At 43.2% G+C, this 57393-nt stretch carries 63 protein-coding genes and 1 pseudogene (1 of these 64 only partly in view); 21 read left to right on the forward strand and 43 right to left on the reverse strand.

Going from position 1 to position 57393, the window contains the following annotated elements; translation table 11 throughout:
* Positions 1–308 precede the first annotated feature (308 nt).
* The 7 genes from AC3D28_RS14330 to AC3D28_RS14360 form a co-directional block, all read right to left on the reverse strand.
* Complete coding sequence (locus tag AC3D28_RS14330) at positions 309–1445, reverse strand: zonular occludens toxin domain-containing protein (protein WP_488536454.1); 1137 nt, start codon at positions 1443–1445, stop codon at positions 309–311.
* Entirely contained in the window at positions 1442–1756 is a 315-nt protein-coding gene (locus AC3D28_RS14335; RefSeq protein WP_488536455.1) for a DUF2523 family protein, read from the reverse strand. The genes AC3D28_RS14330 and AC3D28_RS14335 overlap by 4 nt, the downstream gene beginning before the upstream one ends.
* A gap of 1 nt (position 1757) precedes the next feature.
* A complete protein-coding gene (locus AC3D28_RS14340) occupies positions 1758–3329 on the reverse strand; it encodes a methyl-accepting chemotaxis protein (RefSeq protein ID WP_488536456.1) in 1572 nt (523 codons plus the stop codon).
* Between the two features lie 132 nt (positions 3330–3461).
* Positions 3462–3692 (reverse strand): phage coat protein, encoded by a 231-nt coding sequence (locus AC3D28_RS14345; protein WP_488536457.1) that lies wholly within the window; start codon positions 3690–3692, stop codon positions 3462–3464.
* Between the two features lie 7 nt (positions 3693–3699).
* Positions 3700–3945, reverse strand: a complete 246-nt coding sequence (locus AC3D28_RS14350; RefSeq protein WP_017636224.1) for a hypothetical protein — start codon at positions 3943–3945, stop codon at positions 3700–3702.
* 11 nt (positions 3946–3956) lie between these two features.
* Positions 3957–4292, reverse strand: a complete 336-nt coding sequence (locus AC3D28_RS14355) for a hypothetical protein (protein WP_488536458.1) — start codon at positions 4290–4292, stop codon at positions 3957–3959.
* Position 4293: 1 nt separating this feature from the next.
* A complete protein-coding gene (locus AC3D28_RS14360; protein ID WP_488536459.1) occupies positions 4294–5373 on the reverse strand; it encodes a replication initiation factor domain-containing protein in 1080 nt (359 codons plus the stop codon).
* 148 nt (positions 5374–5521) lie between these two features.
* Here AC3D28_RS14360 and AC3D28_RS14365 point away from each other — a divergent pair, with 148 nt between their 5' ends.
* Together AC3D28_RS14365 and AC3D28_RS14370 are read left to right on the forward strand one after the other, a co-directional pair.
* The gene (locus tag AC3D28_RS14365) at positions 5522–5713 is read left to right on the forward strand and encodes a hypothetical protein (protein ID WP_285336636.1); all 192 of its coding nucleotides are present in this window, start codon (positions 5522–5524) and stop codon (positions 5711–5713) included.
* Between the two features lie 201 nt (positions 5714–5914).
* Positions 5915–6199 (forward strand): hypothetical protein, encoded by a 285-nt coding sequence (locus AC3D28_RS14370; protein WP_488536460.1) that lies wholly within the window; start codon positions 5915–5917, stop codon positions 6197–6199.
* Positions 6200–6691: 492 nt separating this feature from the next.
* Here the strand turns inward: AC3D28_RS14370 and AC3D28_RS14375 are convergent, their stop codons facing one another.
* The 7 genes from AC3D28_RS14375 to AC3D28_RS14405 all read right to left on the reverse strand — a co-directional run bounded on the left by AC3D28_RS14375 (position 6692) and on the right by AC3D28_RS14405 (position 11756).
* On the reverse strand, positions 6692–7828 hold the full coding sequence (locus tag AC3D28_RS14375; protein ID WP_488536454.1) for a zonular occludens toxin domain-containing protein: 1137 nt from the start codon (positions 7826–7828) through the stop codon (positions 6692–6694).
* Complete coding sequence (locus AC3D28_RS14380; RefSeq protein ID WP_488536455.1) at positions 7825–8139, reverse strand: DUF2523 family protein; 315 nt, start codon at positions 8137–8139, stop codon at positions 7825–7827. Before AC3D28_RS14380 ends, AC3D28_RS14375 begins: the two co-directional genes overlap by 4 nt.
* A 1-nt stretch (position 8140) precedes the next feature.
* Entirely contained in the window at positions 8141–9712 is a 1572-nt protein-coding gene (locus tag AC3D28_RS14385; RefSeq protein WP_488536456.1) for a methyl-accepting chemotaxis protein, read from the reverse strand.
* Between the two features lie 132 nt (positions 9713–9844).
* Entirely contained in the window at positions 9845–10075 is a 231-nt protein-coding gene (locus AC3D28_RS14390; RefSeq protein ID WP_488536457.1) for a phage coat protein, read from the reverse strand.
* 7 nt (positions 10076–10082) lie between these two features.
* Entirely contained in the window at positions 10083–10328 is a 246-nt protein-coding gene (locus AC3D28_RS14395; protein WP_017636224.1) for a hypothetical protein, read from the reverse strand.
* Between the two features lie 11 nt (positions 10329–10339).
* On the reverse strand, positions 10340–10675 hold the full coding sequence (locus AC3D28_RS14400; RefSeq protein WP_488536458.1) for a hypothetical protein: 336 nt from the start codon (positions 10673–10675) through the stop codon (positions 10340–10342).
* Between the two features lies 1 nt (position 10676).
* Positions 10677–11756 carry a replication initiation factor domain-containing protein gene (locus AC3D28_RS14405; protein WP_488536459.1) on the reverse strand — a complete coding sequence of 360 codons (1080 nt, stop codon included), beginning with the start codon at positions 11754–11756 and terminating at the stop codon, positions 10677–10679.
* Positions 11757–11904: 148 nt separating this feature from the next.
* Here AC3D28_RS14405 and AC3D28_RS14410 point away from each other — a divergent pair, with 148 nt between their 5' ends.
* The 3 genes from AC3D28_RS14410 (at position 11905) to AC3D28_RS14420 (ending at position 13005) form a co-directional block, all read left to right on the forward strand.
* A complete protein-coding gene (locus AC3D28_RS14410; protein WP_285336636.1) occupies positions 11905–12096 on the forward strand; it encodes a hypothetical protein in 192 nt (63 codons plus the stop codon).
* Positions 12097–12297: 201 nt separating this feature from the next.
* Positions 12298–12582 carry a hypothetical protein gene (locus tag AC3D28_RS14415; protein WP_488536460.1) on the forward strand — a complete coding sequence of 95 codons (285 nt, stop codon included), beginning with the start codon at positions 12298–12300 and terminating at the stop codon, positions 12580–12582.
* 117 nt (positions 12583–12699) lie between these two features.
* On the forward strand, positions 12700–13005 hold the full coding sequence (locus tag AC3D28_RS14420) for a hypothetical protein (protein ID WP_488536461.1): 306 nt from the start codon (positions 12700–12702) through the stop codon (positions 13003–13005).
* A gap of 244 nt (positions 13006–13249) precedes the next feature.
* On the opposite strand, the gene AC3D28_RS14425 is transcribed toward AC3D28_RS14420, so the two are convergent.
* The 10 genes from AC3D28_RS14425 to AC3D28_RS14470 all read right to left on the reverse strand — a co-directional run bounded on the left by AC3D28_RS14425 (position 13250) and on the right by AC3D28_RS14470 (position 23088).
* Complete coding sequence (locus AC3D28_RS14425; protein ID WP_488536462.1) at positions 13250–13639, reverse strand: universal stress protein; 390 nt, start codon at positions 13637–13639, stop codon at positions 13250–13252.
* A gap of 854 nt (positions 13640–14493) precedes the next feature.
* A complete protein-coding gene (locus AC3D28_RS14430) occupies positions 14494–14652 on the reverse strand; it encodes a YoaH family protein (protein WP_098413982.1) in 159 nt (52 codons plus the stop codon).
* A 42-nt stretch (positions 14653–14694) separates the two neighbouring features.
* Positions 14695–15816, reverse strand: a complete 1122-nt coding sequence (locus AC3D28_RS14435) for a conjugal transfer protein TraF (protein ID WP_488536463.1) — start codon at positions 15814–15816, stop codon at positions 14695–14697.
* A 58-nt stretch (positions 15817–15874) separates the two neighbouring features.
* Complete coding sequence (locus AC3D28_RS14440) at positions 15875–16756, reverse strand: DUF2861 family protein (RefSeq protein ID WP_098413980.1); 882 nt, start codon at positions 16754–16756, stop codon at positions 15875–15877.
* Positions 16757–16762: 6 nt separating this feature from the next.
* Complete coding sequence (gene vxrB, locus AC3D28_RS14445; protein WP_098413979.1) at positions 16763–17425, reverse strand: response regulator transcription factor VxrB; 663 nt, start codon at positions 17423–17425, stop codon at positions 16763–16765.
* Entirely contained in the window at positions 17400–18854 is a 1455-nt protein-coding gene (gene vxrA, locus AC3D28_RS14450) for a sensor histidine kinase VxrA (protein WP_098414509.1), read from the reverse strand. The genes vxrB and vxrA overlap by 26 nt, the downstream gene beginning before the upstream one ends.
* Positions 18855–19009: 155 nt before the next feature.
* Positions 19010–20386, reverse strand: coding sequence for a Re/Si-specific NAD(P)(+) transhydrogenase subunit beta (gene pntB, locus AC3D28_RS14455; protein WP_488536464.1), 1377 nt, complete (start codon positions 20384–20386; stop codon positions 19010–19012).
* Positions 20387–20394: 8 nt separating this feature from the next.
* Positions 20395–21951, reverse strand: a complete 1557-nt coding sequence (locus AC3D28_RS14460) for a Re/Si-specific NAD(P)(+) transhydrogenase subunit alpha (protein ID WP_488536465.1) — start codon at positions 21949–21951, stop codon at positions 20395–20397.
* A 448-nt stretch (positions 21952–22399) separates the two neighbouring features.
* A complete protein-coding gene (locus tag AC3D28_RS14465; protein WP_098413976.1) occupies positions 22400–22681 on the reverse strand; it encodes an HlyU family transcriptional regulator in 282 nt (93 codons plus the stop codon).
* Between the two features lie 41 nt (positions 22682–22722).
* Positions 22723–23088, reverse strand: coding sequence for a late competence development ComFB family protein (locus AC3D28_RS14470; protein ID WP_098413975.1), 366 nt, complete (start codon positions 23086–23088; stop codon positions 22723–22725).
* A 258-nt stretch (positions 23089–23346) separates the two neighbouring features.
* On the opposite strand from AC3D28_RS14470, the gene AC3D28_RS14475 reads away from it, so the two are divergent.
* On the forward strand, positions 23347–24585 hold the full coding sequence (locus AC3D28_RS14475) for a GGDEF domain-containing protein (protein WP_488536466.1): 1239 nt from the start codon (positions 23347–23349) through the stop codon (positions 24583–24585).
* Positions 24586–24609: 24 nt separating this feature from the next.
* Here AC3D28_RS14475 and AC3D28_RS14480 read toward each other — a convergent pair whose 3' ends face one another.
* Together AC3D28_RS14480 and AC3D28_RS14485 are read right to left on the reverse strand one after the other, a co-directional pair.
* The gene (locus AC3D28_RS14480) at positions 24610–25602 is read right to left on the reverse strand and encodes a Solitary outer membrane autotransporter beta-barrel domain (RefSeq protein WP_488536467.1); all 993 of its coding nucleotides are present in this window, start codon (positions 25600–25602) and stop codon (positions 24610–24612) included.
* Positions 25599–26558 carry a GGDEF domain-containing response regulator gene (locus AC3D28_RS14485; protein WP_488536468.1) on the reverse strand — a complete coding sequence of 320 codons (960 nt, stop codon included), beginning with the start codon at positions 26556–26558 and terminating at the stop codon, positions 25599–25601. The genes AC3D28_RS14480 and AC3D28_RS14485 overlap by 4 nt, the downstream gene beginning before the upstream one ends.
* A 316-nt stretch (positions 26559–26874) precedes the next feature.
* On the opposite strand from AC3D28_RS14485, the gene AC3D28_RS14490 reads away from it, so the two are divergent.
* Entirely contained in the window at positions 26875–27312 is a 438-nt protein-coding gene (locus tag AC3D28_RS14490; protein WP_488536469.1) for a DUF3069 domain-containing protein, read from the forward strand.
* 79 nt (positions 27313–27391) lie between these two features.
* Here AC3D28_RS14490 and modC read toward each other — a convergent pair whose 3' ends face one another.
* The 4 genes from modC to AC3D28_RS14510 are packed head-to-tail and all read right to left on the reverse strand — an operon-like array spanning position 27392 to position 31457.
* Complete coding sequence (gene modC / locus AC3D28_RS14495; protein ID WP_488536470.1) at positions 27392–28498, reverse strand: molybdenum ABC transporter ATP-binding protein ModC; 1107 nt, start codon at positions 28496–28498, stop codon at positions 27392–27394.
* Entirely contained in the window at positions 28495–29184 is a 690-nt protein-coding gene (modB, locus tag AC3D28_RS14500; RefSeq protein ID WP_488536471.1) for a molybdate ABC transporter permease subunit, read from the reverse strand. Before modB ends, modC begins: the two co-directional genes overlap by 4 nt.
* Before the next feature lie 12 nt (positions 29185–29196).
* Positions 29197–29949 (reverse strand): molybdate ABC transporter substrate-binding protein, encoded by a 753-nt coding sequence (modA, locus tag AC3D28_RS14505; protein ID WP_488536472.1) that lies wholly within the window; start codon positions 29947–29949, stop codon positions 29197–29199.
* A gap of 56 nt (positions 29950–30005) precedes the next feature.
* Positions 30006–31457 carry a cobyric acid synthase gene (locus tag AC3D28_RS14510; protein ID WP_488536473.1) on the reverse strand — a complete coding sequence of 484 codons (1452 nt, stop codon included), beginning with the start codon at positions 31455–31457 and terminating at the stop codon, positions 30006–30008.
* Positions 31458–31616: 159 nt separating this feature from the next.
* On the opposite strand from AC3D28_RS14510, the gene AC3D28_RS14515 reads away from it, so the two are divergent.
* Together AC3D28_RS14515 and AC3D28_RS14520 are read left to right on the forward strand one after the other, a co-directional pair.
* Positions 31617–31985 carry a YgiW/YdeI family stress tolerance OB fold protein gene (locus tag AC3D28_RS14515; protein WP_488536474.1) on the forward strand — a complete coding sequence of 123 codons (369 nt, stop codon included), beginning with the start codon at positions 31617–31619 and terminating at the stop codon, positions 31983–31985.
* A 151-nt stretch (positions 31986–32136) separates the two neighbouring features.
* Positions 32137–32673, forward strand: a complete 537-nt coding sequence (locus tag AC3D28_RS14520; RefSeq protein WP_179885580.1) for a hypothetical protein — start codon at positions 32137–32139, stop codon at positions 32671–32673.
* A 75-nt stretch (positions 32674–32748) separates the two neighbouring features.
* Here the strand turns inward: AC3D28_RS14520 and AC3D28_RS14525 are convergent, their stop codons facing one another.
* The 3 genes from AC3D28_RS14525 to AC3D28_RS14535 form a co-directional block, all read right to left on the reverse strand.
* Entirely contained in the window at positions 32749–33420 is a 672-nt protein-coding gene (locus AC3D28_RS14525; protein WP_488536475.1) for an ATP-dependent zinc protease family protein, read from the reverse strand.
* 11 nt (positions 33421–33431) lie between these two features.
* The gene (locus tag AC3D28_RS14530; RefSeq protein ID WP_488536476.1) at positions 33432–34619 is read right to left on the reverse strand and encodes an amino acid aminotransferase; all 1188 of its coding nucleotides are present in this window, start codon (positions 34617–34619) and stop codon (positions 33432–33434) included.
* A 152-nt stretch (positions 34620–34771) separates the two neighbouring features.
* A complete protein-coding gene (locus tag AC3D28_RS14535) occupies positions 34772–35629 on the reverse strand; it encodes an AraC family transcriptional regulator (protein ID WP_488536477.1) in 858 nt (285 codons plus the stop codon).
* A 120-nt stretch (positions 35630–35749) separates the two neighbouring features.
* On the opposite strand from AC3D28_RS14535, the gene AC3D28_RS14540 reads away from it, so the two are divergent.
* The gene (locus tag AC3D28_RS14540; protein ID WP_488536478.1) at positions 35750–37135 is read left to right on the forward strand and encodes an MATE family efflux transporter; all 1386 of its coding nucleotides are present in this window, start codon (positions 35750–35752) and stop codon (positions 37133–37135) included.
* Positions 37136–37219: 84 nt separating this feature from the next.
* On the opposite strand, the gene nrdG is transcribed toward AC3D28_RS14540, so the two are convergent.
* Both nrdG and nrdD read right to left on the reverse strand, forming a co-directional pair.
* On the reverse strand, positions 37220–37690 hold the full coding sequence (gene nrdG / locus AC3D28_RS14545) for an anaerobic ribonucleoside-triphosphate reductase-activating protein (protein WP_488536479.1): 471 nt from the start codon (positions 37688–37690) through the stop codon (positions 37220–37222).
* An 84-nt stretch (positions 37691–37774) separates the two neighbouring features.
* Positions 37775–39895 carry an anaerobic ribonucleoside-triphosphate reductase gene (gene nrdD / locus AC3D28_RS14550; RefSeq protein WP_488536480.1) on the reverse strand — a complete coding sequence of 707 codons (2121 nt, stop codon included), beginning with the start codon at positions 39893–39895 and terminating at the stop codon, positions 37775–37777.
* A 309-nt stretch (positions 39896–40204) separates the two neighbouring features.
* Between nrdD and AC3D28_RS14555 the strand changes: the two genes are divergently transcribed.
* The 3 genes from AC3D28_RS14555 to AC3D28_RS14565 all read left to right on the forward strand — a co-directional run bounded on the left by AC3D28_RS14555 (position 40205) and on the right by AC3D28_RS14565 (position 42485).
* Complete coding sequence (locus tag AC3D28_RS14555) at positions 40205–41071, forward strand: endonuclease/exonuclease/phosphatase family protein (RefSeq protein WP_488536815.1); 867 nt, start codon at positions 40205–40207, stop codon at positions 41069–41071.
* A gap of 68 nt (positions 41072–41139) precedes the next feature.
* Positions 41140–41646, forward strand: a complete 507-nt coding sequence (locus AC3D28_RS14560; RefSeq protein WP_098414183.1) for a helix-turn-helix domain-containing protein — start codon at positions 41140–41142, stop codon at positions 41644–41646.
* Positions 41643–42485, forward strand: a complete 843-nt coding sequence (locus AC3D28_RS14565; protein WP_488536032.1) for an IS3 family transposase — start codon at positions 41643–41645, stop codon at positions 42483–42485. Before AC3D28_RS14560 ends, AC3D28_RS14565 begins: the two co-directional genes overlap by 4 nt.
* Before the next feature lie 72 nt (positions 42486–42557).
* Here the strand turns inward: AC3D28_RS14565 and AC3D28_RS14570 are convergent, their stop codons facing one another.
* From AC3D28_RS14570 to AC3D28_RS14590, 5 genes and pseudogenes are all read right to left on the reverse strand, one after another.
* Positions 42558–43613 (reverse strand): efflux RND transporter periplasmic adaptor subunit, encoded by a 1056-nt coding sequence (locus AC3D28_RS14570; protein WP_488536481.1) that lies wholly within the window; start codon positions 43611–43613, stop codon positions 42558–42560.
* Positions 43610–46918: pseudogene (locus AC3D28_RS14575) on the reverse strand (efflux RND transporter permease subunit). The gene AC3D28_RS14570 and the pseudogene AC3D28_RS14575 overlap by 4 nt, the downstream one beginning before the upstream one ends.
* A gap of 28 nt (positions 46919–46946) precedes the next feature.
* Positions 46947–47405: a DUF6691 family protein gene (locus AC3D28_RS14580; protein ID WP_488536482.1), complete on the reverse strand. Its 459-nt coding sequence runs from the start codon at positions 47403–47405 to the stop codon at positions 46947–46949.
* Positions 47406–47415: 10 nt separating this feature from the next.
* Positions 47416–47835, reverse strand: a complete 420-nt coding sequence (locus AC3D28_RS14585) for a YeeE/YedE family protein (RefSeq protein WP_488536483.1) — start codon at positions 47833–47835, stop codon at positions 47416–47418.
* A 28-nt stretch (positions 47836–47863) separates the two neighbouring features.
* Positions 47864–48172 (reverse strand): ArsR/SmtB family transcription factor, encoded by a 309-nt coding sequence (locus AC3D28_RS14590; RefSeq protein ID WP_098413954.1) that lies wholly within the window; start codon positions 48170–48172, stop codon positions 47864–47866.
* Between the two features lie 179 nt (positions 48173–48351).
* Between AC3D28_RS14590 and AC3D28_RS14595 the strand changes: the two genes are divergently transcribed.
* The 4 genes from AC3D28_RS14595 to AC3D28_RS14610 all read left to right on the forward strand — a co-directional run bounded on the left by AC3D28_RS14595 (position 48352) and on the right by AC3D28_RS14610 (position 52091).
* Positions 48352–48537, forward strand: a complete 186-nt coding sequence (locus AC3D28_RS14595) for a YgaP family membrane protein (RefSeq protein ID WP_098413953.1) — start codon at positions 48352–48354, stop codon at positions 48535–48537.
* A gap of 11 nt (positions 48538–48548) precedes the next feature.
* The gene (locus AC3D28_RS14600) at positions 48549–48689 is read left to right on the forward strand and encodes a hypothetical protein (RefSeq protein ID WP_488536484.1); all 141 of its coding nucleotides are present in this window, start codon (positions 48549–48551) and stop codon (positions 48687–48689) included.
* Positions 48690–48818: 129 nt separating this feature from the next.
* Positions 48819–50522, forward strand: coding sequence for an FAD-dependent oxidoreductase (locus tag AC3D28_RS14605; RefSeq protein WP_098413952.1), 1704 nt, complete (start codon positions 48819–48821; stop codon positions 50520–50522).
* 306 nt (positions 50523–50828) lie between these two features.
* Positions 50829–52091, forward strand: coding sequence for a hydroxymethylglutaryl-CoA reductase (locus AC3D28_RS14610; protein ID WP_488536485.1), 1263 nt, complete (start codon positions 50829–50831; stop codon positions 52089–52091).
* Between the two features lie 142 nt (positions 52092–52233).
* On the opposite strand, the gene AC3D28_RS14615 is transcribed toward AC3D28_RS14610, so the two are convergent.
* Positions 52234–53328 carry a beta-ketoacyl-ACP synthase 3 gene (locus AC3D28_RS14615; protein WP_488536486.1) on the reverse strand — a complete coding sequence of 365 codons (1095 nt, stop codon included), beginning with the start codon at positions 53326–53328 and terminating at the stop codon, positions 52234–52236.
* A gap of 164 nt (positions 53329–53492) precedes the next feature.
* Here AC3D28_RS14615 and trxC point away from each other — a divergent pair, with 164 nt between their 5' ends.
* Positions 53493–53927 carry a thioredoxin TrxC gene (gene trxC / locus AC3D28_RS14620; RefSeq protein WP_488536487.1) on the forward strand — a complete coding sequence of 145 codons (435 nt, stop codon included), beginning with the start codon at positions 53493–53495 and terminating at the stop codon, positions 53925–53927.
* A gap of 173 nt (positions 53928–54100) precedes the next feature.
* Positions 54101–55261 carry an MFS transporter gene (locus AC3D28_RS14625; RefSeq protein ID WP_488536488.1) on the forward strand — a complete coding sequence of 387 codons (1161 nt, stop codon included), beginning with the start codon at positions 54101–54103 and terminating at the stop codon, positions 55259–55261.
* Between the two features lie 54 nt (positions 55262–55315).
* Here the strand turns inward: AC3D28_RS14625 and AC3D28_RS14630 are convergent, their stop codons facing one another.
* Together AC3D28_RS14630 and AC3D28_RS14635 are read right to left on the reverse strand one after the other, a co-directional pair.
* Positions 55316–55705, reverse strand: coding sequence for a nitrous oxide-stimulated promoter family protein (locus AC3D28_RS14630; RefSeq protein ID WP_488536489.1), 390 nt, complete (start codon positions 55703–55705; stop codon positions 55316–55318).
* 13 nt (positions 55706–55718) lie between these two features.
* Positions 55719–56228 (reverse strand): GNAT family N-acetyltransferase, encoded by a 510-nt coding sequence (locus tag AC3D28_RS14635; protein ID WP_488536490.1) that lies wholly within the window; start codon positions 56226–56228, stop codon positions 55719–55721.
* Positions 56229–56349: 121 nt separating this feature from the next.
* Here AC3D28_RS14635 and AC3D28_RS14640 point away from each other — a divergent pair, with 121 nt between their 5' ends.
* Both AC3D28_RS14640 and AC3D28_RS14645 read left to right on the forward strand, forming a co-directional pair.
* Positions 56350–56541, forward strand: a complete 192-nt coding sequence (locus tag AC3D28_RS14640) for a DUF2986 domain-containing protein (RefSeq protein WP_488536491.1) — start codon at positions 56350–56352, stop codon at positions 56539–56541.
* A 247-nt stretch (positions 56542–56788) separates the two neighbouring features.
* Positions 56789–57393, forward strand: partial view of an anaerobic C4-dicarboxylate transporter gene (locus tag AC3D28_RS14645; protein ID WP_488536492.1) — the beginning only. Its footprint extends 727 nt past the window's final position; 605 of the gene's 1332 nt are visible here — the first part of the coding sequence; the start codon lies at positions 56789–56791; its stop codon lies beyond the right edge, outside the window.

A 57393-nucleotide genomic window follows, 5' to 3' on the forward strand; every position in this document is an offset into this window, starting at 1 on the left:
CATATAATGCGCACTAAGGCAGTTGCTTTTTACTGAAACCATGAACCAAAACAACTAAGCCTAAAGTCCAAATTCCTATGAATCCTAGAAACTCATAAGGATATTCAAATATCAAATCAATCATAAATAAATCCAGTGTGAACGTGAAAAAATTAGCTGTGTGCATGTTCCGCTTCCTCACTCTCAGACGCTGCGCTTATTCGAGCTGCGGCGAGCGGTCTAGCTAGAGGCAGCCCATTTAAATAGCATTATTGTTGCCCAAATACAAAAGCCCCAGAACAACGTCCAAAGAATATTGACCAACATTGCTATATCTGAACAGGAACGTTTTGCTGGAGAATGTCAGTTGGCTTTTCGCGTTGGCCGCAGGTGAAGATCCTTTCTGAATGATCCCAAGTTACCCGATAGACACAATCCGAAAGAACCTCAAACTGGTAACCTATATCAACCAAATCTGTATGGTCGAAACTGAAAAGTTTATCCGTACCATCATAAACATCGATGTATATCTTGTAGAAAGTCAGGTCACGGTTTAATTCTCCCATTGATTTCAAGCTAGTAGTTAGCGCTATTTGCTTAGCGTAACCAGTGATAAAAAAGTCGTAACCATCTAAAGGGCCAAAACCGGTACTGTTCTTTTTCTTGGGTGAAGTGTCAGTTCCTTGAGCTGTTGGCGTGCCAGCTGGAATTTCTACGTTAACATTTTGCTGCTTTACTGGTTCCGGTGCTTTTTCGGGTTCAGGCCACCAAGCCATGATATTGATAGGCAAGCCAATACCCAAAAGCAAAACAGTACCAATAACAGGCCATCGCTTCCAGAAAGGTCTAATGTCTTTTGCTTGCGCTTCTTGCACATGCTTATTGGACTGAGAATGGCTTTTATAAAATGGAAAATACTCAGACTTGTAAGATCGTATCGAAGTATTAACCACCTCACCATTACAACCATCTTGAACTTTTTTGGTGTATGAGTTGCTGGAGCCCATTGCAGTATTTTTAGTGCAACGGTAAGTGACTTCAATCATGTCTTTAATATCGCGATGCAACTTGCGTATATTCTGAGTCAGTAAAATAATATCGACACCATAGTGACGATGTATCGAAAACCACTCAAGAATCGCAGACGGAAGCCCACGAGATGGTAAGCTCATATGAGCTTCATCAACAATGTACAAAGGGCCCTGTCCTTTCTCATTTCGCCACTCATCCGAATAATCTTCAATCTGACTAAAAGGGCGACTTGTAGAGCCAAAATCCGTCAACCGACCATCCACTATCTTGATTAGGTCGCGCACATCCTCACCGAATATCTTTACGAACCAATCAACATTAAGCGTAATATTGGTGATAACTTTACGTCCTTCCTTGATAGCCGGAATGATGTGATAAGCAACAGCCTCGTAAGTCTTACCGCCTCCTGGTCTACCTGCTATTGTATAAATCATGAGCCTAACCTCGTAAACGGAATCAGTTGAAGCATTAAGCGAACCGTGATTGCTGCAAGAATGATAGAAAGGCACTGAGGTAAACCAACCGCAGCCATAACCCAAGACACTGTTGGAGGGATTGAAGTCATATACTGACTCATATCAACAGGCGCAAAGAGCGCGAACACGCCAGAAAGCAGCATGTTAACCATCTCCATGACCTGCTCAACCGCCCAGAAAAATAAGTCCTTGAGCATGTTAAAAAACGACACTAAAAGCTGATACAAAAAGACCAAAAGCTTATTAAATAAATCGACCAACCAATCCATATTAACCCCCAAAAATAATGCGACGTGCTGCGAAGATGGACGACATAATCAGAACTGCACGAACAAAACCGAAAACCCAATCAAAACTAATGTGCTCTTCAAAACTGAAGTCACCGAAGAACGGAACCGGAAGAACGAAAGATGGACGCTGAGCATTAGATAAATCTATGTTGCCAAATGAATTAACAAAGTCGTCAATCACATTGGTTTTTAAATCATTAAGTTGACCAGATACCAAACCGCCTAACCCATCAGGATAAGCAGATTCATAAAAGCCAGTACAATTACCAGCCTCGATACAAGTACCACCCGTACCAGCACCGGACGTATCAGTATTAGCAATGCCATCTAATGTATCTGAAATACCAGCAACATCCTCAGCAATACCATCCATTGCGCCAGCAATTTGTTCAACGTCATTACCAACGCCGTTAATCGCATTGGTATTTTTGTTTACCGCTGTTGTTATGTCAGCATTGGCCTGTTGAATCAGAGACTTTGTTTTACGATAGATTTCATTATCGTTAGCTTGCTGCTTTTGAATGGCCTGCGTATTGGTGACAACTGAAGCATTAAGAGCAATGATTTGATTTTGAACGTCAACACTTGCCTGATTAATGTTAATGTTCATCTCATTGAGCGACTTGTTTACATCCTTATTCATTCCCGTTATTGCGCTGACAACTGCCGTATCTGTCGATTCATCTGTTGGAGGCTCCTCAACATCAGGTGCATCTGTTGGAGGGTCAGGAACGACAACGCCACTATCGGAATCCGGCAAAACACTAGGGTCTTCAATATCGCCGCCTGTTGGATCGTCAGGGTCATGAGTTGGGTTTGTATCTGGCTTTTCTTGAGTATCTGGGTCTTTATAACCTTTGCACTCAGGGTCTGAACAAAAAGATGGCCCACTAGGTACATCACAAGCAGGACCAATGACGGTAAAACTTGCATAACACCAACCGGACTCGCCGCACCAAGAACTGGAATGGTCAATGGCAGCACCACAACCGCCACCGATAGAAGAACAGATATAAGATGAAGGAGAAGAATTACCCCAAATACTAGAAATCCAACGAACATCGCCTGATTGACCTTCTACTTCTGAACAATCACGGCCATTACATTGAAAGTCCCAAGACTCAGTTTCGTTACTGCAAGAATAACTAAATTGATCGCCTTTAGATTCACATTGAGTTCGAGCGACATCTATAGCATCAAGAGTTGTTTGACGTTCGCAAAAAGGAAGAGGAGGTTCAACGTCGGCTAAATAAAAATGATTGCGTGAATTTTTTGTAGAGTTTAATTTAGTACAAGTCGAACCTGCATCAGAATAAGTATCATATTTAAGTTCAATATAACTCCCCCTATCAGTACCACCCCTAACTATAGCATTGCGCCATGAGCTAGAAATGCCTTTCATGCAACTACCGGAAATAGTAGATATATAATGTGATGGACTATCAAAATAAGAGCCAGAATAAGGGCCGGATGTGATTTGTATACCAGAAAAAGCACTAAACGAAACACTCAAAAGTATCACCAGTGCCGCAATGCTTTGTTTAATACTCATGTATAAACCTCATTAAAAAAGGGGACCGAAGCCCCCTATCCTCTAAAGTTTTGAGAGGCCACAAATCCAGCAATGCCACCCAAAAGCACAAAGACGATGAGAATGACATCGTGAAGAATGGCCAACATAAACTTAAGCCTTGTTCACAGCACGCTTAGCAAGAGTGATAGATTTAAGAGCCATAGAGATACCAACAATTAGCAAGCCAGACGCACCGATTTTGGTCGCAACGCCAGCAAGGTCAATTGCACTAAATGGGTCAGAACCTGCCTCACTTGCGAAAGCAGAACCAGAGAAAACAGCCACAGCAACAGTAGCAGCACCACGTTTTGCGAATTTCTTCGCTTGATTGATGTATTTCATAAGTACCTCAGAGAAGTTTGATTAAACGTAAAGCCATCTTGATGGCATAGGTAGAAATGAAGCCCCCAAAGAAAACCAAGGAAAAACCAAGGCCGAACATTTGAGTAGCTTCAGGGCCAGTAACCTGAGTGAAATCCATCAGCGAACCGTATTCTTGAGCCGTAACCATGACGTAACCGCTACAAGAAGCAGCATCAACTTCAGGAACGACAGCAATAAAACCGTCAGCGTTTGGAAGTGCGCACACAGGCATAATTGAAAACCTTACTTAGCTTTGTCAGAGACAGGATTGTCGAACAGGCTGCGAATCACTTTAAAGTCACAAACCAAGTTGCGACGCGGGTCTTCAGGGTCAGGTTCATACTCGAATTCAACAAGAGCCGGACACATCGTTGTTTCGAATTTAGCGAGAAGTGCATCATTTGGCGCAAATGGAACCTCAACAGATTCAATACCAAACGCAATTTGAGAGCCTTTTTCGTTTTCCCAAGGCTTCAATGCCTTACCAGCAAACAAACGACCAATTTCATATTTTTTACCGGATTGCTTACCAACGCCTTTTGAGTAAGTGCCACCTGTTAGAACGTAACGAACTGCCATGCTAATTCTCCATTATCTCTTTGATTATGTGTTTGTATGTATCAGGCAAGTTGAGCAAATCGCCCTGCGTATCCTCAGATATGAGCAACCCAAAAACTTTCTCCAAGTCACCATCCAAGTAATTAGCAATATCCGCTAACGTGCGGCCAACTTGACGACGAGCCCAACGAATGCGCCCGTGCATATCGAGCGCAACTTGTTTCTTTTTTGTAACCACCTTTACTGGAGAGCTGGATACGATAGATGCGCTATACGCACAAATTCCGGCGAAGTAACCACTGATATTGAGAAGCACATCGACTGGCATCTCCTTCAGCTCACACTCACTTCTAAACCAAAACATATCGAGCCCAAGCTGAGCAGCCTTGTTATAAATACGCCAGTAAATACGAGATTTGCGGTTGCCAACCTCGAATGATTCATTGATAACCTTGCCGGAAGGTTCAGCGAAATAACGCTCACCCGCACTAGGGCCGCAACCCCTATCAGATGTGCGAAACGCATTATCGGCATAGGCTTTTTTTGCATACTCACGACCGAACAGGCCGTGGAAGTCATCGACTGCAAGGTCGATTCGAGATAGACGGTTACAATCGAGAAGCTCTAACCACCAATGCAAACGGAATGCACTTGTGTGCTCAAAAACGTGTTTGCACCCTAGCCCCTCGATTTGGAAATAACAGGTTCCGAGGTTTCCACCCAAAGCAACAAAACCAACGTGCTTGTTAGAGTGTTTGGTCATCAAGTGACATGAATCCTCGTAACCGTATAACCCCTTACCACGCCAAGGCGACATACGAAGGCCAAGAACGTGCAAGCAAAAAACCTCCAAACGTTCCATCATTGAAACGTTCCACTGTTGTTTGTATCGCTCGATTAACTTTTCTTTTTGCTCAGGAGTTTTAGCCATGCGGTAATTTGGCTTAGGGATTGGAGCCCAGATAGCAGAAGAAAGATCTGACTTGTGAGCGTGACGCAAAGATGAGTAAGGGATTGTCCAAGACAGGTAATCAACAAAAACAAAAGGACTCGCCTCAGTATCGATTTCCAATTCTTCAGGGGTGAATACTTGTTTTTTCATTCTTACAATTTCCAGCTAACGCACACATGCATACAATGTTATTTTGATGCAAAGATAAACACAATTAATGCATGTATGCAAGCATCCATAGGCGAAGAGTATATTTGCATACTAAAATACATGAATAATGTCACACAATGAGGTTCATATGACGAAGAAGTACACTTCCCTACGTGTTAGCGAATCGACAAAGATGAAGTTGGAAAGAGTAGCTATAGATGTAAGCTACGAAACGAAAGAATCAGTGAAATGGACAGACGTTGCCAACTTCCTTTTTGACAAGTACTTGCACGATGCTAAAGCAGACATGATCCATAAAAAAACGGACTCAAAGGACTAACTGGATGGCATTGGAGAGAGTTAACTTGATTGACTCGCTTCGCTCAAACACTGGCGCGCTACGCTTGCGAATACACGGCGAACACTGATGATTCAGTGGAATTTACCCCCGTAATACTAGACGGGGGTTTGGCTCCGCTTTTAGGTCCCTCCCGCTAAGCGGGCCCCTCCCAAAATGCTCGCTAACCGACGAAGTAAGACGATGAAAAAGATCATATTATCAATGGCCTTAATGAGCTCAAGTTCATTGGCAGGCCCAACAATGGGCGAAATCATTGGTCGTGAAGAAGATCCAAACCGACCAATTGAAGAAGTCTATGGCAAGGAACGCATAGACAAAATAAGAAACGGTGATGATTTCTGCATGTATGAATACAAAACCGATGAAAGCGGAAAAATAAAAAGTATCAAACTAGAAGGAAGACCAGAAGACTGCAAAAGCGTCCTATGGTACTTCTTAAAAAGATACGAAGATAAAATAAAATGACATACTCATCGTTTGGTATGTCATTTCTTCCTTAATGCGCATTATACGCTTTTTATGTTACAGGCTATCTCTTCAAAGCGATTCTCTCTCATAGCATGTACGCAGCGAGCTACGACAATGAGCAATTCTCTCGCCCACCCTTTGCGCGTTCTAGGCCGTTGGCAAACCACTCAACATAAACACGAATATAATGCGCACTAAGGCAGTTGCTTTTTACTGAAACCATGAACCAAAACAACTAAGCCTAAAGTCCAAATTCCTATGAATCCTAGAAACTCATAAGGATATTCAAATATCAAATCAATCATAAATAAATCCAGTGTGAACGTGAAAAAATTAGCTGTGTGCATGTTCCGCTTCCTCACTCTCAGACGCTGCGCTTATTCGAGCTGCGGCGAGCGGTCTAGCTAGAGGCAGCCCATTTAAATAGCATTATTGTTGCCCAAATACAAAAGCCCCAGAACAACGTCCAAAGAATATTGACCAACATTGCTATATCTGAACAGGAACGTTTTGCTGGAGAATGTCAGTTGGCTTTTCGCGTTGGCCGCAGGTGAAGATCCTTTCTGAATGATCCCAAGTTACCCGATAGACACAATCCGAAAGAACCTCAAACTGGTAACCTATATCAACCAAATCTGTATGGTCGAAACTGAAAAGTTTATCCGTACCATCATAAACATCGATGTATATCTTGTAGAAAGTCAGGTCACGGTTTAATTCTCCCATTGATTTCAAGCTAGTAGTTAGCGCTATTTGCTTAGCGTAACCAGTGATAAAAAAGTCGTAACCATCTAAAGGGCCAAAACCGGTACTGTTCTTTTTCTTGGGTGAAGTGTCAGTTCCTTGAGCTGTTGGCGTGCCAGCTGGAATTTCTACGTTAACATTTTGCTGCTTTACTGGTTCCGGTGCTTTTTCGGGTTCAGGCCACCAAGCCATGATATTGATAGGCAAGCCAATACCCAAAAGCAAAACAGTACCAATAACAGGCCATCGCTTCCAGAAAGGTCTAATGTCTTTTGCTTGCGCTTCTTGCACATGCTTATTGGACTGAGAATGGCTTTTATAAAATGGAAAATACTCAGACTTGTAAGATCGTATCGAAGTATTAACCACCTCACCATTACAACCATCTTGAACTTTTTTGGTGTATGAGTTGCTGGAGCCCATTGCAGTATTTTTAGTGCAACGGTAAGTGACTTCAATCATGTCTTTAATATCGCGATGCAACTTGCGTATATTCTGAGTCAGTAAAATAATATCGACACCATAGTGACGATGTATCGAAAACCACTCAAGAATCGCAGACGGAAGCCCACGAGATGGTAAGCTCATATGAGCTTCATCAACAATGTACAAAGGGCCCTGTCCTTTCTCATTTCGCCACTCATCCGAATAATCTTCAATCTGACTAAAAGGGCGACTTGTAGAGCCAAAATCCGTCAACCGACCATCCACTATCTTGATTAGGTCGCGCACATCCTCACCGAATATCTTTACGAACCAATCAACATTAAGCGTAATATTGGTGATAACTTTACGTCCTTCCTTGATAGCCGGAATGATGTGATAAGCAACAGCCTCGTAAGTCTTACCGCCTCCTGGTCTACCTGCTATTGTATAAATCATGAGCCTAACCTCGTAAACGGAATCAGTTGAAGCATTAAGCGAACCGTGATTGCTGCAAGAATGATAGAAAGGCACTGAGGTAAACCAACCGCAGCCATAACCCAAGACACTGTTGGAGGGATTGAAGTCATATACTGACTCATATCAACAGGCGCAAAGAGCGCGAACACGCCAGAAAGCAGCATGTTAACCATCTCCATGACCTGCTCAACCGCCCAGAAAAATAAGTCCTTGAGCATGTTAAAAAACGACACTAAAAGCTGATACAAAAAGACCAAAAGCTTATTAAATAAATCGACCAACCAATCCATATTAACCCCCAAAAATAATGCGACGTGCTGCGAAGATGGACGACATAATCAGAACTGCACGAACAAAACCGAAAACCCAATCAAAACTAATGTGCTCTTCAAAACTGAAGTCACCGAAGAACGGAACCGGAAGAACGAAAGATGGACGCTGAGCATTAGATAAATCTATGTTGCCAAATGAATTAACAAAGTCGTCAATCACATTGGTTTTTAAATCATTAAGTTGACCAGATACCAAACCGCCTAACCCATCAGGATAAGCAGATTCATAAAAGCCAGTACAATTACCAGCCTCGATACAAGTACCACCCGTACCAGCACCGGACGTATCAGTATTAGCAATGCCATCTAATGTATCTGAAATACCAGCAACATCCTCAGCAATACCATCCATTGCGCCAGCAATTTGTTCAACGTCATTACCAACGCCGTTAATCGCATTGGTATTTTTGTTTACCGCTGTTGTTATGTCAGCATTGGCCTGTTGAATCAGAGACTTTGTTTTACGATAGATTTCATTATCGTTAGCTTGCTGCTTTTGAATGGCCTGCGTATTGGTGACAACTGAAGCATTAAGAGCAATGATTTGATTTTGAACGTCAACACTTGCCTGATTAATGTTAATGTTCATCTCATTGAGCGACTTGTTTACATCCTTATTCATTCCCGTTATTGCGCTGACAACTGCCGTATCTGTCGATTCATCTGTTGGAGGCTCCTCAACATCAGGTGCATCTGTTGGAGGGTCAGGAACGACAACGCCACTATCGGAATCCGGCAAAACACTAGGGTCTTCAATATCGCCGCCTGTTGGATCGTCAGGGTCATGAGTTGGGTTTGTATCTGGCTTTTCTTGAGTATCTGGGTCTTTATAACCTTTGCACTCAGGGTCTGAACAAAAAGATGGCCCACTAGGTACATCACAAGCAGGACCAATGACGGTAAAACTTGCATAACACCAACCGGACTCGCCGCACCAAGAACTGGAATGGTCAATGGCAGCACCACAACCGCCACCGATAGAAGAACAGATATAAGATGAAGGAGAAGAATTACCCCAAATACTAGAAATCCAACGAACATCGCCTGATTGACCTTCTACTTCTGAACAATCACGGCCATTACATTGAAAGTCCCAAGACTCAGTTTCGTTACTGCAAGAATAACTAAATTGATCGCCTTTAGATTCACATTGAGTTCGAGCGACATCTATAGCATCAAGAGTTGTTTGACGTTCGCAAAAAGGAAGAGGAGGTTCAACGTCGGCTAAATAAAAATGATTGCGTGAATTTTTTGTAGAGTTTAATTTAGTACAAGTCGAACCTGCATCAGAATAAGTATCATATTTAAGTTCAATATAACTCCCCCTATCAGTACCACCCCTAACTATAGCATTGCGCCATGAGCTAGAAATGCCTTTCATGCAACTACCGGAAATAGTAGATATATAATGTGATGGACTATCAAAATAAGAGCCAGAATAAGGGCCGGATGTGATTTGTATACCAGAAAAAGCACTAAACGAAACACTCAAAAGTATCACCAGTGCCGCAATGCTTTGTTTAATACTCATGTATAAACCTCATTAAAAAAGGGGACCGAAGCCCCCTATCCTCTAAAGTTTTGAGAGGCCACAAATCCAGCAATGCCACCCAAAAGCACAAAGACGATGAGAATGACATCGTGAAGAATGGCCAACATAAACTTAAGCCTTGTTCACAGCACGCTTAGCAAGAGTGATAGATTTAAGAGCCATAGAGATACCAACAATTAGCAAGCCAGACGCACCGATTTTGGTCGCAACGCCAGCAAGGTCAATTGCACTAAATGGGTCAGAACCTGCCTCACTTGCGAAAGCAGAACCAGAGAAAACAGCCACAGCAACAGTAGCAGCACCACGTTTTGCGAATTTCTTCGCTTGATTGATGTATTTCATAAGTACCTCAGAGAAGTTTGATTAAACGTAAAGCCATCTTGATGGCATAGGTAGAAATGAAGCCCCCAAAGAAAACCAAGGAAAAACCAAGGCCGAACATTTGAGTAGCTTCAGGGCCAGTAACCTGAGTGAAATCCATCAGCGAACCGTATTCTTGAGCCGTAACCATGACGTAACCGCTACAAGAAGCAGCATCAACTTCAGGAACGACAGCAATAAAACCGTCAGCGTTTGGAAGTGCGCACACAGGCATAATTGAAAACCTTACTTAGCTTTGTCAGAGACAGGATTGTCGAACAGGCTGCGAATCACTTTAAAGTCACAAACCAAGTTGCGACGCGGGTCTTCAGGGTCAGGTTCATACTCGAATTCAACAAGAGCCGGACACATCGTTGTTTCGAATTTAGCGAGAAGTGCATCATTTGGCGCAAATGGAACCTCAACAGATTCAATACCAAACGCAATTTGAGAGCCTTTTTCGTTTTCCCAAGGCTTCAATGCCTTACCAGCAAACAAACGACCAATTTCATATTTTTTACCGGATTGCTTACCAACGCCTTTTGAGTAAGTGCCACCTGTTAGAACGTAACGAACTGCCATGCTAATTCTCCATTATCTCTTTGATTATGTGTTTGTATGTATCAGGCAAGTTGAGCAAATCGCCCTGCGTATCCTCAGATATGAGCAACCCAAAAACTTTCTCCAAGTCACCATCCAAGTAATTAGCAATATCCGCTAACGTGCGGCCAACTTGACGACGAGCCCAACGAATGCGCCCGTGCATATCGAGCGCAACTTGTTTCTTTTTTGTAACCACCTTTACTGGAGAGCTGGATACGATAGATGCGCTATACGCACAAATTCCGGCGAAGTAACCACTGATATTGAGAAGCACATCGACTGGCATCTCCTTCAGCTCACACTCACTTCTAAACCAAAACATATCGAGCCCAAGCTGAGCAGCCTTGTTATAAATACGCCAGTAAATACGAGATTTGCGGTTGCCAACCTCGAATGATTCATTGATAACCTTGCCGGAAGGTTCAGCGAAATAACGCTCACCCGCACTAGGGCCGCAACCCCTATCAGATGTGCGAAACGCATTATCGGCATAGGCTTTTTTTGCATACTCACGACCGAACAGGCCGTGGAAGTCATCGACTGCAAGGTCGATTCGAGATAGACGGTTACAATCGAGAAGCTCTAACCACCAATGCAAACGGAATGCACTTGTGTGCTCAAAAACGTGTTTGCACCCTAGCCCCTCGATTTGGAAATAACAGGTTCCGAGGTTTCCACCCAAAGCAACAAAACCAACGTGCTTGTTAGAGTGTTTGGTCATCAAGTGACATGAATCCTCGTAACCGTATAACCCCTTACCACGCCAAGGCGACATACGAAGGCCAAGAACGTGCAAGCAAAAAACCTCCAAACGTTCCATCATTGAAACGTTCCACTGTTGTTTGTATCGCTCGATTAACTTTTCTTTTTGCTCAGGAGTTTTAGCCATGCGGTAATTTGGCTTAGGGATTGGAGCCCAGATAGCAGAAGAAAGATCTGACTTGTGAGCGTGACGCAAAGATGAGTAAGGGATTGTCCAAGACAGGTAATCAACAAAAACAAAAGGACTCGCCTCAGTATCGATTTCCAATTCTTCAGGGGTGAATACTTGTTTTTTCATTCTTACAATTTCCAGCTAACGCACACATGCATACAATGTTATTTTGATGCAAAGATAAACACAATTAATGCATGTATGCAAGCATCCATAGGCGAAGAGTATATTTGCATACTAAAATACATGAATAATGTCACACAATGAGGTTCATATGACGAAGAAGTACACTTCCCTACGTGTTAGCGAATCGACAAAGATGAAGTTGGAAAGAGTAGCTATAGATGTAAGCTACGAAACGAAAGAATCAGTGAAATGGACAGACGTTGCCAACTTCCTTTTTGACAAGTACTTGCACGATGCTAAAGCAGACATGATCCATAAAAAAACGGACTCAAAGGACTAACTGGATGGCATTGGAGAGAGTTAACTTGATTGACTCGCTTCGCTCAAACACTGGCGCGCTACGCTTGCGAATACACGGCGAACACTGATGATTCAGTGGAATTTACCCCCGTAATACTAGACGGGGGTTTGGCTCCGCTTTTAGGTCCCTCCCGCTAAGCGGGCCCCTCCCAAAATGCTCGCTAACCGACGAAGTAAGACGATGAAAAAGATCATATTATCAATGGCCTTAATGAGCTCAAGTTCATTGGCAGGCCCAACAATGGGCGAAATCATTGGTCGTGAAGAAGATCCAAACCGACCAATTGAAGAAGTCTATGGCAAGGAACGCATAGACAAAATAAGAAACGGTGATGATTTCTGCATGTATGAATACAAAACCGATGAAAGCGGAAAAATAAAAAGTATCAAACTAGAAGGAAGACCAGAAGACTGCAAAAGCGTCCTATGGTACTTCTTAAAAAGATACGAAGATAAAATAAAATGACATACTCATCGTTTGGTATGTCATTTCTTCCTTAATGCGCATTATACGCTTTTTATGTTACAGGCTATCTCTTCAAAGCGATTCTCTCTCATAGCATGTACGCAGCGAGCTACGACAATGAGCAATTCTCTCGCCCACCCTTTGCGCGTTCTAGGCCGTTGGCAAACCACTCAACATAAACACGAATATAATGCGCACTTAAGTTATGGGAGCAAAGTTGTAATGTCACTATTTACCAAAGTTAAAATGTCTCCTTCGCTTGCAGTTACTAAGCTCTATAAGGATACATTTGAGATGCTAGTGACTATGAATGACTCTGATATCAATCGTTTTAAAGTAATTCAAGATGTCTGTGACCGTTGGATCCGCCGAGTCGATGCGGCAGACATTCTTGATTTGAGTGCGCTGGGATTCTATCAATGAACACGATCAAAAAAGCCGAACCCCATCGCTAAGGTTCGGCTTTTTTGTTTGGCATCGTATTAACACAGATTTCAGCCTGTCGAGATCAATCAACTAAACAAAAGTATCGGCTTCCTTATTACTATGTAGATTATCATTTATGACATTTCGGTGCAGTTCACATGGTTTAAGTTTGCGTTCGTTGTTGCGCCTGGCGGTTAGAAGCAAAGCGCAAGCTGATAAAACTTATTCTCCACGCCTCTGGTTACTCGTCTAGATACACGATCAGTAGATCTGCTTCTACTTCATTTGCAACCTTTGGTACAGATGAGAAAAAACGGCTCAATAAATTATGATGATGACCACACACAACTAAATCAATCCCCTCTCTCTTCACTATTCCTGATAGCTTAATGTGCAGATCGCCAATTACTGCCATGTTATCGCTAATAGGATAATCGTATTTATCCGCAAGTTCTTTTAACTCACGTTGAAGCTTTTGTTCTTCTTTTGCTTCCATTACCACTCGATCAACATCAACGTATACCAACGAAAGTTTACTGTTTGCGTTCTTTGCTTGGTTAATTGCTTTTTCGATAACGACTTGGCTAGATTGAGATAAATCAACAGCGACTAATATGTGCTTGTAATCCATTCCTTCTCTCCCTGTTAGTTTTCATGTGCTTACCCTAAGTCTAGCCCACTAAAAACGATTGTTATGTGAGAAAAGAGATTTATTCGAAATATTCGAGTTCAATTTTTCAGCCGTGAGAAAGTAGGCCGAATGAAGAAGTGCATTGGTATGAGACAGGGATACTTTCATTATTTTATCCTTAACGACTGCTCATAAAGCATCAAAAACACTTAGTGATTACGTTGTCACAAAATGGTTAATGCCTGTCTTTAGTTTTACCTTTCATTAAGTGACACTGTGACATACAAGTTAACGCTTACAAGGTTATGGTGAGGTACTCATAGAGCATTGTTAACGAGCTATTCGATTTACTATACCCAAACCGGATTAGATGATCATGGCAATTAGCCTGAACCTCTTCTCGGTGAGTTGCAATGCAGCTGAAATGTCTGCAAGTGCTTACTGTACCTTAAACCTTAACTATGTCGGCATTATGACTCTCAGATCCTATGTTACCGCGTCTCTTTTATATTTTTCTAGCATATTTCACCACCCAAAAAACACACGCTATTCAGGATGTAATAAAATTACAGAAACATTCTTTTTCGCTTTATTGTTAGCGCAATCATCTTTTATAAGACCATGTAAATAAAGGAATTTCATCTTAAAATTCCTAAGATGGGCTTAACCTGATGTTGAAAGCGTAGTCTGTTAAATTCAAAAAGGTAAAATTTTACCTTTTTAGTTTGGGGTATTTATGCGATGACTAATCTATATATAGTGTTACGTCGTAACTAAGTGAGGCGATGGAATGATGAGGGGGAAGGTTTTAATATAAAAAACAGGGTCTGAGCCCTGTTTTTTGAGTTTATGGTTTAATCTTGCTGCTGTTTATTGGCGTAATCAGCTCGAATCTTCTGAGCAACAATTTTTATGGCCTCAGCGGTACTTGTCCCCTTCGCCATCAATTCTTGAATTCGCTCTACAGCTTGTTGCTGCTCTTGGTGAGACAGCGGAGGTAAATCGTCAAACATAAAAAGCTCCTCATTTTTGTGGAGCTGACTATAACGATTCGCTCAATAGGTCGCAAGGAAATTAATTGAAGCGCCCATTGCATTTTCGTTCGTATACTGTGCCGCAATATCCAGCTCGATGAGATTCAGAGGTGATAAACCAATCCCTGCAGTGATAGTGCCCTCATTATTACTTTGAGCTAAGTTCTTCATGTATCCTGCACGTAACGCCATTTGACGTAAAATATCAAACTCAATTCCAGCACGGATCATCTGTGTATTATCGTCGAAAGAAGAAAATCGTTTTTCTTCATTCAAGTCGTAGTCAACACTCATGGTGAAGCAGTCAGCGACAATCCCCGCCCCTACGGTATAAATAGGACGCATGCTGTACTCATAGGATTTAATCGTATCGGCACCATATTGAAAGGATTTGGTTTTCACATCTCTTCCTATTAAGTTCTTTGCAGAAAGACCTAAACGATAAGGGCCAAAGAACCATAATGCACCTGCATCTAAGTTAAATATCGTTTCAGCTGTTTCATTTTCTCGTAAGTCTTTGGTGTCAAAGTGTTGAAAGCTTGTGGCGTAAGAGTATGTGTAAATACGCTGAAGTTTAGGCGTAATACCTAGTGAAAGGTGTTGATTCATAAAGTTGGTGTATTTGGCGAGCGAGACTCCTGCTTCAGCGACACCAATTGATACTCCTTGAACGTAGCTATCGTTCAGAGGATCGTTGCCCGAAGTGTCTATATTTGGTTGGACAAATGACTCGGTATACAACTTCCCGTATGCAGTGGCAGATAAAAACTGATTCGGAATGCCTATAGCGACGACGCCTCCAAGATCAAAGTCCATTCTCTTGCCGTTGATAGCGTTCATCGACGTTTTGATTTCATTGACATCATTGAGTTTGCTAATGCGTTCCATTTCATCAATAAGATCATATTGATCATTATAGTTTCCGCCGAAACTTGGTACGATCATACCTGCGTCATCGTTGCGGCGATAGATTGCGGTAAGTGCTGGGTTGAAAAATGGAGCGGTAAGATAAGTTGCTGATACCGTGCCAACACCACCCATCGCATCGCTGCGTGCTTCGATAGCATAAGTGGCGGCAGACGCAACATTAACGAAAATGGTTGCAGTGATGGCGGTGGCTAAAACTTTGAGTTGGATTTTCATATTACACTTACGATTTATTCTTCCTGAACATATATCGGCACAAGTGTAATTTCTTTAACTATTCTTCTTGAGAAAGATCATAAGTACGGCTGATAGTTTGAGCTTGTTCAACAATTATATCACCCTGCCAACGGCGGCTGTTAATGCTGACAGCAAGCACATATCGATCATTAGGTACACCAGCAAGCTCTAACGAGTTTGGATAGTTAGATTCGTAGGTCTTCTTCCATATTTGTTCATACTGGCCATCAATATAGTCATAGAGACCGACTTCAAGTTGTGGTAATGGGCAGTGCGGGTTGCGCAGAGCACTTTTTTCTACCTTCCAGTTCTCTTTTGACATCCAGCGAACATACTGTGAAGAGTTGGAGTCTCCTAAAATCACCCACGTTCGGTACTTTCGTTTGTCTTTTGCAACAATAGATAGGTGATATAAACCCGCTTCGAGTTTACCTGTCAGGTTATAGCGTTTTAAAAAGCTACGCTCATTAGCAAGCTCTGTCTCGTTAGCCGGTTCTTCTTTACTGAAAGAGCTATCTGCTGATATCGAATCATCTACCCAACGGTGGAATGAAATATCTTCAATATCGGTCGTTGCTCTTAACTTAACCACGAGTCGAAATGTATCACGACCCGGGCTTTGTATTGTTTGACGAATAACGTTCACACCACTTATCCATTCAGGCAGCGTTACATCTGTTAGCGATTTTCCGCAGTTTTTGGATAGTGATTGAGCAAGAAGTTCATTGAGGTGAGGCGTCAAGTCTCTACTTGATTCGGTTTGCCAAAGTTCAACGAGGGAGTTAAACATCCCAGCAAGATCATCTTCGAGTAAGTGTTGATGTGCCTGTATTAACGGTGTGTTGGTTTGAAACCAGTCCATCGCATGGACTGGTTTTACCAACATTAATGAGAGAACTACAGGGAGTAGTGTTTTCATTATTGTTTATGCTTTCATTTTGTAGCCAACACCACGAAGTGTTTCGATTTCTAGCCCTGGCAATTTTTGACGTAGCTGGAGTACGTGAGTGTCAACGGTACGTGTTGTAGGAAAGTGATTGTAACCCCATACATGGTCAAGCAACTCATCTCGAGTAAACACGCGTCCTAAATTAGATGCTAAAAACAGTAGCAGATCAAACTCAGTACGAGTTAGGGTGATAAGCTCATCTTTGTATGTCACTTCACGGGTTGCACGGTCAATCTTTAAATCTTTAGTCATCACTTTGTCAGCGCTGCTTTGCTCATCTGCATCCGGAGCTCGTAGCTGAGCACGAATTCTCGCAAAAAGTTCTGCTTCAGCAAAAGGCTTAGTCAAGTAATCGTTCGCGCCGGAATCAAGGCCAGCAACTTTATCTTTTACAGTAACGAGTGCCGTTAACAAGATAACTGGTACATCTTTAATCTGTTTCCACCCAGAGAGACATTGTACCGAGTCCCCATCTGGGAGTTGGCGATCGAGAATAACCAAGTCAGCTTTTTTCCATTGTGGTTCAACGTCAGCAATACGTTCCACATGTAAACACTCATATCCTGCTTGTTCCAGGCTTACTAACAGGCCATCAGCCAAGTTTTTATCGTCCTCAACGAGAAGCAGTGTCTGTTTCACAAGGTATCTCCAATATAAAAGTTGTAGGTGGTCCCATTAGGGACATTTTTCCGCCCATGCGGCCTACCATAGATTCAACGATTGTTAATCCAAGTCCTAATCCGCTTTTACTTACGAACGGCTTTTTCAAATTAGCCCAATCTTTAGCTGTTAGGCCACCAGCGTCACGGACTTGGAACTCTAGTTTTTCTTTACTGGTTGAAACGTTTAATTCAACCGGTGGAACGCCATACTTAAGTGCATTACGAAGCAAGTTATCGATACAGGTACCTAACCAGTACACATTAACTTTAGCAGCCGCATCTGCGTTGATGTTTAAAAGCACGGCATTATCAAATTCTTCTTCAATCTTAAATTCTAACCATTCTGCAACGGATGGAACCCAGTCTGTTGCAAGCATTTGGTTATCTGATTGTAAATAATCTTTACTCGCCTCTGCCAGTTGACGTAAACGACGCGTATCTTCACACAATCTTCGGAATTCGTCATATACACTTTCAGGTAGATGCTCAAACTCTCGACGGAAGCCTTCTACAGTCATAGAGAGTGATGCGATAGGCGTTCTTAACTCGTGTGTCAAAATTTGTAACACAAGCATTCGACTACGAAGTTCTTCACGCTTACTATTCCAACGATAAACAGCCCAACCAATCACAAGCAGGATATTCGCGATAACCAATATGATCATGCTGATCCGCAAAACTTGTGAGTGATCTTCTACATCCCAGCAAATGTTGCCTCGTTTTACGAAACAGCTTTTATTCTGTGATGCCAAAGCGTAAGAAAGGCCAGCATTCGCGACATTTTCTTGCCAGATATCTTTGTCAAAAACAAAGTAACGATCCCCACGACGTAGCCAAAATTCGTTATCTTCAATAAACATACTTGCGCCAGCAATCAAGGCATTAATGGCATCATCGTCCATGTTTTTCAAGCTTTCTAATAGTTCATCGCCCTCTTCATTGTCACGCTCTTTAATGTGCATGTATTGGGCTAACTTGGGTCTAAGTTCTGGATACTTATCAACATAACGAGCTGCGTAACTCCCACCGCCAGGATGGATAAGGCCACTACGTGAAAACCAACGTGGAGTAAGCTGTGTGCCTTTACAGATTGCTCTTGTAAATACCAAAGGCTCAGTGATCAAAGGGCTTAACGGCAATTTACCACGACAAGTATTTGCCAAACTATAAAGCTGTTGAATATCTTTTAATGGGTAATCGGACGTTTGCGGCAGAAGCGAATCTGGCGCAAGTAACTTAGTAGGATAATTTGATTGCAAAATACGAATATCATAAGACTTAAGAGCCATCTCATAGTTAAATAGCTCTGTAAACGTATCTATTCGTTCTGGTAGTGAATCGGAAAATGCAGGCGCCGACACAAACGGCAGTGTAGCTGCAAAACCGAGCAAAAACTGTTTAATCAAACTATTACCGTTACTTGTTACATTAGCCAAAACTATACATTAATCTAAATGCAATTGACATTAGCTGACGGCAGGATTTGCATTACTATAACATTGAAGAGAAAAGAAAAAGGGCCAGCAATTGCTGACCCTGAACAGTTTTAAATCAATAGTGATTACAATGCTTTAGAAATAGACTCAATACTTTCTTTTGCGTCGCCAAATAGCATTGAAGTATTTTCTTTGAAGAACAGTGGGTTCTGAACGCCTGCATAACCAGTATTCATTGAACGCTTGAATACAACGACGTTTTTCGCGTTCCAAACTTCCAACACCGGCATACCTGCAATTGGGCTGTTTGGATCTTCAAGTGCAGCAGGGTTTACTGTGTCGTTGGCACCAATGACCAGCACGGTATCGGTTTCAGGGAAGTCGTCATTAATTTCATCCATTTCCAGAACGATATCATATGGGACTTTTGCTTCTGCAAGCAACACGTTCATGTGACCAGGCAAACGGCCTGCGACTGGATGGATACCAAATCGCACATCAATACCCTGTGAGCGAAGTTTATCGGTGATCTCGTGTACTGGATATTGCGCTTGAGCCACAGCCATTCCATATCCCGGAGTGATGATGACTGATTTGGAGTTTTTCAGCATTTCAGCAACTTCTTCCGCCGTGGTTTCACGGTGTTCGCCCTGCTCTTCGTCACCAGAAATCACTATCTCTTGGCCAAAACCACCCGCTATCACACTAATGAAAGAGCGATTCATTGCTTTACACATAATATACGACAGTATCGCACCAGAAGAGCCAACTAATGCACCGGTTACGATCAGTAGGTCGTTTGCAAGCATAAAACCTGCCGCAGCCGCAGCCCAACCTGAGTATGAGTTCAGCATTGAAACGACAACTGGCATATCTGCACCACCTATTGATGCCACCAAATGGTAACCGAATGCAAACGCAATTAACGTCATCACTATTAGCGCGAACATGCTGCCATCGGCTTTTACGAAGTAAATCATAAGAAGCGTAGACACAACGACTGCCGCTAGGTTCATTTTGTGCTTATGAGGAAGGTTAAGCGGTGAAGAAGAAATTACACCACGTAGCTTACCAAATGCAACAATAGACCCAGTAAAGGTCACGGCACCGATAAACACACCAAGGAACACTTCCACGAGATGAATAACGTGTTCAGCATGCGTCACCGCTTCGGGGGCATCTAGGTAGCTATTATAACCAACAAGGACCGCTGCCAAACCAACAAAACTATGGAGGATTGCAACGAGCTCTGGCATTTCTGTCATTTCTACTTTCTTCGCGTAGAAAATACCAATCGCCCCACCAATCACCATCGCAATAATAACCCAAGCAAACCCTTGAGCTTCTGGACTGAAGATCGTTGCAATTAGCGCGATCGTCATACCAGCGATACCATAGTAATTACCATTACGCGCTGACTCTTGCTTAGAAAGTCCCGCTAAACTCATGATGAAAAATAATGCAGCAACAATGTAAGCTGCCTGTACTAATCCTGCAGACATTGTAACTCCTATTTATCTTTACGGAACATTTCAAGCATACGCTTGGTTACGGTGAAACCACCAAAGATGTTGATACTCGCGATCAACACAGCGATAAAGGATAGGAAGGAAACCACCCCATCACCTTGTCCAATTTGCAGTAATGCACCAACAACGATAATGCCTGAAATAGCATTAGTTACCGACATTAATGGCGTATGCAGTGCATGAGTTACGTTCCAAACCACGTAATAACCGACCACACAAGCTAAGACAAATACAGTGAAGTGCGAAAGGAATGCTGCTGGAGCGACAGATGCAATCCAAGCAAAAACACCAACCGCCGCTACTAACCCAACAATTTTTTTCGTTGGTGACGTTGGTTGTTCAACTTTTGGCTCTTTCTTAACTGGTTGCTCTTGTTTGGCTTGCGGCTGCGCTGAAACCTTAATAGGCGGCGCTGGCCACGTAATTTCGCCTTCTTTAACAACGGTAACACCACGAATGACAACATCTTCAAAGTCAATATTGATGTTGCCGTCTTTTTCTTTACAAAGCAGTTTTAGAAGGTTGACAAGGTTAGTTGCGTAAAGCTGAGATGATTGCGTCGGCAAACGACCGACCATGTCAGTGTAACCGACAATCTTAACGCCGTTATCTGTGGTAATGACTTGGTCTTTAACCGTGTACTCGCAGTTACCACCGTTCGCTGCTGCCAAGTCCACAATCACGCTACCCGCTTTCATGCTATCAACCATTTCTTTAGTGATCAGCGTCGGTGCAGGTTTGCCTGGGATAAGAGCGGTGGTAATGATGATATCAACATCTTTTGCTTGCTCTGCATAAAGCTCGGCTGCTTTTTTATTGAAGTCATCTGACATTTCTTTCGCGTAGCCATCTCCCGATCCCGCTTCCTCTTGGAATTCAACGGTCAGGAACTCAGCACCCATCGATTCAACTTGTTCTTTTACTTCTGGACGCACGTCAAACGCACGTACAATCGCACCAAGACTGCCAGCTGCACCGATAGCAGCGAGACCAGCAACACCAGCTCCGGCTACAAGTACTTTTGCGGGCGGAACTTTACCAGCAGCCGTTATTTGCCCCGTAAAGAAGCGACCAAACTCATGGGCTGCTTCAACGACGGCGCGATAACCAGCGATGTTTGCCATTGAAGAGAGCGCGTCTAAAGCCTGTGCACGAGAGATACGAGGAACAGAATCCATCGCGAGAACGTTAATGTTCTTGCTTGAAAGTTGCGCCATCAACTCCGTTTGTTGCGCAGGCCAAATAAAGCTAATCAGCGTCGCACCATCTTGTAGCAATGCGATCTCGTCGATATTTTTCTCTTTATCTACGATTGGGGCATTTACTTTTAAGATAAGGCCTGATGTCCATACTTCTTCGCTAGAAACGATTTTCGCCCCAGCGGCTTCATAAGCGGCATCGTCGAAACTCGCTAGCTTCCCTGCCTGAGATTCAATCGCGACATCGAATCCCAATTTTATTAACTGCTCAACCGATTTGGGTGACGCAGCCACTCGCGATTCGCCCGCGAGTATCTCTTTAGGTACACCGATTTGCAAAACGCATACTCCTTGTATACATATCAATAAATTAGTTCTAAATAAGAGCTAAGCCGAAGCTCTTTACTCTAATTTTTTCTTCTTTCAATCTGTTGTTGATTACGCAAAATCATTTCAAACGGGTAATGCCGTTTAGAGCGCCTATTTGCGCTGTAACACCTTGACTAACAGTCCTACTATGATTCTGTTTGTATCTAACGAGTGTCATGACTTCAAGTGTTTTGTAATTAAAAAGACTAAATATCATGACATATAACGTTAAGTAATGAGTGATTGTATCTCTGACGACGATAAATAACAGCGTCTAACACTACGACTACACCAAGGTCTTACCAGTCAGTTGCTAACCACTTAGTTAACAAGTATTTAAGCTAAAAAAAGAAAGAGCCATCAGCATATACACTAATGGCTCTCTTTAAGATGATTGGAGTCAAGTTGCGGTGAATTGTTAATCGAAGATTTTGTCACCCATTTGATCGATGAACATCTGAGATTTCTTTAACATGAGTTCATTCGCTTCGTGTTCTGAACCAAGCAAATCGGAACGAATGAAACGGTGTGTTTTGATTTCCCCATCACACTTTTTTTCAATGCGACCTGCAATGCGGTACTGACCACCTTCAGAGAGGCTCTCCTGATAAATCAAGAAGCCTTTATACTCTATTGGTTCTAACGTTTTTACTTCGGTCGTTTTTTCGCCATCGCCAAATAAACGTGAAAAAAATCCCACAATTCCTCCTTGGATTAATAACTGACTTGGATCTTCATTACTTAATGTTTGATATTGAGAATAGGTTTCTCGTACCAATCCAACTCTTTGTCTTCATCATAACTGGTATGCGTAAAAATGACAGGTACATCGTCATCACGATCTTTACGTCTATCTTCCTGAATCATTGCCACCGCGTTGTGTACGGCAACGTCAGCACTTTGCTTGAACTGAATTATTTTGCGTTCTGGAAGAGAAGATAAAAAATCAATGTCATGACGAATATAAACGGGCTTCAGCTGAATCAGCGCTAAACACGCAATATCGGCCAATTGTTCATTATCAAATTGATTGATGAATTGCGGCGAACTCAGTACTTGGCCAACTAAGGTTTCCATATAATTATGTACGTCTGAACTTATCTGCATTACCGAACCTCCTTTATCCTATGACAGCAAGTATAGCAACGACATGCTGATAACAAGTCATTGATTGCTCTTAATTTAGTCAAACCCTCTCTTTTTGTCGCAATATCCACCAAAATGCTTGGGAAAATAACCAAATAGTCGTATTCTTGCTAGTTCCAACAGCAAGCAAATCAATGACAATAGAATTAATGTATTGGTTAAATGTTTAATGTAGCTCTAACTAGATATCATCAACTATTTGTAGGCAGTTTGTAATAGATGTTCTCATCGTTAATTACCTCATCAAGCTTTAGATTCACATTCCCGATAGTATTATTGGGCATAGTGAGTTTGGGTATAAAAAACATCATTCAAGTGACTCAGTCAAATTGGGGCATTGTCGCCAACTTACCTTATATTTTATTGGGCTGTGCGCTATTGCTCTGCTATTCATTTAAGCAAGGACGGGAGTCCATGGTGTGCTTGGCGATGCTATTGGCGTATTCTGTCATTCAACATCGATTGCAAGTGCCATTAAGCAGCGGCACTGCTCTACTGGAACTGACGATTTTAGCTACGTTACTTCCAGTTTCTTTCCTCGCTGTTTTTTTGTTCAGTAAAGACGGGCTCAACTCTAGAGCCATGATGACTTACATCTTGATGTTAGCAATATTTGTGCTCTGTGCTTACATCGCGTTAGAGTACTATGTTGTTGGCGGGTTTGAGCAATGGACAAGTGGCATTTTGTTCATTGTACCTAGCATTTCTAAACTCCCTTTTATTTTAGTTTTATACTGCATTGGCATTGTATGCTTTTTGGGCATTCTGGTTTTAAAGAAAAACAAGATTATCCATGTCATGACTTACTCTGCGATGATGCTGGCCTCCGCAACCTTCATCTTTTTTGATGTACAGTACATCTCTAGTACCATGTTTACATTAACAGGCCTGCTCATCATTATTTATGCCACATCAACAAGCCACCAACTGGCATTTACAGACAGCTTAACGTTGATTCCAAGCCGACGTGCGCTCGACCTCGATCTCAAGCATATGGGTAGGAAATATACTATCGCCATGCTTGATGTGGATCACTTTAAAAAGTTTAACGACACCTATGGACACGATACGGGGGATGACGTTTTGAAAATGGTCGCTTCTCTGCTAACGAAAACGCCAGGCGGTGCCAAGGTTTATCGATTTGGAGGAGAAGAATTTACTATCGTGTTTAAAGGTAAATATACCGACGAGTGTAAAGAGCATTTGGAGACAGCACGTAAATCGATCGCTGGTTATGAAATGATTTTACGAGATGAAGAGTCTCGTCCTGACGATCACAAGCAAGGGCAGAAAAAACGTGGTAACGACAGTTCGAGGAGAAAGTCGGTCTTTGTTACCGCAAGCTTCGGAGCGGCCGACAGCAGAAACGGGCAAGCACCTCAGGACGTGATTAAGTTAGCGGACGAAGCGCTTTACAAAGCGAAAAAGGCTGGACGCAATTGCGTGAGGCTTCATTAATACCCCAGAGCGAAAGCTAGCTGACTAGTCTTGATTAAAGAACAAGACTAAGCTTCCTCCTTTTAACGCACTGCCATAATTGATCGTTAACCCTATCCCAAGATTATCTATCCAATCGGAGTCAAATGGCGGTGTCATTAGCCATCCAACACTAGCTTCGTAATAGTGCGCAGTATTCATGGGTTTTCTTGTATCACCGCCAATATCAACTCGATTGAAGCTCGAATACACCGACTGCACAGTATCTCCAATGTGGGTGAAATCATAAAACACTTTTACTCCATTCACCCAATACCAACCTTCCGGATTGCCAATATCACCATTATTTGCCTTGCCCCAACCAGTGCCATAAAAATAGTGAGGAGCCGACCAGAGGTACCATTTCCCCCACGACTCATGCTCTAGGTACCTGAGCTTTGTGTTGACTTCTCCAACAACGGCCCAAGCACTCGTGTTTAGATATACACCCTCTAGAAATGGTTTTAGGTCATTGAGTGCATTACTACGATAACTATAATCGTTTTGGTAATACATTAAGTGTGAGCCGATTGCGCCACTAAGCGTTAGTTTGTCAGTGAGGTATTTTTCTCCAGCAAACTCAATATATCCGCCAATGACTAACTCTTTACTTTTATCTGGAATCTGTCCTTGTTGGTCTACATACACATCTTGCTCTGTACTTAACGCATAAACTCGGCCATTTAATAGATAATGAGTTTGTATTCCCTCTTGTTCAAACAAATCAAAACTAAATGGTAGCGTTGATACAGCGATCTTCTTTCTGAGATCAACCGAATCTCGAGTACCAATGTCTTCGTTATCTATGTTGAAGTATTCGTTCGGATCGAAATCATGAAATCCAACCGTAAAGACATCGCTATCTGACAGAACGATCCCAATAGCAAAGTTCCTTTCATATTCTTTTTGTATCTGCTCTTGAATCGAATTAGCCTTAGAACACAATGAAAAAAGTGACAGTGTAGATAAGGCATAAATATTGATAACAGCTTGTTTCAACTTGTATTTACCACCGTATGTGTATTTCTTCCTAAAGATTTTGAGGTATACAGCGCTCTATCCACCGTCGCATACAATTCAGACTGCTGCTCTTTTCCCGTCGGCTGAAAAACAAAGACGCCCTGTGACACTGTCACTCTATTTGAGACGCTTGAATATTCATGAGGATAATCGAGAAAATACATCGCCTCTTGTATACGCTCTGCTTCTCTTTCTGCCGATCGAGCATCGGTACAACCTAGTAACACCACAAACTCCTCTCCTCCATATCGTCCTACATATTCACCTGAACGGCAAAACGTAGTTTTAAGTTGATTTGCGATAGCTTGTAAGCAACGGTCACCTTCTATGTGACCGTAATGATCATTAAAAGATTTGAAAAAATCTACGTCTAACAAAATCATCGCCATTGATATATGGTGACGTCCATGCGATGTCACCATAGATTCAAGTTTTTGATCGATATAACGACGGTTATAAAGTTTAGTTAATCCATCTTCATTAGCTTGTTGAGTCAGCAGTTGGTTCACTTGCTCTAGTTGAGCCGTAGCCTGTTTAAGCTCTCGTCTCATGTGAGCAATGCGCCGCATAGCAATTAATTTTGAATTTAAAACGAGCTTATCAACCGGTTTGATTAAGTAGTCATCACCTCCTGCCTCAATCGCTTTCGCAATCATTTCCGGTTCTTCGTGACTACTCAAGAAGATAATAGGAACCCAATCTGTAAAGGTTTCTCTTACATGTAAAGAAACTTCAAAGCCGTTCATTTCCGGCATGGAGATATCAAGCAAAACTAATTCAGGATCAAAGCTCTCATACGTATTTAAAGCTTCTCGACCACTTCCTACTGCTTTCACGATATGCCCTAATTGTTTAAGACGAATGGCCAACTGCATTCTGTCTAGTTGAACATCATCAATTAGGAGAATACGCATTGATGTCCCTGTTTCCTGCATAACGCGTTCCATCCTTTATGTTTGTCTTTATTAAACATATACCATATGTTATAGACTCGTTACCTTACATCTGTAATTAAGTGTTATATTTTTGTTTAATTGTCTCGAAATCAAATAACTAACTCGAGAACTCTGGTAACTTTAGTCATATTGGCTCAATGTTGAATGAACGGTTTACTCAGTTGAGTCCAAAGTCCTGACCAATCCTGACGAGTCGTATAAACTCGTTCCTGATGGTCACCTTATCGTCACTTGGGTATAGCTATTTGATGTATTTGGTATTAACATTTCCGCCTTTTGTAATGAGAGACACACCATGTCAGAAGCAACTAACAGTGAAAGCAAAAAAATAGATCTAACAACCATTTCTCCTGAGCTACGTAAAGTTATTGAATTTGAAGAAGTTCCAGAGCAAATGTTCGAAATGGTTACCTCTATCCATGAAGTATCAGAAGAAGCTGTTCGTGCGTCTTGGGACGCCATGCCTGCAAGCGCACAAAATATCCTAGATAACTTCGAGCAATTCCACGCTCTAGTCTCGATAAGCCAAGCATTTGCTGGCATTAACGTAATGGAAGAGTTCCCGACTCTTAATCTGCCAGAAGACATGACAGATGAAGATAAAGAAGAATACCGTTCTCAATTACTTGATAGCGTTCTTCACAACAGTGTGAAAGACATGGTTAAGCAACTAAAAAAAGCACGTCGTGACCCAATTCTAAAACATGAATTTAAGGAAGTATTTGCAAAGTAATTTTGTTTTTACAAAAGATTAAGGCCGCTTTTGCGGCCTTTTTTGATCTCGTGATCGTTATCGCTATTTCATCGAGCGTTTAATGTGGTGCTAACACAACGTCTTTTTGAGTAACACTCACCCCTTTAATTTGCGCAAAAACGCGATCCCCCTCTTTTAGATTGAGATCGTCCAATGCCCAAGGTGTGATGGTGGCCCATAAATAGCATCTATCGTCTAGCTGTAATGAAACACTGATGCTCTGTTTGTCATCTGCCGCATTAAATACTTCTATCGAATCAACAACGGCTGGTAATATATTCCGAATCGACGTTGCCTTAGGCTTTTCCAAAGTAATCGACACGTCATTTGCACGCACTTGTAAGCGAATTTGCGTGTCTGGTTCACCATCAATCTTTTGTACCCATAAAGACGCATTAGGTGCAAGCTTCACGTAAGTCAGAGCATACTGTTCATGATGCGCTGCAATTTTCCCTTCAAACAAACTACTTTGGTCAGAGAACGATTGCCAAGGACGCATTGCATGAGAGGCCCAGACTTCTTCTAGCTTACCTGCGGTTATGATTTGACCTTGATCAATAATAGTAAGGTGTTGAGCCAGCCTTAAAATCTCCTGCAGACTATGAGTGACATAGACAATAGGAATATTCACTGTATCCGAAAGCTCTTCAAGGAATGGCATCACTTCTCGTTTTCTGGGCATATCAAGTGAGGCTAATGGTTCATCCATTAACAGTAGGTTCGGTTTCGATAACAAAGCTCGCGCAATAGCCACACGTTGCTTTTCACCACCAGAAAGCGAAATTGGGAAACGCTTTAGTAGTGGCTTGATAGAAAGAAGTTCAGTAACAGCGTCAAAATAGGCATCATCCTTATCTTCTGCGCCATACAATAAATTACCTTGTACTGAGTAATGAGGAAACAAGCGTGAGTCCTGAAATACGTAACCGATCTTACGTTTATACGTTGGCAAGTTGATATTCAATTCACTATCAAATAGAACATGATCGCCAATCGCTACTCTTCCCTGCTCAGGAATAACCAAACCACTAATGATATTAATAAGTGTTGTCTTACCCGCGCCAGAACGGCCAAATAACGCGCTAATCCCGTTACGTGGTAACTCCAAGTCGATATCAAAATCGGTTTCGCCAAGTGATTGTTTAAATTGAATTTGAATTGTCATCGCTTAGCCCCCAATCGAGTCGCAGCTTTACGGTTTAACCATTCTGATATCATGAGTGTCGATAATGCTAAGATTATTGAGATGATACAGAGCCGAGCCGCTTCCATCTCCGCTCCAGGCGTCTCGATAAAATTGTACATCGCTAATGGGATTGTTTGAGTCTCCCCAGGAATGTTAGAAACGAAGCTAATTGTCGCGCCAAACTCACCAAGGCTACGCGCAAATGACAACATAGTGCCTGTAATGATACCCGGAATGGTGAGAGGCAAAGTAATAGTCAAAAACACTTTTAATGGTGAAGCACCTAATGTTGACGCCGCATGCTCAAGCTTAGGGTCGACATTCTCAAGACTCAAGCGAACGGATCGAACCATCAAAGGCAGAGCAACCACAATGCAAGCGACGACCGCTCCTTTCCAATTGAAACTGAACACCAACCCCAAATGTTCATAGAGCCAACGGCCAAGAAAGCCTTGGCGTCCCAAAGAGACCAGCAATAGATAACCAATAACCACTGGCGGTAAAACCAGTGGTAAATGTATCAAGCTATCAAGGATCGATTTGCCAAAAAACGCTTTACGTGAGAGTAACCAAGCAAGAGTTATCCCTAAGGGAATAAGCCAAAGCACGGCATAAGCACCGACTTTTAAACTTAAAATTAAGGCTTGGTATTCCAGTTCCGTCACTCTATTCCCTTATCACTGAAAGCCATACTGAACAAAGATACGTTTTGCTTTATCCGATCTTAAGTATTGAAAGAACTGCTTCGACTCTGTTGAATTCTTAACCATCGCCGCAGGATAAATAATATCGGCGTGCGTATCACTTTTAAACTCGCCAATAACTTTTACTTTATCCGTTAACTGAGCGTCGGTTTTATACACGATACCGAGCGGGGCTTCACCACGTTCAACAAGAGCTAAAGCAAGGCGAACATTTTTAGCTGGAGCGACCCTGTGTTGAATATTTTTCCATACTCCAAGTGTGTGCAGTGATTCTTTAGCATACATTCCTGCTGGGACGGAGGCTGGGTTACCAAGCGCGAGACGATTGTCGTTCAACGCTACTTCCCACGCATCTCCATCCGAAAAATCAAACGTCGCGAGCTTCGAATATTGAGGAGTAATCAGGACCAAACTATTGCGCACTAGGTTAGTGACATTGTCACGATTAATGATATTTTCATCAACTAAATAGTCCATCCATTTCGTATTCGCAGAGATAAATATATCTGCTGGCGCACCATTCATGATTTGTCGAGCGATCGAAGAGGAACCACTATAAACAGGGGTTACCGTGACATTGTACTTGTCTTCAAAATCCTGCGCGATTTTGTCGATAGCGTTGGTCATAGAGGACGCTGCGTAAACTTTGAGATCCGGTGTCGCGTTGGCGGAAAATGAAAGACTTAATATTGCCGCAAGGCAAGCATGCGTTTTCCATGCTTTCATAGGTACACTCCAGAACAAGATGAGAAAAATACGTTTAGGCTCAATTGGTTAAGGTGTTATTTAAACAGAAAGTCAAGATTCATGTGTTGTTCTATCGCATCCGCAATGCGATTAATTCCTAACTCTTTAAGTGCTTCAACGTCTTGTTGTTGAACTTGTATACCATTTGCCCACTCAGTAATAAGATTTAACGCTTCTACTTGATCCAAGAAACCGTGTAAATAAGTACCCATAACTTGCCGACACTCACTAATGGCACCATCACATTCCCCAGCGTTTAACTTCAGTGGTTGCTCATCAAATACTTGACTCCTACCCACATGAATCTCATAGCCTTTAACTTTGGCGTCTTGATTATTAAGGCGCAGCAAGGCTTCAATTTGAGTGACTTGTTTAGTGCCTGTCAGCACCGTATGGACGTTCAATAGCCCTAGACCTTCACTTGAGCCAGGCTTACCTTCAACTCCGTCTGGGTCATCAATACTTTTCCCTAACATTTGGTAACCACCACAAATACCAAGCACTTTCCCACCAAGGCGAAGATGACGTTGGATGTCTTTATCCCAACCTTGGCTTTTTAAGTATTTCAAATCGTCTCTTACGGATTTTGTTCCGGGCAAAATAACCAAATCAGCTTTATCAATTCTTTCCCCTTTACCAACGTAACGTAGATTGATGTCAGGATTGAGACGCAGCACATCAAAGTCCGTGTGGTTACTGATACGTGTTAGTACCGGAACCACGACGTTCAATTTGACTTCAGAGGCCAATTCTTGGTGCGTTGTTATTGCGTCCTCTGCCTCTAAATTCAGTCCGTGCAAATAAGGTAAGACACCTAATACTGGTTTACCTGTTTTGTCTTCCAGCCAATCAAGACCAGATTGCAATAAACGAATATCCCCACGGAATCGATTAATGACGAAACCTTTTACTCTGGCCTGCTCTGTTTTCGACAACAGCGCTAATGTGCCGTACAAGTGCGCGAAAACGCCTCCTCGATCAATATCAGCCACAATGATCACCGGCACGTCAGCGGCTTCCGCAAACCCCATGTTGGCAATATCACCTTCTCTTAAATTGATTTCCGCAGGGCTACCCGCCCCTTCAATCATTACTGAATCAAACTCTTGCGTTAGTTTTGAAAAAGAGTCTAACACTGTATCCATCGCGACTTTCTTATAATCATGAAAACCAGCCGCATCCATATTAGAAATCGCTTTACCTTGCAAAATGATTTGAGCTCCGGTATCGCTATTTGGTTTGATAAGGACCGGATTCATATGCACTGTCGGCTCGATATTACATGCTTGTGCCTGAACAGCCTGGGCGCGCCCTATTTCGCCACCATCTTTGGTTACCGCACTATTCAATGCCATATTTTGTGGTTTGAATGGGGCAACGTTTATCCCTTTTCTTGCTAATACACGGCATAAACCTGCCACAAGTACACTTTTTCCGGCATCTGAGGTAGTGCCTTGGACCATTAAAGATGGGATCGCTGTTTTCATGAACATTTGTAAAGAGTAAAAGAAGATGGGTAATCATAACGTTATCATTACCCCATACTCAAGCGAATGAATCGAATATGAATAAGGGAATCATGATTGGTTCAAACAAGGTTTGTTTTAATAGCATTATCAAAAAAAACCTACTGATAGGAGTTAGACATGAAAAAGAACACTATTATCGCCACCATTGCAGCATTAGTGATGACACCTTTCATCGCTAATGCCAAGGATCACAGTCAGTCCAGCTTTCAATTCAACGGCCCAGTTTCTGTAGAAAAACTCGACACTTTGCTCCAAGACTCTGGGATGTTTACTGAAAAAGATGTGATCGTAGAAGGTAATTTATTACGTCAGGTACGCGCGGAAACCTTTATTTTTAGTGATGGTTCTGGCGAGATCATGGTTGAACTCGATGACGATATTCGCCTCACTTCACCGATTGATCACACCACCAAAGTTCGCCTCTTTGGTGAGCTTGAAGGAGGCAGTAAGCCAGAAATAGAAGTAGAAAAATTGGTTGTCTTATAAAAGGAATATCGGCTCCCAATTCCAACCAAAGACAACCGCACTACCTAGATTGTTTGGTGACGACAAGTGAATTAAATGATACTTTGTAAAAAGTGGTCTGCTTCTTGCTGACCACTTTTTGTTCGTTTTAACCATCTTGCCCGGAGACACCATGCTAGGTAAAGCTCTAAAGGTTGCAGCCTTTGGTTTGTGCGCTGTTTTGCCACTTTCCGCACATGCAAATAATTTCAACTACAACACGATGGAATTCCGCATGGGTACAAGCCCAGGTACGTTTGGGGGCGAGTTCACAACCTACTTTACCGAAAATACGCATTTTATTGGTCGTGCAGATAGTGAGTTCAGTGGCGACTGGGACATCGCTGGTGGTATCGGATTTAATGGCCCTGCTGGTCAGTTTGCTGATATTTATGGCCAAATGTTAGTGCACAATATTAAAGAAAGTGGTAACGATAAAATCGGAGAAGAATGGCGCACAGAAGTTAACATCGGTACCCGTATTTGGTTTTTGCAAAATGTGGAGTTGCATGCGCGTCTTGGCCAAATAATGGATAATGACGATACCAACACCGTTTATAATGTTGGCGCTCGATTCCATTCAACTCAGCAATTATCACTGGGTGTCGACTTCAAAAATAATGGTGTTTACGGGCAACAGTTAGTGATGTCTGCACGGTTTGCATTCTAATTAAATCGATTTCAAAATAAAAAATGGCCCTCAACATGGAGGCCATTTTTTTGTTTAACTGGTTAGGCTGTATTGTTATTTCTTGCTCGAGTTCGTTGGTTTATCTTGAACATATTGCTTAGATACATCGACGATTGCGATGTCTCTGAAAAAACTTCGGCCTAACAAGATTGGAAACTTCATATGCCCACGCTCTGCAAGCGTAAATTCCGTTCTCTCTTTGTGATCACCAACAGTAATGTAAACCTTTACAACGGCACGTTTATCAACATCTTTATCTTTCGACGATGATTGCTTTATTTTTGTCCAGCGCTCGACGGGGATTTTAAACTCTTTGGTCGTTTTCCCGTTGAAATCAATTTTAAACTGAACCCAATCTTTACCATCGCGTTCAAACGGCACAATATCGGTGGCGCTGATCGACGAGGTTGTTGCGCCAGTATCTACTCTTGCTTTGAACGTGTGACCAATTTCAGAAACGTAAACCCACTCTTCTGCACCGAGAATTAACAGGCCATCCGATGTTTTTTGTACCTTGATTGGTTTTACCGGTTTTGGTTTTCGTTCCCGATTAGACTCAGCGTCAGGCTTCGGCTCTAACTTCGGCTTAACGACTGGTTCGACTGTTACAGGCTCTTCGACTTTTGGCGTTTCTGGTTCAATAGGTTCTGTGGTCGTTTGAGTTGACGTACAAGCAATTAAACTGCCACTAATTATAAGCGGCAGAATCAATTTCCAGTTTTTCATCCTCACTCCAATTAAGGTTGAGATATTTTCTTAATTGCGTCTGCTACGTATGGAATATGTGTTTCGGTTAGACCAGCGATGTTAATTCGACCATCACCAACACCATAAATGCCATACTCTTCACGCAGTTGTGCCATTTGGTTTCCATTAAACCCTAGCACAGTAAACATCCCTTTGTGAGTTTCAATGAAGTCGAATTGATCTGTATGATGATTGTTTCTCAATTCGTTACACAAACTGTGGCGAAGATGGACTAAACGCTGTTGCATTTCGCTTAACTCCTGCTGCCAAACTGAAGTTAGGTTGGGATCTTGGAGAATCGTCTTAACCAAAGCAGCACCATGATCTGGCGGCATGGTATAAGTCGAACGTGCCAAGGTGAGCAATTTACCTTTCGCATTCGTTACATCTTGAGTATTTTTACCCACCACAATTGCGGCACCGGTACGTTCACGATACAAACCAAAGTTTTTTGAACACGATGTTGTGACCAACATTTCTTCGACGTTATCGGCCATAAAGCGAAGACCTTTCGCATCCTGTTCAAGACCATCACCGAAACCTTGGTAAGCAATATCAACAAATGGCATAAAACCATTTTTCTGACAAAGTTCGGTAATCGCTTGCCAAGCTGCAAAGTCAATATCTGCTCCAGTTGGGTTGTGACAACAACCATGCAGCAATACCACATCCGAAGGGCCTGCCTGAGCAAGATCATCCAGCATTCGTGCGGTATCAACCTGTTTCGTTTCCGGAGAGAAGTAATGGTAAAACCTCACCTTGAGACCTGCCGCTTCCATCACTGGTTTATGATTTACATAACTTGGATTAGAAATCCAAACAGTCGTATCTGGTTGCGCGACCTTAATCAGGTCTCCCAACATACGCAATGCACCACTAGCACCCGGTGTTTGAACAGCAGCGGCGCGATCCATTGCTGACGTTCCCGTCAATAAGAGATCAAGCATGCTTTGGTTGAACTCTTCACAACCAGCAAGGCCAACGTAAGACTTAGTTTTTTGAGTTTTGACAACAACATCTTGAGCCATTTGAATGGCTTTCATAATTGGCGTTTCGCCAGCGCTGTTCTTGTATACGCCAATTCCAAGGTCAACCTTGTTTGGACGTTCATCGTTACGGTATGCAACGGATAGAGATAAAATAGGATCTAATACGGGAGTCGGTAGATTAGAAAGCATGAAAGTCATAACCCTTTGAAATTCAAGTATCGAACCTCACGTTAACACTATCGTTAAAAACGGAGAAATGATTTTTCACTTATTTCATTGGTTAAAGGTCAAATCCTAGACGTTGAGGAGGTCTGGACGCTCAAGCGGTCATAAAAAACGATTCACTTCTCTCTGTCCCAATCCACCCTCCCGTTTTTTCTGAATTCTCTTGGGGTCATGCTCGACCATGCTTTGAATCGAGTGCTAAAGTTTGCGCTGGTGGGATATCCGACTATCTCACCGATGTGCTGAATCGGCCATTCTGTAGAACGAAGGAGTCTCGCCGCATATTCCATTCTCATACGCATCAAATGCGCCATCGGCCCTCGGCCAAATTGCTGCTGAGTTAGACGGTGCAAATGCGGCTCTGAACAAGGGTATAATGATGCGAGTTGGTCGACACTCCAATCTTTATGGAGTTGCCGCTGAGCAAGGTCAAACACTCGGCGAAGTTTCAATTGATTACGTGATATTGACTCAGATAATGGCATATTCAACATCAATTCTAATTGAGCAACACTGTGCGCTCCCACGGTACCACCATACTCAATAGGAAGGTTGATACTCCGCAGTAAGGTTTGGATACAGGAGTACATCACTTCAGGGGCTGGGGTAAGTTGATAACTGATATCACGATCTATCATCGACCACTGCTTGTGAGGCGAAAGAAAAAGCCAAGCGATTTTCCACGGCTCTTCTTCCATGCCCAAACTATTTTCAATTCCAGCAGGCACCGTGACTAACGAACCAGGCTCTAAATCATATCGGCAAGAACCACTTTCCAACCAACCTTTTCCTCTTATGGTATAAAGCAGCATGTGCTTCTTCTGATTTTTACGGTATACCGAAAAAAAATCCCGACAGGTAGCAATGCCGCATTGCACTATGCCTCGCTCCTCCAATGCCAGTACACGTGTGTGATCGATCAACTCTTGATAGGTTTTCTCTGAAATGGCGTAACGTTCTTGTTTGTCTTCCATGATTCATTGGCTCACATATGCGTTAATAGAGAGTTACGCAAAGGTTTTGGATGTCTTTGAAAAATACACCGCCAGATCATGTGGATAAACTACTCACATTATTCTTTGAGGGGAAATGCGATGCTCTTAACACGCGAATACATTAATAAAGCATTTTGGCAAAAGCTCATTGCGATTGGTCTCCCTGTTTCAATTCAATCCATGCTTTTTTCATTACTAGGTGTCGTCGATATTTTTATGGTGAGCCAGCTTGGAGAATCGGCAACGGCGGCTGTTGGTGTGGGTAATCGAATCTTTTTCTTTAATCTCGCTGTTGTGCTAGGACTATGCGGCGCCGTCAGTGTGCTGGCATCTCAATATTATGGCGCGGGTAATATTGCTGGAATTAAAAGAACACTCGCTCAGTCTTGGTTTATCGCGACGTTGGTTACGTTGCCATTTATTGCTCTTTACGTCGTCTTTGATAAACAGATCGTAGCGTTTATGTCTGAAGATCCCGAATATGTGCGTTACGCTGGTGAGTACCTAACCGTCACTGGGTTAAGTTTGATTGGAACCGTGGTCGTGGTACCAATAGAAGCGGTGCTCCGTTCGGTTGGACAAACGAAACTGGCCACCAATGTTAGCTTGCTCGCTATCATCGTTAATATCCTATTAAATGCGGTTCTTATTTTCGGCTTGTTTGGCTTTCCGCAATGGGGTGTATTTGGCGCGGCGGTTGGGACATTTATTTCCCGCTTTTTCCAAACTGCGGCCTTGGTTTACTTTTTCTGTAAACGATATTCATACCTTTTACCAACCAAATTTGATTGGACTCAAGGAACACTCAAACCTCATCGTCAAAAGTACTTTCGAGTTTCTCTTCCAATGTTGATTCATGATGCACTGTGGACTGGCGGCTTGATTATTTATAGCATCATTTATGGTCAGTTAGGTGTGTCTGAGCTCGCCATTATCTCACTTTTATCTCCTATTGAAGGCGTATTGATGTCGAGTTTTATGGGCTTTGCGGTGGCGGCATCAGTATTATTAGGAAACGATATTGGAGCTAAACAGTATGACCATGCCGAAAAAACAGCATGGTGGTATGTATTGACCAGTACGCTCTTAGCCATGTTGTTATTTTTCTTAGTGTGGTTGAGCTCACCCTTGATTCATCATCTATTGGAGCTGAGTCCGTTAACCGATCCGGAAATGGCGCTGAATGTGTGCTTAGTCATGGCGCTTGGTATGGTTTTGAGAGTGTTCAATATGGTAGGTATTGGTGGGGTATTAAAAAGTGGCGCTGACATTCGCTACAGCATTTTTATCGATACATTTGGTCAGTGGGTAATCGGCATTCCACTCACCTATTACACCGGAATGATATTAGGACTACCTTTGCATTTTGTCTTGATGTCTCTGTTGGTTGAAGAGATGGTTAAGGGTGCGCTCACCACACACCGGATTCGGTCTAAACACTGGATCAATAATATGGTTGAAGAGAGTGCTTCAGTGATCGCGTAACTCATCAATTGATAATTGAACTCACACCAAAAGGGCTCACCCGTTACTTACGCGTGAGCCCTTTTCATATTCATAAATATGAAGTTAAAGATGGGTAAAATGATGGATGATTTGGTTCGAGCTTCCGCGCCATTCCAGATTGAGGTCTTTCTTGTCTTGCTCAAACTTGCCATCAATCAAAGCGTCGATGTATTGCACCACTTCTCGTTGGGCGTCATCCAACTCAGCCAGTGTGTAACCAGTCCAAACCCAGACATCTTTATTTGGACATTCCTCTCTTACTCGTTTCAATAACTTAAGAATATGAGGCACATTTGCAGGGTGAAGCGGGTCGCCGCCCGATAAAGACAAACCACGGCGCTTGATGCGCGTGTCATTCAGGTCATTAATGATCGTATCTTCCGCTTCTTGCGTGAACAATACACCAGAGTCCAAACGCTGCGTCGACTGGTTGTAGCAGCCACGGCATTGATGCACGCAACCCGACACAAATAAAGTGCAGCGCGTACCCGGCCCATTCACAACGTCAATTGGATAATATTGGTGGTAGTTCATAGTCTATCTCTTTGCTATCGCTAGAACAGAAAATCAACCCAAAATAGGTTGATTTCCAAATATGAATTCGAGTGGCCGTTAAACTTAAAGATGCTTCACTCGACGTTTAACCTCTTCCTGTTTACCGAAGTTAAACGGTCGCGCATCTGGGCTGCCTAGGTAGCCACATACGCGACGTGTTACCGATACTTTTGTCGAATCGTGATTGCCACAACTTGGGCAAGTAAAACCTTTACTTGTGCATGCGAATTCGCCGGTGTAGCCACACTCGTAACACTCATCGATTGGCGTGTTCGTACCGTAGTAAGGTACGCGGGTGTAGCTGTAATCCCATACGTTTTCTAGCGCTTCAACATTGCGTTGCATGTTCGGAAACTCGCCGTAACAGATAAAGCCACCACTAGAAATGTCTGGGTATGGCATTTCGAAATCGATCTTGTCGTAGGGGTTAACTTGCTTTTCTACGTCCAAGTGGAAACTGTTGGTGTAGTAACCTTTGTCTGTTACGCCTTCGATCAAGCCAAACTCTTTCGTATCGATGCGGCAGAAACGACTACATAAATTTTCACTTGGGGTTGCGTACAAGCTGAAACCATAACCCGTTTCGTCCGTCCATTGGTTTATCGCTTCTTTTAGGTATTTCACGATAGCAACCGCTTTTTCTCGTAACACTGCGTCATCGTAAACGTGCGCCTCTGTAGCAAACAAGGCATTAATCGTCTCATGTACACCAATGTAACCAAGAGAAATCGATGCTCGGCCGTTTTTGAAGATTTCGGCCACAGCGTCATCAGCATTAAGGCGAACTCCACAGGCGCCTTCCATATAAAGAATTGGGGCCACGCGCGCTTTGACATTCTCTAGACGCGAAATACGTGTTTCCAACGCTTTACGGGCCAGACGTAGGCGATCATCCAGTAACTCGTAGAACTTATTTTCACTGCCTTTGGCACGGAGAGCGATGCGTGGCAGGTTCAAGCTTACAACACCAAGGTTATTACGACCTTCATGGATAAGTTCACCATCTTCTTCGTAAGTACCAAGGAAGCTACGGCAACCCATTGGGGTTTTAAATGACCCTGTGACTTCCACAACTTTGTCGTAGTTAAGAATGTCTGGATACATACGTTTTGATGCACACTCAAGTGCTAACTGCTTAATATCGTAGTTTGGATCTTCCGGCTTGTGATTCAGGCCATTTTTTATACCGAAAACCAGTTTAGGGAATACGGCTGTTTTACGGTTTTTGCCTAAACCAGCAATGCGGTTTTTCAAAATCGATTGCTGAATAAGACGGGAAGCCCAACTTGTACCAAGACCAAACCCAAACGTAACGAATGGCGTTTGACCATTTGCTGTGTGTAATGTGTTTACTTCGTACTCTAGTGATTGGAATGCGTCATAGCACTCTTTTTCTGTACGTGCATGTGCAAACTCTTCAGGCTCTGCAATGTTCCACTCTTTTGCGATTGTCAGATGCTTCTCATAGCTTGAAATCACATACGGCTCTAACACTTCATCAATACGATTAATGGTCGTGCCACCATAAATATGGCTCGCCACTTGCGCGATGATTTGCGCCGTTACCGCTGTGGCTGTTGAAATTGATTTCGGCGTATCAATTTCCGCATTCCCCATTTTAAAGCCGTGTGTAAGCATGCCTTTTAAGTCGATAAGCATACAGTTAAACATCGGGAAGAATGGTGCATAATCCAAATCATGATAATGAATATCCCCCACTTCGTGCGCTTGAACCACATCACGCGGAAGAATGTGTGTTTTCGCGTAGTGCTTAGCTACAATACCTGCTAATAGGTCGCGCTGAGTTGGGATAACTTTACCGTCTTTGTTCGCGTTTTCATTGATGAGGTCGAGATTGCTTTCTTCGATCAAACCTTCGATTTCACGCGTGAGTGTACTTTGCTTTTCACGGGCGATATCACGATCGTGACGGTATTCAATGTATGAACGGGCTAGCGGTTTGTAAGGACCTTGCATGAGTTCATTCTCGACTAGATCTTGAATCTCATGAATGTGAACTTCATCGTGATCTTGTAGCTGTAACTCGACAGCAAGCGCGACATTGAGTGCATAAATGGCCACATCTTTATCTTTGCTCTCCGCTGCGGCTTCAACTGCTGCTTGGATACGATCCCTGTTGAACGGAGCTCTTGAGCCGTCACGTTTGATTACGATTGGTTTCACTTTCTTCTCCTTACCTTAGCATACTCACAGAATTATCCATAAACACACTATATGGGGCCATCTTTCATTCTAACAACACAATATATTGTGGCGTATTTAACGAAAACCACCACCTAAAAACATTGATTTTGATCAACAAAGATCGCCTAGCGAACAAGAACAAGTCGATCTTATTGGCACCGATCTCAGTTGGAAAGAAAACCATGAAAATTGCAAAATTGGCACGAACTCTACTTGCTTTTTTTAGAACTCTTATAGAATAAAGGGTGGAAAGGAATACGCTAAAAAATGGGAGTGAAACAATCCAATATGCGATCACTGTTTATTGCCGTCTTATTAATTTTCAGCGCCACATCGCTTGCTCAAAATTCCATCAACGTAACCAGTTGGAATATTGAATGGCTCTCTATGCATAATGGCAAAGTTTCTCGAACGAATGCTGATTTCGAAAAACTCAATCACTATGTGGATAAAACTCAAGCCGACGTGATTGCGTTTCAGGAAGTCAACTCTAAAAGCGCGATTCAAAAAGTGACAGGAGACGATTACACGATTTATCTTTCCGATCGAGCGCGGATCAAGAATAAGCCCTTTCAATTTTCTGATATTAATCAATACACTGGGTTTGCTGTCCGCAAAGGAAATACTGTTACTGATTCGCCAGATTTTTCTACCTCGCGTGGTAATCGTAAGTTACGCTTTGCCAGCTACATTGTGATTAACCCCAAAAATGAACACGAGCTTCACCTACTGTCTGTTCATTTGAAAGCCGGATGTCGCGCCGCTTACAGAAATAACCAAAACTGCCAAATACTAAGCCAACAAGGTGAGGCGCTTAGAAAATGGATGAGTAAGAGAGAAAAGAATGATGAACAGTACGCGGTCCTAGGTGATTTCAATCATAACTTGTCTTACCAAGGCGACTGGTTATGGGCGATCATGACACGTGATAATAACGCTCAATTGGTGACGCGCAATACCAAAGCAGCGTGCAAAGTGCGTTCAAATAAGCATTCGCATAAAACCCATCAATTCCGTTCTCTTATTGACCACATTATTGTCAGTTCTAAACTGAAGGCCAATAACGTGCACCAAACCTTGTTTAACTCGCGAGACGTTTTAGATTATAAGCTGAGTGACCATTGCCCTATAAACGCGACCATAACGTTTAACTGAACGAATAAAAAAGCCCGCGTTTTGAACTGCCCCCCAATAGTTGGACACCAATTATTGGGGGTCTTTTTATGTCCAAATATAGCCGCGAGCTAAAATGTATCATTGCTAAACAATGCTTAGATGGTGCGTCATCTCGCTATTTAGCAAAACAATATTCAATGTCTTCAAGACAGATACGGTATTGGGTTCAAGTCTTTGTCATCCATGGTGCTGATTCATTTTTACCAACTAAGCATGCTACTGCTCAGGAAAAACGAAAAGCATTGAATTTAATGTGGACGAATGATTGGTCTCTCACGCACACTAGCGCAGTATTAAACCTCTCATCCCCGGGGATACTCTCTGTCTGGCTCAAAAGATTTAATGAGCTCGGTATCAAAGGGCTCAAAATGCGCCAGAAAGGAAGACCCTCAATGAAACAGCAACCTCAACGTACCACTAAACCTGATAATGAAATGACACTTGAGGAGCTAAAAGAGGAGTTGGTCTACTTACGAACTGAGAATGCCGTTCTAAAAAAGTTGGAAGAGTTGGAGCAGGAAAAAAACCGTCGAACAAAGAAAAAGCGGTCATAGCTCTAACTCTTAAAGGCAAGTACCCGTTGAAGCACTTACTGCACACTCTACAGTTGGCAAAAAGTGTCTTCTATTATCAGGCTCAAACGAGTAAGCGCCCAAATAGCTACGAACGTGAGCTGCGTTTGATAAAGTCAATTTATCATGAACATAAGGGTCGATACGGCTACCGCCGTATTCACTTGGAACTAAAAAATCAGGGGGTTATGCTTAATCACAAAACGGTTCAAAGACTTATGGCTCAGCTCAACCTTAAATCGACGGTCAGGGTTAAAAAGTATCGTTCATACCGAGGAGAATCTGGAACAGCAGCTCCTAACGTGCTTGAAAGAGATTTTAGTGCGACTCAACCCGATGAAAAATGGGTAACAGATGTCACGGAGTTCAAAATCAAAGAGCAGAAAGTATACTTGTCTCCCGTTGTCGACTTGTTTACTCAGGAAGTGGTTGCTTATAGAGTGGCCAAAAATGCCTGCTTGCCGCTTGTCACGGATATGCTGACGGAAGCTATATCAACGCTTAAACCCAACTCAAAACCAATTATACATAGCGATCAAGGTTGGCAATATCGCCATCGACAGTATCAGAAAAAGGTAGCGGAGAATGGGTTAACGCAAAGCATGTCGAGAAAAGGTAACTGCTTGGATAATGCTGTTGCTGAAAACTTTTTTGCTTTACTCAAAACAGAGATGTATCACAACCAAAGCTTTGAAGATGCAGATGCTCTGATAGAACAAATTAAAGAATACATCGAGTACTACAATACCAAGCGTATAAAAGTGAAACTAAAAGGCCTGACTCCGATAGAATATCGAACTCAGGTCTTGAAAGCCGCTTAACAGAAATGTCCAACTTTACGGGGTCACTTCATTTTGCGAAGCTTTTTAATTGCTCAGAGGAGTAAATACAAGTCAACGTGATCTCGGGTTCAGTAACACCACGTCACCCTGCTTTAACCCCGTGCGCACTCGACCCAACTCACCTAGCTGAATAAGCCGCGTCTCCACCTCGCCACTGCCTCGTACTATTTTGACGTAATCCAGTTGCCCAACCTGATAAACCGCTTCTTTCGGCACCCTTAGCACTACATCATCAGTTAACGTTAACGCAACTTTGGCATACGTACCTGGATAAATAGCATTGGGAGAGTCAAATTGAAGCTTAACGGTATAACTGCGTGAATTGGCATCTGCTGAAGGCGTCACTTCTTTTACCATTGCCGAAGTGTTGAGATTATAAGAAGGAAAAACGACATCCACCTCTTTATTGTAAGTTACGTAAGGCATGACAGATTCCGCAAAGTTCACCTCAATCTCTAGTGAGTTGGGGTTATACATCGATAAAAGTAGTGCCCCCGGCGTCGCGGTATCGCCTTTATTAATTGGTTTTTGCGTGATTACCCCCTCAAACGGGGCCGTAATAATGCTGTAACCGAACGTGGTTTCTGCTTCAGATACCGAGGCTTGCGCTTTATTGAAGTTTGCTTGAGCGGTTTGCAACGCACTTTCGGCTTGATCAAATTGCGATTGAGGGATCAATTTTTTATTTAAGAGTGACCTAATTCGAGAGAACTCCTTTCTCGCCGCATTGAGTTGCGCTTGTGCTGACGATAAGGCTTGCTCACTTTGCCTGACTCGTGCATCAAGATCATCGCTTTCTAGTCTCGCCAATACGTCACCAAGCTTCACTCTGTCACCGACCTTAACCAATACTTCCATCACCGTGGCGGTGAGTCGCGCAGCAATATCGGCGCGCTGCTCAGCAACAACCACGCCAGGAAACTCTCGAACCACAGGTTCACGAGTTAGCATCAGCTGATGCGTTTGTGCATTATTAACATCTATCTGATTGGTTTTCACCACGGATTGCGTAGACAGTTTTTCAGTGAAAAAACCGGCCATGTAGAGAAAAAGAAGCGCAAGTATCGCGAATAAAATAACGCCTAACCATTTCTTATCTAATGTCATGACTTTTCCTCCATCTGAGGTAATCCATATCCTCTTGTATTTTGGTATGCCAGGTTATAAACCACCGGAACAACAAGTAGGGTAAAGACAGTCGAAGCGGTAATACCAAATATAATTGCCCAAGCTAATCCATTAAAAATTGGGTCTAAGGTGATAACCACATTACCCAGTAAGGTCGTGCCTGCCGTCAACAGTATGGGACGCATACGTACAACGCCAGATTCAATCAATGCATCATGCAAACCACTGCCGGCTTGCAATGATTGCTGGATAAATTCAATCAGAACAAGAGAGTTACGCACTACAATCCCAGCTAATGCAATCATGCCGATCATTGCAGTGGCGGTGAACAGTGCTGGATTTGGGTAGTTGCCGATGTCATGGCTCAAGACGTTCAGAATCCAGAACCCAGGCATAATCCCGATAACAGTTAATGGGATTGCCAACATAATGATGCCAGACACTGCGGGCAGGCCCGTTTGGATCAACATGACAACAAACACACCAAGTAGAGCTGCACCATAAGCAATACCTAAGTCACGAAATACATCCACCGTAATTTTCCATTCACCCTCACCGCTCCATACCACTTGTATGTTGTCTGGTACGCTCCACGCTACCCCCGCGCCGTTACTTAAATAAGTACGATCTTGCCAGTGGCGATGTCCGTCTTCGGCATCACTGATATTTTGATCTGCCATCAAATCCGCAATCACTTCACCCGGAACCCGTCCTACAACTTCGGCGTACACATACACAACGGGTTTAAGGTTTTTGTGATATCTCGGTTTATCCGCAGCGCGTTTGATAAAATGTCCCATTTCAGATAATTGCACGACTGGCTGAGGCGCATCCACTATCGCTCCATTGGCTTCTACTTTGGCGATACCCGGTCGACCTCGAACATACAATTGCTCCAATTGATTCAGGTTATCTCTGTCTTCACGCGGCAACTGCACTTCAATTGGTAGTGGCGAAATTTCATTAGGACTGGCAATAAAGCCAATCACTTTGGCGTTGGCTGCGGTGATCAAAGTGTTATTGATATCAGCAACAGAAACGCCAGACAGTGCGGCCTTTTCTTGATCAACGATGAATTGCCACGTCTCTAAGTTTCCTTGGATGCTGGTATCGACCTCTGATACGAGTTGTTCTTTACGCAGTCTGTCCGCCACTTTTTCAGCTTGGGTCATCAACTCCTCATAAGAGGTCGCTGCATCGCCATAAACCTCAGCGGTAATGGTGGCGATGACAGGTGGTCCTGGCGGCACTTCCACTAACTGAATATTCGCATCGAATTTGTTCGCGATCTGTTCTAAATCAGTTCTAAGTCGAGTGACAATTTCATGAGATTGCATCGAACGACGATTCTTCTCAGCGAGGACCACGCGCAGTTCCCCTTGGTATGGCTCATTACGCATAAAATAATGACGTACCATTCCATTAAAATCCATTGGCGATGCAGTGCCCGCAAAGCCAGATACACTGGTCACTTCCGGCACCGTCACTAAGTAATCCGTAAAATTCGATAATGCATTCGACGTGTCTACAAAGGTGGACGATTCAGGCATGTTTAACACCAGTTGGAACTCGTTTTTATTGTCGTAAGGTAACAACTTGAGGGGAACCAAGCGTAACGCGGGCAATAACGCCGCTAAGACAAACAATAAAACAACGAGACCAAGAAATAACCACGCTTTTTTTGGGCTTTCTAGAAGTGGCGTTAACACACGGCGATACAAACGGTACATCGGTGAGGATTGGATATCGTAATGACCACTATTCTGTGCTCCTTTGAGTATTTTCTTCGCGAGCCAAGGAGTAATCATAAAGGCGACAATAGTACTGAAGATCACGCTAATGGGGACGTTGAATGCCAGTGGCGCCATGTAAGGGCCCATCATCCCCGTAATAAAAAACATCGGTGTAAACACGATAACAATGGCGACAGTCGACATCAGCAACGCGCTACGGATTTCCGCCATTGCGAGAACGATAGCGTTAGAGCGAGTTAAATCTTTGCGTTTAAGGTATCGCTCAATGTTATCAATACTGGCTATTGGATCATCGACAATCAAACCTAACGCCAATATCAATGCAAATAGCGTCACGCGGTTGATGGAATACCCAAACGCGAGGTCCATTCCGAGCGCCGCCCCATAACTGATAGGAATCGCGATACCCACTACCAAGGCACTGCGCCAGTTAAGAAACAAACCAACAAACACCACAACGGTTAGAATCGAAATACTAAGGCTGGACACTAAATCGGTTACTTTTGCATTCGCGGTTTTACCGTAGTCACGTATCACCTCGATTTTCACTTGAGGTGGAAACTGTTCGGATTGAAGCTGAGTGAGTTTATCTCTGACCGATTGCGCTACATTTACCGCATTCGAGCCTTTTTGTTTAGCAACAGAAATAAACACAGCTGGATAAGCTTCGTTGTGGTTCTTATCTCAATACCACGTGTCAGAGACCGCTTCACCAGCGCCATCATAGATGTGCGCCAGATCTTTTAAGTAAACTGGCTTACGGTTAAGCACCGCAACCACGAGGTTACCTACCTCTTTTGCATTGGTTAGGTATTGGCCAGACTCCAACGTGTAATGTTGTCCGTTAACTCGAATGTTCTTACCTTGAGTTTTATTGTTACTAAGTTGAATAGCTTGTTCGAGATCATCAATGGTCACTTTGAAGTTTGCCATCGCAACAGAGTCGAGCTCTATCTGAATCGTTCTTGGTTCACCGCCAATAACTTCAACCTTATTGGTTGCGTCCAGAGATTTGAGCTCCAACGTCGCTTGATCAGCAATACGTCTTAATTGATGACGATCGAGTATGGCAGGATCCGTAGAATAAACGGCAGCAACGACAATAGGCACATCGTCGATTTCAACGGGTTTAACAAGCCAGTTGGAAACGGAAGGAGGAATTTTGTCCTGATTAGAATACAGTTTGTTGTAGAGCTTAACGAGTGCATCTTCGCGGTTTTCGCCGACATAGAATCGAACTATCACCTGAGCTGCACCTTCCATTGAAGATGAATAAACGTATTCAACTCCATTAATTTGGCTCACTAACTTTTCTAGCGGTTCTGTGATTTGATGTTCAATTTGTGATGCGCTTAATCCCGGAGCCGAAATGAGCACATCGGCCATTGGCACCACAATTTGCGGATCCTCTTCTTTTGGCGTTAACCACAATGCCGCGACACCAACCGAAAACGCCAACAGAATCATGATCGGAGGGAAAAAGCTGTTCATCACAGACTGAACAAAACTTCGCTTTAGTTTGTCGGGCATCCTTTCCCCTCCATATCAGATTAATTGTTTACGCGTTTGCGGTTTTCATCTTCTTCGTATTTCGGTTGGTAATAACAGCTTTCGCGAACAGAGAGCCAACTAACATGGCGACGAAGAACACCACCATGCTCACGTTACCTAATGCTAAGCTTGCAACGGCAGGGCCAGGACAAATACCCGCTAAACCCCAGCCTAAACCAAAGATGGCCGCACCAGATAACAAACGTCCGTCGATGTTCTTATTGGTTGGTGTGCAAAACGCTTCACCACTAACTGATTGTTTTCTCGGCTTGATGATTAAAAAATAGCTTGGCATGAATACCGCAAGTGCGCCGCCCATCACAAAAGCTAAACTTGGATCCCAACTGCCAGAAATATCTAAAAATCCAATGACTTTAGCTGGGTCGATCATGCCGGACACTGCCATGCCCAACCCAAATAACACACCGCTCAAAAGAGCAGAAAAACGAAAAATAGTCTTGTTCATGGAATCTCTCTTAAACTAGGTGAAGTCGAACGAATACCGTTAGGCCAGCGACAGCCATAAATACGCAGGTCGCGACAATAGAACGCTTAGACAAACGACCCATGCCACAAATGCCATGTCCGCTAGTACATCCGTTACCCAGTCTGGTTCCGATTCCTACCAATAACCCCGCGGTAATCACCATCCCTAAAGAAAGGTTCGCGGTACTAGGAACCGCAATCCCCAACATCAGAACGCTAATCAAGCCACCAGCAATCATTCCTAGCGCAAAAAGCAATCGCCATGAATAATCGCCTTTTTTCGGTGACATAATGCCATTCATAATTCCACTGATTCCGGCAACTTTTCCGTTAATCAACAACAAAATAGTGGCGGAGATCCCTAATAAAATGCCACCAAACAACGATTCCCATGGAATAACGTTTAACATTATTTACCTCTAAAACCTTAGTTACGAATTACTGACAAAAAACGCTATGCAGCGCTTTGATTAATGACTCCACTCTCGGTTCTGACAGGGAGTAAAAAACTTGTTGAGACGATTTACGAGCACGAATGAGATTGTGTTTACGCAGTACGGTTAAGTGCTGTGAAAAAGCAGATTGACTTAGGAGTGAGTTCTTTTGCAATTCCCCAGCACCGACCTCTCCTTGCGTCAGTTGGCACAACACCATTAACCGTTCAGGATGCGCCATTACTTTTAGAAAATCCGCCGCTTCATTAGCATTGTCTTTCATTGTTACAATATCCACCTCTAAATCGCTCATGGCTCACCTCTACACTTAAAGCTAAATTAGATTTTACTAAACCAATAACTTTAGTCAATGCTAAATTAGAAATGTCAAAATTAAACATTCTAAACATTAGACTTTTCTAATTTAGTTATTTATAGTGATGAATATCAAAGGATGGCGTTCTCTGTTTGAGAGCAGTAAGGAGAAGAGTAATGACGTTAGAAAATGCAGTACGAGTTTTTGCTGGCACTATGGTTTTGATTTCGGTCTTACTCACGGTGTTCGTCCACAGTAATTTCATTTGGTTGACCGTGTTTATCGGTGTGAATCTGATTCAAAGTGCTTACACTGGAATCTGCCCAGCAGCGTACTTTTTCAAGAAGTTGGGGTTTAGATAATCTCGAGATTGTTGATCTTTAGCAATAACTCGCTTGTCGCGAAAGATCAACTCACCTTTAGACTTTACTGTGGTGTTATCGATGGCCGATCCGCAGTTGCTTGTCCTCGTCGTGTGATTGAAGACGCAGAAATCATCAAGTTTGAACGTTAAGTATATAGCAATACACCTCAAACAAAACTCATCGCACTGTTGCCTGTCTTAATAAGAGCAAACAATAACTCATTCGCTCTCGGAGTGTTTTATTGTTTGTTTTTACTCATGAAGTTGGAGTGTATAGATATGACTAAAATTCTTATTATCGGTGGCGTAGCCGGCGGTGCATCCGCAGCTGCGCGCGCACGTCGTTTAAGTGAAGATGCCGAAATTATCATGTTTGAACGTGGCCCGTTTGTTTCATTTGCTAACTGTGGCTTGCCTTACCACATCGGCGGCGATATCCAAGAGCGCAGTAAGTTACTACTACAAACGCCAGAAAGCTTTTTAGCACGCTTTAATGTTGATGTTCGTGTGATGAATGAAGTGGTTTCGATTGATCGTGAATCCAAAACCGTCACGGTTAAAAATCTGTTGGATCAGTCTGAATACGTAGAATCCTACGACTTCCTATTGCTTAGCCCCGGCGCAGGCCCTATTGTTCCGCCAATTCCAGGGCTCGATAACCCGCTCACCCACTCGCTACGTAACATTCCAGATATGGATCGCATCATCGAAACGATCCAAATGAACAAGCCGGAGCACGCTACGGTTGTAGGCGGCGGTTTTATTGGTTTAGAAATGATGGAAGCATTTCATCAGCTTGGCATTAAAACTTCTCTGATCGAAATGGCAGACCAAGTCATGACACCAGTAGATCGAGAAATGGCTGGTTTCGCTCACGCAGAAATTCGTGATAAAGGTGTTGACCTTAAGCTTGGCGTTGCACTTGAGTCAGTCGAATACGTACCAAATCATCACGTCGCAAGTTTTGATTCTGGCGAGAGTGAAAAACACCAACACCTAACAGGTGAATTAGAGTTAACCCTGAATAACGGTGACAAGCTCACCACCGATATTTTGATCATGGCGATCGGTGTACGCCCCGAAACAAAACTGGCACAAGAAACAGGCCTTAAAGTTGGTTCTCTAGGCGGTATTTATACTAACGAATACATGCAAACCAGTGATCCTTATATTTATGCGGTGGGCGATGCGGTTGAAGAAAAAGACTTTGTGACTGGTGAGCAAACGCTCGTGCCACTTGCAGGCCCAGCCAACCGTCAAGGTCGCATGGCGGCGGGTAATATGCTTGGTCGCCAAGAGACCTACCAAGGCACACAAGGTACGGCAATCTGTAAAATATTCGATTTAGCTGTAGCATCAACGGGGAAGAATGAGAAACAACTGAAACGTGACGATATTGAATACGAGAAAGTGTACGTACATACAGCAAGCCACGCGAGCTACTACCCAGGCGCTGAAGTCGTGTCATTTAAAATGTTGTTCGACCCAAAAACAGGCAAGATCTTAGGGGCGCAAGCGGTCGGCAAAGACGGCATCGACAAACGCATCGACGTAATGGCGGTTGCACAACGCGCAGGCATGACTGTTGAACAACTGCAACACCTCGAACTGACTTACGCGCCACCATATGGCAGTGCAAAAGATGTCATCAACCAAGCGGCATTTGTGGCGAATAACATCATCCAAGGTGACGCAAGAGCCATTCATTATGATCAAATGGACTCGCTAAATGACGAGCAAATTATTTTGGATGTGCGTAATCCAGATGAACGCGAAAATGGTAACTACCTCAAAGGTGACATCAATATTCCTATCGATGAGCTTCGCCATCGCATGAGCGAGCTACCAAAAGACAAAGAGATCGTCATTTACTGTCAGGTCGGTTTACGCGGTAACGTCGCTTACCGTCAGTTGGTCAATAATGGTTACAACGCTCGTAACTTGCTTGGTGGTTACCGCACCTACAAATTCGCCAAAGCGTAACCTTTACAATGCGTTAATCCGTTTAACGCCAGCAAACAAAAACGGCTGATAGCAACTATCAGCCGTTACAGCTTAGAATTGATCCACAAAACAGTCCGCGCTCGTCTTCCAACATTGGTTTGTCGCTCTGTTGGTTAGCATACTTCGACTTAATGATTTATTCGAGCGGCTAATGTCTGCAAATTAGCCAGTAGCATCCATCAAACATGGTCAACCAGTGGTATTTGTTGCAAAACGTATCATCAGCGTTGTAATCAAAGCCGCAATCACTACAATCTCTGATTCGATTTTTCAGTTAACGTTTGTATGCCGAAGTTAAACCACAATAACACCATCCAAAGCTCCGCCTTTTCCGATATTGAGGCCAGTGATAAGATTCAATCGGCGTTAGAACCGAAGTTTCACAAGCCAGAAAAGCGCCTCTGCTTGAGCCCTTCGCTATCGGACAAACATTTAGCGCGTCGCTGGCAAGTGTTAGAGGGAACGACAAACAAAGATCTTCTTCTCGATCCTTTTACTCAGTCACATTGCGCATCTTATTCTACTAATATTGAGCACTTTATCGGCACCGTAAATGTGCCGGTCGGTATCGCCGGCCCTTTGCGCGTTAACGGTTTATACGCAAATGGTGACTTTTTAATACCTCTTGCAACCACTGAAGCCGCATTAGTGGCCTCATACAATCGCGGTGCCAACTTGATCACTGCCGCTGGTGGTGCAAGTGCGTTATTACTCAGCGAAGGCGTGAGCCGAACACCGGTATTTGCCTTTAATAACCTTGCCGATGCGGGCCAATTTGTAGGTTGGGTTGTGACTCAGTTTGATGTCTTTCGTCAAATTGCGCACTCCACGACAGCGCACGGCAAGCTTAAAGACATCAACGTGAATATCGAAGGGAATCACGTCTATCTGGTTTTCGAGTACATTACGGGTGATGCTTCAGGTCAAAATATGGTGACTATAGCGACAAACGCGGTGTTCCATCATATTTTGGCGGCCAGCCCACTCAAACCTATTGAAGCATTCTTAGACGGAAATTTATCAGGCGACAAAAAGCCGAATGCGCATACGTTGCGTTCTGTTCGTGGTAAAAAAGTCTCTGCTGAAGTAACGATCCCCGCCGAGTTGATAGAGAAATATCTGCATACAACACCACAATCTATGGTGCAATTTGGCAAAATGACCACGGTTGGTGGCTTGCTCAGCGGTACTATTGGTGTCAATGCACATTATGCCAATGCCCTAGCGGCACTTTATATTGCTTGCGGGCAAGATGCAGCTTGCGTTGCAGAATCAGCCGTTGGCATCACACGTATGGATGTGAATGCTCAGGGAGATTTATATGCCTGCGTTACTCTACCTAATATTATGGTCGGAACGGTGGGTGGAGGAACTGGGCTGCCAACTCAAAAGGCATGTTTGGACATTTTAGGATTGTATGGAAATGGCAAAGCAAAAGCATTGGCTGAAGTAACCGCTGCACTTTGTCTTGCAGGTGAACTTTCTATTGTGGGGGCATTCTGCGCCGATCATTTTTCTCGTGCTCATCATAAACTCGCTCGAGGTTAATATAACAGCGCCATAGAGACGGCTAAACAATCGCAACCTTGTCGTGTCACATCTCTTAAATGGTATTGTAGGCTCATTCCACTTAGTCATTAAAAAGGGAGCTTCAAGGCTCCCTGCTCAATTTAGTCTTACCTTTATGGATTTAAGTGTCGTCGCGACGACGCTCGTTACATAATGTAATCGCGCGCTCAAGTAATTCCAATGCTGATTGTTCACATTCAGGTAATGTGGCCTCACTCTCAGCAACAGGCGTTACACGGTCACCCCACTTCAATACCGCTGCGCCCCATGTCAAACCAGCACCAAATGCCGCAAGTAACATGTTATCACCTGGATTTACTCGCCCTTGCTCTACCGCTTCACACAGTGCAATTGGTACAGTTGCGGCCGACGTGTTGCCGTAGTTTTGAATGTTGACAAACGCTTTCTCTTGCGGAATACCGGATAGATCACACAAAGCTTGAATAATGCGGATGTTCGCTTGGTGTGGTATCACCACATCAATTTGGTCTGTGGCTAACTGTGATGCTTTTAGTACCGTTTTCGCAGCAAGTCCCATGCCTTTTACCGCACGTTTAAAGATTTCTTGTCCTACAAAGTTGAAGTCCCAGTAACCGTTATCTTCGGCAAAACGATCCATACAAGTGCCAAACTTTGGTACAGACAGAATGTCGCGGCCTTTTGCGTCACAGCCAATTTGAGCTTGGAGTAGGCCCGTTTCTTTTTCCGTTCTTGAAAGCACAACCGCTCCAGCGCCATCCCCGAACAATACAGCGGTATCACGCATTGCCCAATCAATATAGAAAGAGAGTCTTTCTGCACCGATGATGAGCGCGTGGCGATAATTACCAGACTGAATCAAACGCGTGCCAGTTTCTAGGCCGTAAACAAAGCCAGTACATGCGGCATTTAGATCAAACGCAGCAACTGAACGAATGCCCAAGTTTTGCTGCACTTTCGATGCTATGTTTGGAATCAGTGAATCCGGAGAACATGTCGCAACGATGATGAGATCAATCTCGCCAGCTTCTACGCCTGAGCGCGCCAGTGCGTGTTGTGCCGCGACGGTTGCCATATCCGAAGTATTTACATGGCTGATGCGGCGATTTTCAATACCTGTACGCGTACGAATCCACTCGTCTGAAGTATCAAGGAAAGTACTAAGATCATCGTTAGAGAGCACGGCTGGCGGAACACATTTCCCCCAACCTGTAATTTCAGCATAGTAATTTGTCATCACAGACCTATTTATTGTTGTATTTTAATGAAATTTCTTAGAACCTTAGGCTCAAATATAAACCTGCTATGTGTTATTTCGGCAGGTTAAAAAAATCAGTATACAAATAATGAGGCTGACTGGTAAGTCATGTTTCATTAAGTTGTCATAAAGAGGAAGAAGCCATGTCATCGTTTAAAACTCGTTGTCCGTCTTGTGGCGGTTTAAACCGTGTCCCTAATGAACGCGTTGCAGAGCCTGCAACTTGCGGCAAATGCAAAAGTGCGCTTTTGGATGGTACACCTATCGAGGGAACACAAAATAACTTTTCTGCTCTATTACAAAGTGATATGCCCGTTGTCGTCGATTTCTGGGCCCCTTGGTGTAACCCATGCATTGGTTTTGCCCCAGTTTTCTCTGATGTCGCGCAAGAGCAAGCAGGTACGGTTCGTTTTGTTAAGATTGATACTGAAGCGCAACAAGAACTTGCCGCACAATTTGGTATTCGAAGCATCCCGACCATTATGGTTTTTAAGAACGGTCAACGTGTTGATATGATCAATGGTGCGCTGCCTAAAAATCAATTTAATCAATGGTTAAATCAAGCGCTTAATAAGTAACTGACTACGCCAGCCGCTTTTTCGACTGGCGTTTTATGCATCGCCTACCCTATAAAATTAATAAATAATATTTGTCGAAACGACTTAAATTATTCATTTTACTTACCCGATCATTAGCCTAATATTCGCGCCGATTAACTCTCAGATTTAACTTAACTTATAGGCGCAAAACAGTGGAAAATACAGTCGTTCCTGCAGCATCACCACGAGTTACAGTTCCAGTCGTCGCACTGTCTCTTTATGCGGTGGCTTCGGGCTATTTAATGAGCTTGATCCCTCTCATGCTTAGTGAATACAACATCTCGGCTGATTATGCGAGTTGGTTGGCGAGTGTATTTTATGGCGGTCTCTTGACTGGTGCGATGTTTATCGAACGCATCGTTCGTCAGGTGGGTCACCGTAAAGCGTTTATTGGCTGCTTAGCCGCACTATCGCTAACGATTATGACGCTACCAGTTTTTGCTAATGCTCTGGTATGGCTTGTTGCGCGTTTTATCGCGGGTGTCGCCGTTGCGGGGGTTTTTGTCATCGTAGAGTCTTGGCTAATGGCCGGTGACGAAGCATCACGCGCGAAACGCTTGAGCTTATATATGCTATCACTGTACGGTGGTTCTGCAATGGGCCAATTTGGCATTGGTGTGCTTGGCGTAAATGGCGGTGTTCCATTTATTGCGATCACAACATTGATCTTAATGGCCATGTTGGTACTGATGTTCATTGATTGTGAGCAACCAAACAGTCATGAATCAACGCCATTGTCGTTTAAACAAATTGCCAAGCTAAACCATGCTGCAATTATTGGTTGTGTCGTTTCTGGCTTAACCTTAGGTGCGATCTACGGCCTTATGCCAGTTGAACTGACTAACCGTAAAATCAATAACCAAGATATTGGCACATTAATGGCGTTGGTCATCTTAGGTGGCATGTTGGTTCAACCAGTGGTCACCACATTAAACAAATACATGAGTCGCACAGTGCTTATGCTGCTCTTCTGTATTTTGGGTATTTTTTCAATCGGATTGACTTTTATTTCATCGTCAGCCGTTGTGTTGGCTGCTGCACTTTTCTTTTTAGGCGCAGCAACATTTGCGTTGTACCCTATTGCAATTAACCTTGGTTGTGAAGGGCTTGATGAGCGCTTTATTGTGTCGGCAACCCAAGTGATGCTATTTAGTTACAGCATTGGTTCCGTGGTTGGTCCGGTAGTGGCGGATAAGTTCATGGGGCAAGAGCATGGCTTGTTGGGCTACTTGTTTGCTGCCTTAGTGGCGACTGGTGTATACATGTTGCTCGTCGCAAGCAAAAGTAAACAGCACATGGCGGCAGGTCTATAATAGACATTAACATTGCCATTGAATAAGAAGCGAGGGCCTGATGCCCTCGCTTTTTTATTTCTCTTTTTTACCTTTGGATAAACGTCGATGACGGTTTGATACATTCGCGGCAGGTTTCTCCGGCACCGCCCGTTTTTCGTGGAGCAAATGTCGAATCGCCAAAATGGGATGTTTAAGCAACATTCTCGGCCCCGAATAACGCATCACCAAACGCATTTGCTCTTTTGGCTCTGGCTTATAGCAATGAATTGGACACTGATTGCACGTAGGTTTGTCCTCGCCATAAGGGCAACGATCAAGCCGGACTTCTGCGTAGTCCAATAGCTCACGACATTCGACACACAATTCGCCCTGGGTACCATGGTGATGGTGACAGTAAACCTCAACCATTGCCTTCACGGTTTTAAATTCTGTCGCGAGTTTGCCTCGTAAAATATCACTCATGGTTTATCCGAAGTCACAATTTGGTTATGTAGAGTTCTAGCGTGCGACCATTATCGTACTGCTGCTCTACGCGTTCAAACTCAAAACCCAGTTTTTTGAGCAAACTGATACTACGACTATTATCATTATTCGTAATGGCGACCAGCTTTTCGAGTTGCATTTCCTCTTTGGCGTGCGTTAACGTGGCTTGGGCAGCCTCTATTCCAAAGCCTTGCCCATACGCCGATGGAAGAAAACCATACCCAAGATCATAATCATTTAATGTATCACGCTTTACTAAGCCACAAATGCCGATTGGGCGGCCATTGTCTTGCGTTTCAACCACCAACAAGCTGACCCCTTTTAGTTCTTGCATTCGCAGCATGTTTTGTTGGATGTAACGGGCGGCCTCGTCAGTGGTACGGATTTGTTTATCACCGACAAAACGATAAAAGTCTGGGTGGTTGTAGAGTTCCAATATGAACGGCGCGTCATCGACACTCACAAGACGTAATTTCAGACGTTCGGTGATCAGTGTTTTCATATAAACTCCAGTAATACTCTAAAAAAGAGGTCTATTGTTGTTGGCATACGCTAGGGCGTATTTAGTTGTAACTTGGTAAAAAAATCACTATGCTGCCTCGCTAAATTAAAGGACCACCACCATGAACCGCAAGAAGAAAATCAATCAAATCTTAAAAGCAAAGCAGAAACAACATAACGCGAAGCTACATAAGAGTAATAAGCCACGCTACATTTCCAAAGCTGAGCGTGCAAAGATGGAAGCTGAAGAGCAGCAGAACCAATCATCGACGTCATCAGAAGGCACGGTTGATTCGGGCGTAAATCAAGATTAAAAGCAACAAACCGTGGTATATCGTCGCATTGACAAGCGATGCATTCGTAAAAAGACACAGCATGAAAACACCTTGATAAAACCACGTTAACAGTTCCTTGCTGTAGCGTGAGTTATTACCAATTATTCGACATTGCTGGTTCTTATCTAATGGAATGTGAACAACATGGGGTATTTTCTTCTGAATATCAGGACAATGTGATTAGTAATTGGCTATATAGCCCTTTGTTTTGAGTAAGGAAATCCACATGTTGTATCTTGAGTTTCTATTTTTACTTGTGATGCTGTATATCGGCTCACGTTATGGGGGCATAGGCCTCGGGGTCGTATCTGGTATCGGTCTCGTTGTCGAAGTATTCATCTTTAAGATGCCGCCAACTTCTCCTCCTGTCACCGTGATGTTAATCATTTTGGCGGTCGTAACCTGTGCATCGATCCTTGAAGCCGCAGGTGGTTTAAAATACATGCTGCAAGTCGCAGAACGTGTGTTACGTAAGAATCCGAAGCGAGTGACACTCATTGCACCATTTGTGACTTACTTCATGACGTTTCTTCTTGGTACGGGTCATGCGGTTTATTCCATCATGCCAATCATTGGCGACGTCGCACTGAAAAACGGGATTCGACCAGAACGCCCAATGGCTGCAGCATCCGTGGCATCTCAAATCGCTATTACCGCTTCTCCTATTTCTGCTGCCGTCGTTTACTACCTTGCTCAGTTGTCTCACATCCAACATGAAATCACACTGCTTTCTATTCTTCTTGTAACCGTTCCAGCAACGCTGTTTGGTACATTATTGATGTCACTTTACAGCTTAAAACGCGGTAAAGAATTGGAAGACGACGAACAATA

It is taken from the genome of Vibrio sp. TAP-3B (assembly GCF_057784735.1).

Coding starts and splice junctions, on each gene's coding strand:
- pntB (WP_488536464.1), bottom strand. CDS start 20,386: ATGTCTGCAGGATTAGTACAGGCAGCTTACATTGTTGCTGCATTATTT.
- AC3D28_RS14510 (WP_488536473.1), bottom strand. CDS start 31,457: ATGAAAACAGCGATCCCATCTTTAATGGTCCAAGGCACTACCTCAGAT.
- AC3D28_RS14640 (WP_488536491.1), top strand. CDS start 56,350: ATGAACCGCAAGAAGAAAATCAATCAAATCTTAAAAGCAAAGCAGAAA.
- AC3D28_RS14580 (WP_488536482.1), bottom strand. CDS start 47,405: ATGAACAAGACTATTTTTCGTTTTTCTGCTCTTTTGAGCGGTGTGTTA.
- AC3D28_RS14420 (WP_488536461.1), top strand. CDS start 12,700: ATGAGCAATTCTCTCGCCCACCCTTTGCGCGTTCTAGGCCGTTGGCAA.
- trxC (WP_488536487.1), top strand. CDS start 53,493: ATGTCATCGTTTAAAACTCGTTGTCCGTCTTGTGGCGGTTTAAACCGT.
- AC3D28_RS14390 (WP_488536457.1), bottom strand. CDS start 10,075: ATGAAATACATCAATCAAGCGAAGAAATTCGCAAAACGTGGTGCTGCT.
- AC3D28_RS14555 (WP_488536815.1), top strand. CDS start 40,205: ATGCGATCACTGTTTATTGCCGTCTTATTAATTTTCAGCGCCACATCG.
- AC3D28_RS14380 (WP_488536455.1), bottom strand. CDS start 8,139: ATGGATTGGTTGGTCGATTTATTTAATAAGCTTTTGGTCTTTTTGTAT.
- AC3D28_RS14335 (WP_488536455.1), bottom strand. CDS start 1,756: ATGGATTGGTTGGTCGATTTATTTAATAAGCTTTTGGTCTTTTTGTAT.
- AC3D28_RS14595 (WP_098413953.1), top strand. CDS start 48,352: ATGACGTTAGAAAATGCAGTACGAGTTTTTGCTGGCACTATGGTTTTG.
- AC3D28_RS14515 (WP_488536474.1), top strand. CDS start 31,617: ATGAAAAAGAACACTATTATCGCCACCATTGCAGCATTAGTGATGACA.
- AC3D28_RS14425 (WP_488536462.1), bottom strand. CDS start 13,639: ATGGATTACAAGCACATATTAGTCGCTGTTGATTTATCTCAATCTAGC.
- AC3D28_RS14385 (WP_488536456.1), bottom strand. CDS start 9,712: ATGAGTATTAAACAAAGCATTGCGGCACTGGTGATACTTTTGAGTGTT.
- AC3D28_RS14370 (WP_488536460.1), top strand. CDS start 5,915: ATGAAAAAGATCATATTATCAATGGCCTTAATGAGCTCAAGTTCATTG.
- AC3D28_RS14345 (WP_488536457.1), bottom strand. CDS start 3,692: ATGAAATACATCAATCAAGCGAAGAAATTCGCAAAACGTGGTGCTGCT.
- AC3D28_RS14395 (WP_017636224.1), bottom strand. CDS start 10,328: ATGCCTGTGTGCGCACTTCCAAACGCTGACGGTTTTATTGCTGTCGTT.
- AC3D28_RS14415 (WP_488536460.1), top strand. CDS start 12,298: ATGAAAAAGATCATATTATCAATGGCCTTAATGAGCTCAAGTTCATTG.
- nrdG (WP_488536479.1), bottom strand. CDS start 37,690: ATGAACTACCACCAATATTATCCAATTGACGTTGTGAATGGGCCGGGT.
- AC3D28_RS14410 (WP_285336636.1), top strand. CDS start 11,905: ATGACGAAGAAGTACACTTCCCTACGTGTTAGCGAATCGACAAAGATG.
- AC3D28_RS14485 (WP_488536468.1), bottom strand. CDS start 26,558: ATGCAGGAAACAGGGACATCAATGCGTATTCTCCTAATTGATGATGTT.
- modA (WP_488536472.1), bottom strand. CDS start 29,949: ATGAAAGCATGGAAAACGCATGCTTGCCTTGCGGCAATATTAAGTCTT.
- AC3D28_RS14520 (WP_179885580.1), top strand. CDS start 32,137: ATGCTAGGTAAAGCTCTAAAGGTTGCAGCCTTTGGTTTGTGCGCTGTT.
- AC3D28_RS14355 (WP_488536458.1), bottom strand. CDS start 4,292: ATGGCAGTTCGTTACGTTCTAACAGGTGGCACTTACTCAAAAGGCGTT.
- AC3D28_RS14365 (WP_285336636.1), top strand. CDS start 5,522: ATGACGAAGAAGTACACTTCCCTACGTGTTAGCGAATCGACAAAGATG.
- AC3D28_RS14360 (WP_488536459.1), bottom strand. CDS start 5,373: ATGAAAAAACAAGTATTCACCCCTGAAGAATTGGAAATCGATACTGAG.
- AC3D28_RS14470 (WP_098413975.1), bottom strand. CDS start 23,088: ATGCAGATAAGTTCAGACGTACATAATTATATGGAAACCTTAGTTGGC.
- AC3D28_RS14605 (WP_098413952.1), top strand. CDS start 48,819: ATGACTAAAATTCTTATTATCGGTGGCGTAGCCGGCGGTGCATCCGCA.
- AC3D28_RS14535 (WP_488536477.1), bottom strand. CDS start 35,629: ATGGAAGACAAACAAGAACGTTACGCCATTTCAGAGAAAACCTATCAA.
- AC3D28_RS14585 (WP_488536483.1), bottom strand. CDS start 47,835: ATGTTAAACGTTATTCCATGGGAATCGTTGTTTGGTGGCATTTTATTA.
- AC3D28_RS14435 (WP_488536463.1), bottom strand. CDS start 15,816: ATGAAAATCCAACTCAAAGTTTTAGCCACCGCCATCACTGCAACCATT.
- AC3D28_RS14540 (WP_488536478.1), top strand. CDS start 35,750: ATGCTCTTAACACGCGAATACATTAATAAAGCATTTTGGCAAAAGCTC.
- AC3D28_RS14525 (WP_488536475.1), bottom strand. CDS start 33,420: ATGAAAAACTGGAAATTGATTCTGCCGCTTATAATTAGTGGCAGTTTA.
- AC3D28_RS14475 (WP_488536466.1), top strand. CDS start 23,347: ATGTTCTCATCGTTAATTACCTCATCAAGCTTTAGATTCACATTCCCG.
- AC3D28_RS14630 (WP_488536489.1), bottom strand. CDS start 55,705: ATGAGTGATATTTTACGAGGCAAACTCGCGACAGAATTTAAAACCGTG.
- AC3D28_RS14635 (WP_488536490.1), bottom strand. CDS start 56,228: ATGAAAACACTGATCACCGAACGTCTGAAATTACGTCTTGTGAGTGTC.
- AC3D28_RS14590 (WP_098413954.1), bottom strand. CDS start 48,172: ATGAGCGATTTAGAGGTGGATATTGTAACAATGAAAGACAATGCTAAT.
- AC3D28_RS14530 (WP_488536476.1), bottom strand. CDS start 34,619: ATGCTTTCTAATCTACCGACTCCCGTATTAGATCCTATTTTATCTCTA.
- AC3D28_RS14560 (WP_098414183.1), top strand. CDS start 41,140: ATGTCCAAATATAGCCGCGAGCTAAAATGTATCATTGCTAAACAATGC.
- AC3D28_RS14400 (WP_488536458.1), bottom strand. CDS start 10,675: ATGGCAGTTCGTTACGTTCTAACAGGTGGCACTTACTCAAAAGGCGTT.
- AC3D28_RS14615 (WP_488536486.1), bottom strand. CDS start 53,328: ATGACAAATTACTATGCTGAAATTACAGGTTGGGGGAAATGTGTTCCG.
- AC3D28_RS14330 (WP_488536454.1), bottom strand. CDS start 1,445: ATGATTTATACAATAGCAGGTAGACCAGGAGGCGGTAAGACTTACGAG.
- AC3D28_RS14430 (WP_098413982.1), bottom strand. CDS start 14,652: ATGTTTGACGATTTACCTCCGCTGTCTCACCAAGAGCAGCAACAAGCT.
- modC (WP_488536470.1), bottom strand. CDS start 28,498: ATGACAATTCAAATTCAATTTAAACAATCACTTGGCGAAACCGATTTT.
- AC3D28_RS14610 (WP_488536485.1), top strand. CDS start 50,829: ATGCCGAAGTTAAACCACAATAACACCATCCAAAGCTCCGCCTTTTCC.
- AC3D28_RS14440 (WP_098413980.1), bottom strand. CDS start 16,756: ATGAAAACACTACTCCCTGTAGTTCTCTCATTAATGTTGGTAAAACCA.
- AC3D28_RS14570 (WP_488536481.1), bottom strand. CDS start 43,613: ATGACATTAGATAAGAAATGGTTAGGCGTTATTTTATTCGCGATACTT.
- AC3D28_RS14405 (WP_488536459.1), bottom strand. CDS start 11,756: ATGAAAAAACAAGTATTCACCCCTGAAGAATTGGAAATCGATACTGAG.
- AC3D28_RS14490 (WP_488536469.1), top strand. CDS start 26,875: ATGTCAGAAGCAACTAACAGTGAAAGCAAAAAAATAGATCTAACAACC.
- AC3D28_RS14375 (WP_488536454.1), bottom strand. CDS start 7,828: ATGATTTATACAATAGCAGGTAGACCAGGAGGCGGTAAGACTTACGAG.
- AC3D28_RS14340 (WP_488536456.1), bottom strand. CDS start 3,329: ATGAGTATTAAACAAAGCATTGCGGCACTGGTGATACTTTTGAGTGTT.
- AC3D28_RS14350 (WP_017636224.1), bottom strand. CDS start 3,945: ATGCCTGTGTGCGCACTTCCAAACGCTGACGGTTTTATTGCTGTCGTT.